46 protein-coding genes and 5 pseudogenes (2 of these 51 only partly in view) are annotated in these 57,671 nt (G+C 70.3%); 25 read left to right on the top strand and 26 right to left on the bottom strand.

The features are described 5' to 3' along the window. Positions 1–122, bottom strand: the 5' end (the start) of a protein-coding gene (locus SH922_RS38955) for a LysR family transcriptional regulator (protein WP_393063221.1). 829 nt of this gene lie to the left of the window's left edge; only the first 122 of its 951 coding nucleotides appear in the window; its start codon is at positions 120–122; its stop codon lies off the left edge, out of view. Positions 123–246: 124 nt separating this feature from the next. Here SH922_RS38955 and SH922_RS38960 point away from each other — a divergent pair, with 124 nt between their 5' ends. After that, positions 247–1,689: an MFS transporter gene (locus tag SH922_RS38960; protein WP_393063814.1), complete on the top strand. Its 1,443-nt coding sequence runs from the start codon at positions 247–249 to the stop codon at positions 1,687–1,689. 265 nt (positions 1,690–1,954) lie between these two features. Here the strand turns inward: SH922_RS38960 and SH922_RS38965 are convergent, their stop codons facing one another. Both SH922_RS38965 and SH922_RS38970 read right to left on the bottom strand, forming a co-directional pair. After that, positions 1,955–2,539 (bottom strand): hypothetical protein, encoded by a 585-nt coding sequence (locus tag SH922_RS38965; protein ID WP_393063222.1) that lies wholly within the window; start codon positions 2,537–2,539, stop codon positions 1,955–1,957. 298 nt (positions 2,540–2,837) lie between these two features. Next, positions 2,838–3,656 (bottom strand): AraC family transcriptional regulator, encoded by an 819-nt coding sequence (locus tag SH922_RS38970; RefSeq protein ID WP_393063223.1) that lies wholly within the window; start codon positions 3,654–3,656, stop codon positions 2,838–2,840. Between the two features lie 112 nt (positions 3,657–3,768). Between SH922_RS38970 and SH922_RS38975 the strand changes: the two genes are divergently transcribed. After that, positions 3,769–4,200 carry a DUF2000 family protein gene (locus tag SH922_RS38975; protein ID WP_393063224.1) on the top strand — a complete coding sequence of 144 codons (432 nt, stop codon included), beginning with the start codon at positions 3,769–3,771 and terminating at the stop codon, positions 4,198–4,200. Between the two features lie 85 nt (positions 4,201–4,285). Here SH922_RS38975 and SH922_RS38980 read toward each other — a convergent pair whose 3' ends face one another. From SH922_RS38980 to SH922_RS38995, 4 genes are all read right to left on the bottom strand, one after another. Continuing rightward, entirely contained in the window at positions 4,286–5,335 is a 1,050-nt protein-coding gene (locus tag SH922_RS38980) for a polyprenyl synthetase family protein (RefSeq protein WP_393063225.1), read from the bottom strand. Beyond that, positions 5,332–6,414, bottom strand: coding sequence for a tetratricopeptide repeat protein (locus tag SH922_RS38985; protein WP_393063226.1), 1,083 nt, complete (start codon positions 6,412–6,414; stop codon positions 5,332–5,334). The genes SH922_RS38980 and SH922_RS38985 overlap by 4 nt, the downstream gene beginning before the upstream one ends. A gap of 267 nt (positions 6,415–6,681) precedes the next feature. After that, positions 6,682–7,974 (bottom strand): phosphoribosyltransferase family protein, encoded by a 1,293-nt coding sequence (locus tag SH922_RS38990; RefSeq protein ID WP_393063227.1) that lies wholly within the window; start codon positions 7,972–7,974, stop codon positions 6,682–6,684. A 120-nt stretch (positions 7,975–8,094) separates the two neighbouring features. Continuing rightward, positions 8,095–8,802, bottom strand: a complete 708-nt coding sequence (locus SH922_RS38995; RefSeq protein WP_393063228.1) for a hypothetical protein — start codon at positions 8,800–8,802, stop codon at positions 8,095–8,097. A 361-nt stretch (positions 8,803–9,163) separates the two neighbouring features. Here SH922_RS38995 and SH922_RS39000 point away from each other — a divergent pair, with 361 nt between their 5' ends. Then, on the top strand, positions 9,164–13,531 hold the full coding sequence (locus SH922_RS39000) for a S8 family serine peptidase (protein WP_393063229.1): 4,368 nt from the start codon (positions 9,164–9,166) through the stop codon (positions 13,529–13,531). A 51-nt stretch (positions 13,532–13,582) separates the two neighbouring features. On the opposite strand, the gene SH922_RS39005 is transcribed toward SH922_RS39000, so the two are convergent. After that, the gene (locus SH922_RS39005; protein WP_393063230.1) at positions 13,583–14,593 is read right to left on the bottom strand and encodes a hypothetical protein; all 1,011 of its coding nucleotides are present in this window, start codon (positions 14,591–14,593) and stop codon (positions 13,583–13,585) included. Positions 14,594–15,030: 437 nt separating this feature from the next. Here SH922_RS39005 and SH922_RS39010 point away from each other — a divergent pair. Continuing rightward, positions 15,031–15,840: pseudogene (locus SH922_RS39010) on the top strand (IS5 family transposase). A 43-nt stretch (positions 15,841–15,883) separates the two neighbouring features. On the opposite strand, the gene SH922_RS39015 reads toward SH922_RS39010, so the two are convergent. From SH922_RS39015 to SH922_RS39025, 3 genes are all read right to left on the bottom strand, one after another. Then, positions 15,884–16,369, bottom strand: a complete 486-nt coding sequence (locus SH922_RS39015; protein ID WP_393063231.1) for a hypothetical protein — start codon at positions 16,367–16,369, stop codon at positions 15,884–15,886. 72 nt (positions 16,370–16,441) lie between these two features. Then, positions 16,442–16,573 carry a hypothetical protein gene (locus SH922_RS39020; protein WP_393063232.1) on the bottom strand — a complete coding sequence of 44 codons (132 nt, stop codon included), beginning with the start codon at positions 16,571–16,573 and terminating at the stop codon, positions 16,442–16,444. 247 nt (positions 16,574–16,820) lie between these two features. Next, a complete protein-coding gene (locus SH922_RS39025) occupies positions 16,821–20,537 on the bottom strand; it encodes a S8 family serine peptidase (RefSeq protein ID WP_393063233.1) in 3,717 nt (1,238 codons plus the stop codon). Positions 20,538–21,265: 728 nt separating this feature from the next. Between SH922_RS39025 and SH922_RS39030 the strand changes: the two are divergent. Then, positions 21,266–21,527, top strand: a pseudogene (locus tag SH922_RS39030) (carboxylate--amine ligase); the annotation flags it as partial. Between the two features lie 17 nt (positions 21,528–21,544). Here SH922_RS39030 and SH922_RS39035 read toward each other — a convergent pair. Further along, a complete protein-coding gene (locus SH922_RS39035) occupies positions 21,545–22,219 on the bottom strand; it encodes a formylglycine-generating enzyme family protein (protein WP_393063234.1) in 675 nt (224 codons plus the stop codon). Positions 22,220–22,310: 91 nt separating this feature from the next. Next, on the bottom strand, positions 22,311–22,703 hold the full coding sequence (locus tag SH922_RS39040; RefSeq protein WP_393063235.1) for a nuclear transport factor 2 family protein: 393 nt from the start codon (positions 22,701–22,703) through the stop codon (positions 22,311–22,313). Between the two features lie 70 nt (positions 22,704–22,773). Here SH922_RS39040 and SH922_RS39045 point away from each other — a divergent pair, with 70 nt between their 5' ends. Continuing rightward, positions 22,774–23,373: a PadR family transcriptional regulator gene (locus tag SH922_RS39045; protein WP_393063236.1), complete on the top strand. Its 600-nt coding sequence runs from the start codon at positions 22,774–22,776 to the stop codon at positions 23,371–23,373. Positions 23,374–23,613: 240 nt separating this feature from the next. Here SH922_RS39045 and SH922_RS39050 read toward each other — a convergent pair whose 3' ends face one another. Continuing rightward, complete coding sequence (locus tag SH922_RS39050; protein WP_393063237.1) at positions 23,614–24,912, bottom strand: RNA polymerase sigma factor; 1,299 nt, start codon at positions 24,910–24,912, stop codon at positions 23,614–23,616. 161 nt (positions 24,913–25,073) lie between these two features. Here SH922_RS39050 and SH922_RS39055 point away from each other — a divergent pair, with 161 nt between their 5' ends. Continuing rightward, a complete protein-coding gene (locus SH922_RS39055) occupies positions 25,074–25,994 on the top strand; it encodes a phosphotransferase family protein (RefSeq protein ID WP_393063238.1) in 921 nt (306 codons plus the stop codon). Between the two features lie 246 nt (positions 25,995–26,240). On the opposite strand, the gene SH922_RS39060 is transcribed toward SH922_RS39055, so the two are convergent. Next, on the bottom strand, positions 26,241–27,170 hold the full coding sequence (locus SH922_RS39060) for a PmoA family protein (RefSeq protein ID WP_393063239.1): 930 nt from the start codon (positions 27,168–27,170) through the stop codon (positions 26,241–26,243). Next, positions 27,167–28,318, bottom strand: a complete 1,152-nt coding sequence (locus tag SH922_RS39065) for a Gfo/Idh/MocA family protein (protein ID WP_393063815.1) — start codon at positions 28,316–28,318, stop codon at positions 27,167–27,169. Before SH922_RS39065 ends, SH922_RS39060 begins: the two co-directional genes overlap by 4 nt. 270 nt (positions 28,319–28,588) lie before the next feature. On the opposite strand from SH922_RS39065, the pseudogene SH922_RS39070 reads away from it, so the two are divergent. The 3 genes and pseudogenes from SH922_RS39070 (at position 28,589) to SH922_RS39080 (ending at position 32,204) form a co-directional block, all read left to right on the top strand. Next, a pseudogene (locus SH922_RS39070) lies at positions 28,589–29,222 on the top strand (LysE family transporter). 122 nt (positions 29,223–29,344) lie between these two features. Next, the gene (locus SH922_RS39075) at positions 29,345–30,493 is read left to right on the top strand and encodes a serine hydrolase domain-containing protein (RefSeq protein ID WP_393063240.1); all 1,149 of its coding nucleotides are present in this window, start codon (positions 29,345–29,347) and stop codon (positions 30,491–30,493) included. Between the two features lie 415 nt (positions 30,494–30,908). After that, on the top strand, positions 30,909–32,204 hold the full coding sequence (locus SH922_RS39080) for an alpha/beta fold hydrolase (protein WP_393063241.1): 1,296 nt from the start codon (positions 30,909–30,911) through the stop codon (positions 32,202–32,204). Between the two features lie 106 nt (positions 32,205–32,310). Here the strand turns inward: SH922_RS39080 and SH922_RS39085 are convergent, their stop codons facing one another. Continuing rightward, positions 32,311–32,883, bottom strand: coding sequence for a rhodanese-like domain-containing protein (locus SH922_RS39085; protein ID WP_393063242.1), 573 nt, complete (start codon positions 32,881–32,883; stop codon positions 32,311–32,313). Between the two features lie 100 nt (positions 32,884–32,983). Here SH922_RS39085 and SH922_RS39090 point away from each other — a divergent pair, with 100 nt between their 5' ends. Then, positions 32,984–33,262, top strand: coding sequence for a metal-sensitive transcriptional regulator (locus tag SH922_RS39090; protein WP_148015298.1), 279 nt, complete (start codon positions 32,984–32,986; stop codon positions 33,260–33,262). 26 nt (positions 33,263–33,288) lie between these two features. On the opposite strand, the gene SH922_RS39095 is transcribed toward SH922_RS39090, so the two are convergent. The 3 genes from SH922_RS39095 to SH922_RS39105 form a co-directional block, all read right to left on the bottom strand. After that, entirely contained in the window at positions 33,289–34,047 is a 759-nt protein-coding gene (locus tag SH922_RS39095; protein WP_393063243.1) for a sulfite exporter TauE/SafE family protein, read from the bottom strand. After that, positions 34,044–34,412: a rhodanese-like domain-containing protein gene (locus tag SH922_RS39100; RefSeq protein WP_393063244.1), complete on the bottom strand. Its 369-nt coding sequence runs from the start codon at positions 34,410–34,412 to the stop codon at positions 34,044–34,046. The genes SH922_RS39095 and SH922_RS39100 overlap by 4 nt, the downstream gene beginning before the upstream one ends. 61 nt (positions 34,413–34,473) lie before the next feature. After that, positions 34,474–35,850, bottom strand: coding sequence for a rhodanese-like domain-containing protein (locus SH922_RS39105; RefSeq protein ID WP_393063245.1), 1,377 nt, complete (start codon positions 35,848–35,850; stop codon positions 34,474–34,476). Between the two features lie 140 nt (positions 35,851–35,990). On the opposite strand from SH922_RS39105, the gene SH922_RS39110 reads away from it, so the two are divergent. Both SH922_RS39110 and SH922_RS39115 read left to right on the top strand, forming a co-directional pair. Further along, entirely contained in the window at positions 35,991–36,722 is a 732-nt protein-coding gene (locus SH922_RS39110; protein WP_393063246.1) for a PIG-L deacetylase family protein, read from the top strand. A 95-nt stretch (positions 36,723–36,817) separates the two neighbouring features. Further along, positions 36,818–37,651, top strand: a complete 834-nt coding sequence (locus SH922_RS39115; RefSeq protein WP_393063247.1) for an enoyl-CoA hydratase/isomerase family protein — start codon at positions 36,818–36,820, stop codon at positions 37,649–37,651. Between the two features lie 38 nt (positions 37,652–37,689). On the opposite strand, the gene SH922_RS39120 is transcribed toward SH922_RS39115, so the two are convergent. After that, positions 37,690–38,619 carry an SDR family oxidoreductase gene (locus SH922_RS39120; protein WP_393063248.1) on the bottom strand — a complete coding sequence of 310 codons (930 nt, stop codon included), beginning with the start codon at positions 38,617–38,619 and terminating at the stop codon, positions 37,690–37,692. A gap of 212 nt (positions 38,620–38,831) precedes the next feature. On the opposite strand from SH922_RS39120, the gene SH922_RS39125 reads away from it, so the two are divergent. The 6 genes from SH922_RS39125 (at position 38,832) to SH922_RS39150 (ending at position 46,398) form a co-directional block, all read left to right on the top strand. Beyond that, entirely contained in the window at positions 38,832–41,501 is a 2,670-nt protein-coding gene (locus SH922_RS39125; protein WP_393063249.1) for a beta-N-acetylglucosaminidase domain-containing protein, read from the top strand. A 177-nt stretch (positions 41,502–41,678) separates the two neighbouring features. Next, complete coding sequence (locus tag SH922_RS39130) at positions 41,679–42,647, top strand: NADPH:quinone oxidoreductase family protein (RefSeq protein WP_393063250.1); 969 nt, start codon at positions 41,679–41,681, stop codon at positions 42,645–42,647. Next, a complete protein-coding gene (locus SH922_RS39135) occupies positions 42,644–43,867 on the top strand; it encodes an acyl-CoA dehydrogenase family protein (RefSeq protein ID WP_393063251.1) in 1,224 nt (407 codons plus the stop codon). Before SH922_RS39130 ends, SH922_RS39135 begins: the two co-directional genes overlap by 4 nt. Then, entirely contained in the window at positions 43,864–44,982 is a 1,119-nt protein-coding gene (locus SH922_RS39140) for an acyl-CoA dehydrogenase family protein (protein ID WP_393063252.1), read from the top strand. The genes SH922_RS39135 and SH922_RS39140 overlap by 4 nt, the downstream gene beginning before the upstream one ends. A gap of 243 nt (positions 44,983–45,225) precedes the next feature. Continuing rightward, positions 45,226–46,101, top strand: a complete 876-nt coding sequence (locus SH922_RS39145; RefSeq protein WP_393063253.1) for a phosphatidylinositol-specific phospholipase C/glycerophosphodiester phosphodiesterase family protein — start codon at positions 45,226–45,228, stop codon at positions 46,099–46,101. 102 nt (positions 46,102–46,203) lie between these two features. Continuing rightward, positions 46,204–46,398, top strand: a complete 195-nt coding sequence (locus tag SH922_RS39150) for a hypothetical protein (RefSeq protein ID WP_362544789.1) — start codon at positions 46,204–46,206, stop codon at positions 46,396–46,398. Positions 46,399–46,440: 42 nt separating this feature from the next. On the opposite strand, the pseudogene SH922_RS39155 reads toward SH922_RS39150, so the two are convergent. Both SH922_RS39155 and SH922_RS39160 read right to left on the bottom strand, forming a co-directional pair. Continuing rightward, positions 46,441–46,788 (bottom strand): annotated as a pseudogene (locus SH922_RS39155) (MerR family transcriptional regulator); the annotation flags it as partial. A gap of 26 nt (positions 46,789–46,814) precedes the next feature. Beyond that, on the bottom strand, positions 46,815–47,576 hold the full coding sequence (locus SH922_RS39160) for an SDR family NAD(P)-dependent oxidoreductase (protein WP_393063254.1): 762 nt from the start codon (positions 47,574–47,576) through the stop codon (positions 46,815–46,817). A gap of 251 nt (positions 47,577–47,827) precedes the next feature. Here SH922_RS39160 and SH922_RS39165 point away from each other — a divergent pair, with 251 nt between their 5' ends. Together SH922_RS39165 and SH922_RS39170 are read left to right on the top strand one after the other, a co-directional pair. Next, positions 47,828–48,553, top strand: a complete 726-nt coding sequence (locus SH922_RS39165) for a hypothetical protein (RefSeq protein WP_393063255.1) — start codon at positions 47,828–47,830, stop codon at positions 48,551–48,553. A 129-nt stretch (positions 48,554–48,682) separates the two neighbouring features. Further along, positions 48,683–50,265: pseudogene (locus SH922_RS39170) on the top strand (hypothetical protein). Between the two features lie 25 nt (positions 50,266–50,290). Here SH922_RS39170 and SH922_RS39175 read toward each other — a convergent pair. Together SH922_RS39175 and SH922_RS39180 are read right to left on the bottom strand one after the other, a co-directional pair. After that, entirely contained in the window at positions 50,291–50,989 is a 699-nt protein-coding gene (locus SH922_RS39175; RefSeq protein WP_393063256.1) for a response regulator, read from the bottom strand. Further along, a complete protein-coding gene (locus SH922_RS39180) occupies positions 50,986–52,584 on the bottom strand; it encodes an ATP-binding protein (protein WP_393063257.1) in 1,599 nt (532 codons plus the stop codon). The genes SH922_RS39175 and SH922_RS39180 overlap by 4 nt, the downstream gene beginning before the upstream one ends. 219 nt (positions 52,585–52,803) lie before the next feature. Between SH922_RS39180 and SH922_RS39185 the strand changes: the two genes are divergently transcribed. The 3 genes from SH922_RS39185 (at position 52,804) to SH922_RS39195 (ending at position 55,582) form a co-directional block, all read left to right on the top strand. After that, positions 52,804–53,619: an ABC transporter ATP-binding protein gene (locus SH922_RS39185; protein WP_393063258.1), complete on the top strand. Its 816-nt coding sequence runs from the start codon at positions 52,804–52,806 to the stop codon at positions 53,617–53,619. Then, complete coding sequence (locus SH922_RS39190; protein WP_393063259.1) at positions 53,609–54,469, top strand: ABC transporter permease; 861 nt, start codon at positions 53,609–53,611, stop codon at positions 54,467–54,469. The genes SH922_RS39185 and SH922_RS39190 overlap by 11 nt, the downstream gene beginning before the upstream one ends. Before the next feature lie 75 nt (positions 54,470–54,544). Further along, a complete protein-coding gene (locus SH922_RS39195; protein WP_393063260.1) occupies positions 54,545–55,582 on the top strand; it encodes an ABC transporter substrate-binding protein in 1,038 nt (345 codons plus the stop codon). Positions 55,583–55,648: 66 nt separating this feature from the next. Here SH922_RS39195 and SH922_RS39200 read toward each other — a convergent pair whose 3' ends face one another. Continuing rightward, on the bottom strand, positions 55,649–55,966 hold the full coding sequence (locus tag SH922_RS39200) for a hypothetical protein (protein WP_393063261.1): 318 nt from the start codon (positions 55,964–55,966) through the stop codon (positions 55,649–55,651). Between the two features lie 368 nt (positions 55,967–56,334). Between SH922_RS39200 and SH922_RS39205 the strand changes: the two genes are divergently transcribed. Continuing rightward, a protein-coding gene (locus SH922_RS39205) for an APC family permease (protein ID WP_393063262.1) crosses the window boundary here: on the top strand, positions 56,335–57,671 show its 5' portion. 61 nt of this gene lie beyond the right edge of the window; 1,337 of the gene's 1,398 nt are visible here — the first part of the coding sequence; its start codon is at positions 56,335–56,337; its stop codon lies beyond the right edge, outside the window.

Raw genomic sequence — 57,671 nt, forward strand, 5'->3', positions numbered from 1 at the left:
ACCCGGGCACGGGAGAGATGCAGGCGGGTGGCGGTACGGCCGAAGTGCAGTTCTTCGGCGAGTACGAGAAAGCACTCGAGTTCGTTCTGGTCCACGTACATCTCCGGGATCGCGTGGGACACGGATCGGTAAGCCCGGCTTTCCGAACGTTGCGATCATTGCTGTTGTTCCCCTCCGGGGCGTGGCGAAGGCTTGAGGCACCACCAACACGCACCACTCCGGAAGGAGTTCATCGTCATGAGTGCCATGAGTACTTCGAGCGGGCTGAGCGCAACCAAATGGGGCATCCTGCTCGTGCTGTGCGGCGCGATCTTCCTCGAAGGCATCGATGTCGCCATGCTCAACGTGGCACTGCCGTCGATCCGCGCCGACCTCGGACTCTCCACCGGTGAACTGCAGTGGGTCATGAGCGCCTACGTACTCGGTTACGGCGGCTTCATGCTCCTCGGCGGACGGGCGGCAGACCTGTTCGGGCGCCGTCAGATGTTCGTCTTCTGGCTCACCGTCTTCCTGCTGTTCTCCGGGCTCGGCGGATTCGCCACCGAGGGGTGGATGCTGATCATCGCGCGGTTCATCACGGGCGTCGCCGCAGCCTTCATGACCCCGGCGGGGCTGTCCATCATCACCACGGGCTTCGCTGAGGGTCCGGAGCGGAACAAGGCCCTGCTCATCTACTCGGGCACGGCTGCGGGAGGCTTCACGATCGGCCTGGTCGCCGGTGGACTGCTCACCGCCGCCGGCTGGCGGTGGGTCTTCTTCGCCCCGGTCGTGCTCTCCCTGCTCATCCTCGTCGCAGCCCTCGCGTTCGTCCCCAGGTCGGCACGCCCGGACAGATCCGGAAAGCGCGTCGACGCCGCCGGTGCGCTCACCGCCACCACTGCCCTCGTGCTGATCGTGCTGGGCGTCGAGCGTGCGGCCCACGCCGGGATCGCAGCCAGCGCCGGAACGTTGCTGGCCGGGCTTGCGCTCCTAGCGGCCTTCCTCGTCATCGAACGACGCTCCGCCGAGCCCCTGGTACGCATGGGCATCTTCCGCAACGGCTCCCTGGTGCGGGCGAACCTTTCGGCGATGCTGTTCGCCGCCGGATTCTTCGGCTTCCAGTTTCTGGTCGTGCTGTATCTCCAGGAACTGCGTGACTGGTCGACACTGCAGACGAGCCTCGCGATGCTGGTCATCGGGATCGACGCGATCCTCTCGCCGACCCTCACCCCACGGCTGGTCAACCGCTTCGGCACCGACAAGGTGATCTTCGGGGGGCTTCTGCTCGCGGTGCTCTCCTACGGGTTGTTCCTCCCGCTGGGTGCGGACTGGAGCTACGCGGCGATGTTCCCGGGCCTGCTCATTCTCGGCCTCGCGTTCTCCCTGGCGTACGGTCCGCTCACCATCGTGGCGACGCAAGGGATCGCGGAGGAGGAGCAGGGGCTCGCCGGCGGTCTTCTCTACACCGCCTTCCAGTTCGGCGCCGCCCTCGGGCTCTCCGCGGTCACGGCCGTCAGCGTGGCCGCGACGCGCTCGGAGACTCCTGCCGCGGTCCTGGACGGATACCGGTCCGGTCTGCTCGTCCCGTTCGTGGCGGCGGTCGCCGCCGCTGCCATCAGCGCCCTGGGACTGCGTACAGGGCGGGGCGACGGATCGCCCGCCGCGGCGGACGCTGCTGTCGAGCCGATCGAGGTGCCCGTCTCCCGCTGATCCTCGAAAAGGACGGACTCATGGCCGACACCGCGCTGCGTACGCCTCCGGCGAGCGGCACGGTGTCGGCCGGCCCGTGCCGCTGTGCAGCGGGCGGGCCGAAAGGACGCCGGCCTCGCTCAGACGGGGGCCACCGGAATCCGGTGGCGCACCAGCGCCTGATCAGGCGGGCCGTGGGCGGCACATGGGCCGGTTCGGCCCGGTCAGGTGTCGCCCGCGTCCGCGTTGCATCGGACCAAGGACGGGAAACGGCATTCCGGACCTCCTACTCGTCCGGAACCGAAAGCGGCCATGTCCAGACCACATCGGCGGCGTCCCGTTCCCTGATGATCCGTCGGTAGCGTGATGCTTCGCGTTTTGTTCCCGAGTTGAGCGGGCGGTACCGGACCCAGTCCATCGGGACGATGTGGAGGGCCAGGGTTTCCCACGCGCGTTGCTGATCGACCGAGTGCGCGAGCACCACGGCGAAGCGCTGGATACACCACAAGCACTCCCAGGGCGGTCCGGTGACGACGGCTCCGGCGTCAGCGAGCTTCCGGCCGTACCCGTCCCTGGCATCGAGCTCCATCTCCGCATGGAAATCGTCGCCTCCGAAGAAGTGGACGCAGCTGCGCTGCAGACTGCGCCTCATGTCCGACAGGCGCTGGGCCCTTCCGGAATCGCCGTCCTCCTGCGTGCGGGCCACCGCGAGCGGGAAAATCGCATGCTTGCCCCGGTCGATCACGGGGAAGCCGAGATCTGTCCACTGCGGAGTCTTCTCGGAGTGCTTATGGCCGAGCACGCGCTCAAGCGCATGCATGATTGACAGACCGTCCGAGATCCGATTCTTCTCCTGCTCGATCCCCGTCACGAGGCCCCTGTCCCCACCGCGGGATTGTCCTGTGCCATGCCGAGCCCCTCGGTGAAGTCCTCCACGAGAACCCCACCGAGGCGGATCGGTGTGACCTTTTCAGCAGCGGTCAACGATCTCCACCTCCTCCACCCCGGCCTCCAGCCACCTGCCGAAGCCGGCGCAGTACCACGCCAGGCATCCGAGGGCCAACCGAGGGAACGCGCCCACGACGCCACAACCACTCGGTGACCCTGTTGCCGAACGACCCGATCATGCAACAAGCGAATGACACACGACGTCAACGACGTCGTTCGGGTCACCCGGCGGACAGAACGGACGCGCCGCGCGTACGGGCGTAGTGCCCCGGACCGGTACCCACGACCCGCTTGAAGTGGCGCGTCAGATGGGACTGGTCGTAGAAGCCCACGGCGCTCGCCACCTCCGAGGCCGGCAGCCCCTGGAGCAGCAGCCGGCGCGCGAGATCGACGCGGCGCCCCGTCACGTACTGATGCGGTGCCATTCCGAACTCCCGGCTGAAGGCCCGCACCAGATGTGCGTGATGGGCGTGCAGCCGCAGCGCCGCCTCCTGGAGCGCGATGCCCTCCACGAACCGTTCGTCGAGCAGGTCCCGCAGGCGGTGCGCGATCCGGCGGTCGTGGACGTACCGCACGGGCTCCGGACGGCTGCGCAGATGCTGGTCGAGGCGTTCGGCGACGAGAGCGAGACGGCTCGCAGCCTCCAGCTCGTCGCCCGGGCCGGCGAGCGCCGTGTGGAGGCGGTCGATCCGGCGGCGCAGGGCCGGATCGTGCAGGACGGGCCGGTCCACGGCCATGCCGACGAGCGATTCGTCGACCTGCGCGACGTCGAGGTACAGGACGCGCTTGCGGAACCCCGCGGCGGTGGCGGCGCCGCCGTTGTGCGGAACGTGCGGGGGCAGCAGCGTCACCACATCCGTGAGGACGCCGTGCTCGTGGTGGTCGAGGTCGTAGCGGACCATGCCCTCGTCCACGATGAGCAGCGTCCAGGCGTCGTGCGTGTGCATCGGGTAGGTGTGGTCGGTGAAGTGGGCGTGGAAGACCTCTTCGATACCCGCCACGGGCGGACGCCACGCGGTGATGTCCGGACGTGCAGCCATGAGCCGATCGTACGCCCGGCGGCCGCGTCGCCGATCCGGCCGGGGTACCGGGAGGCCGCCGTGCAAAGTTCGTACAAGACGGGGTGGTGGACTGCCCGGCAGGCTCGAGCCCATGACAGATGAACTCGCCCCCGTCCGCTTCGACACCAAGATCGCCGTACTGCTCAGGGACGACCTGGAGACCTGGCAGCGGCTGAACGTGACGGCCTTCCTGGTCAGTGGGCTCGGCACGGCCGTGCCCGAGGTGATCGGTGAGCCGTACGCCGACGCCGACGACACCCCGTACCTGCCGATGTTCCGGCAGCCGGTCATGGTCTTCGAAGGTTCGAAGGAACTGTTGACGACGGCCCACACCCGGGCGGTCGGCCGGGGCGCCACCCTGTCGGTGTTCACCTCGGACCTCTTCGCGACGGGCAACGACCGGGACAATCGGGCCGCGGTCCGCGCGGTGCGGCGGGACGGGATGGACATGGTCGGGCTGGCCGTGCACGGACCCCGCAACGCCGTGGACAAGATCCTCAAGGGCGCGTCCATGCACCCCTGAGCACGGCTGCCGGGTGCGTGCGTGGAACACCCGTGGCGGCCGGCCGGCGGAGACCTGTCCGCCCCGGCCGGCCGCGCGGAGTGGGTCACACGGTGCGTTCGACGAAGTACGGCAGCAGAGAGAGAAGGTCCGCCAGGGGTTCCGGGGCCAAGGCCACGCTCTCCATACAGGCGCGGGCACTTTCCAGTTGCCGGTCCGCCTCGGCCAGGGCCGCCGCGCGGCCGCCGGCCTCCTCGGTCAGATCGGCCGCCCGTTGCACGGTGTGGTCGTCCAACGCCTCGCCGGTGCGCAGCAGCGCGCCCAGTCGCAGAGCGGCCGGGCCGCCGGCGGCGAGGGCGGCAAGGACGGGGTAGGTCTTCTTCCGGCGGCGCAGATCACTGTGCACCGGCTTGCCGGTGACCGCCGGGTCTCCCCAGATACCGAGCACGTCGTCCACGGCCTGGAACGCCACACCGAGATGGCGCCCCGCCGTCGTGAGGGCATCGGTCTCCGAGCGTCCGGCGCCGCCGAGGACGGCGCCCAGACCGGCTGCGCAGCCCAGCAGGGCGCCCGTCTTCTGCTCGGCCATCCGCCGGTATTCGCGTGGCTGCACGGCATCCGGCCCGGTCCAGGGCCGCGCCTCGAAGAGGAGGTCGTCGGCCTGGCCGTGCACCAGGTCGTTGAGCGTCCCCGCCAGCAGCCGGACGGCCGGGACGCACGCGCCGCCGGGAGCCCCGGCCAGCGTCTGTACGGCCAGTGCGAAGAGCGCGTCCCCGGCGAGGACCGCGGGCCCGGTCCCGTAGGCCTTCCAGGCGGTGGCCCGCTGCCTGCGGGTCTCGTCGCCGTCCATGATGTCGTCGTGGAGCAGGGAGAACGTATGGATCAGTTCGACGGCGACCGCGCCGAGGACCGCGCTCTCCGCCTTCGCGCCGACGGCCTCCGCACCGAGGACGGCCAGGGCCTGCCGGACGCCCTTGCCCTGCGCACCGGGGGCGGCGCGGCCGTGGGTCCCGTCCCAGCCCAGGGAGAAGGCGGTGATCTCGGCATGCCACGGATGGAGCTGCCGGACCGCCCGGCCGAGCGCCGGACGGACGAGGTCGCGGCATCGGGCGAGAATCCGGGGCGCGTCGGTCTGCTGGGCCAGGGGAGGCGTCATCGGCGGCCGCCCGCTGCGGCTGCCGCACCGTCGGCCGGTGCCACGTCATCGGCCGGTGTCACGCCCAGCTCCGCGTACGCCTTGTCGACCATGTCACGGGCGTTGAGGAGTCCGATCCGGTCGAGCGTGCCACGCAGTACGTCCAGTTCCGCCGCGGTCTCGGCACGGTCGCGGCCGAGCCGGGCCAGCGACTTGACCAGCCCGAGCCGGGCCAGCGCCTCGCCCCGGGGCTCCGTCATCGCGCGGAACTCCGCCAGCGCCTCCTCGTAGACCACCCGGGCCTCCTCGTACCGCCGGGCACGGTAGAGCACGTTGGCGCGCATCTTGTGGTTGTAGGCGAGGGCGCTCGTCAACTTCATCGCACGGCAGGTCAGTTCGGCCTCGGCGAGCAGGCCGAGTGCGCGCTCCGGGTCGTTGTCCCGTACGGAGATGATGTCGGCCATCCCGCGCAGCGCCCAGGCCCGACCGCGCTGGTCGTCCGCGTCCCCGGCGAGCTGGGCCGCCTCCTCGAACATCTCCAGGGCGGTATCGAAGGATCCGGTGTTGCGATGGATCTGGGCGATGCCCTCCAGGGCCCAGACGGTGTGGCGGGCCTCGCCGCGGGCGCGTGCCTCGGCGAGGAGCTGCTCGTGCAGTGCGGCGACAGTGCGGTAATCGCCCTGGATGCGGCCGGTCTCGGCGAGGCCGGCGAGCGAGTAACCGCGCGCGACCACATCCCCGCCCGCCTTGCCCAGGTCGGCGGCGAGCCGCAACAGGCGGAAGGCGAGCCGTAGTCCGCCGCGCTGCCGGGCGAGCGTCCCGCCGCTCCACAACGCCCAGGCCATGGCTCCCGTGTCACCGGCCGACCTGGCGGCCCGGTAGCTGGCCTTCCAGGCCCGGTCGGCCTCCTGTACGTGGCCCAGCCTGCGGTGCGCCTCGGCCACCGCGAGCCCGGTGCGGGCCACTTCCTGCGGGGAGCCGGCGAGTTCGGCCTCCTTCAAATGGCGTTTGCCCTCGGCCAGCACGTCCGTGAGGGATGCGTTCACGGACATCTTGGTGAGGGCGCCCTGGTACTCGGGCGCCATTGCTTTGCTGTGCATGGGAGCCTTTCGCGCGCGAACGGGACGGCCCGGCAACTCCTATGCGCCCTGTGTATACATCATGCGTATAGGTGCGTGGTGCTCGGAGCCCTGCGCTCGTGGGGGGTGGGAGGAAGTTCGTCGTGTGCGGCATGCCGCCTTGTTGTGGATCAAGACGGCAGATGTGCGCGGAGGGTTGCTTCGTGGTCGGGGAAACCCTGCGGAAGTCGATTCCGGCCGCCTGCGCCCCCGCCGTGGCCTGCGGGCGGGCGGGGGCTCGGCCCCGCGTCAGATGGATCGCGCGACGAGATGGCCGGTGAACCACTCCCGGGCCAGCTCGGCAACCCGGTCCAGAGCGCCCGGTTCCTCGAAGAGGTGCGTGGCGCCGGCGACGACGTCGAGCCGGTTCTCGCAGTGCAACTGGGCCTGGGCCTCTCGGTTCAGATCCAGTACCCGGGTGTCGTCGCCGCCCACGATGAGCAGTGTCGGGGCCCGTACGTCACCCAGACAGTCGCCCGCAAGGTCGGGCCTGCCACCCCGGGAGACGACGGCGCCGATCCCCGCGCCGCGCTCCGTGCCGACGGCTGCGGCGGCCCGCAGCGCCGCCGCGGCCCCCGTGCTCGCACCGAACACGCCGACAGGGACGGGCGATCGGCGCTGCACCCAGTCGGTGGCATCAACCAGCCGTCCGGCCAGAGTCGCGATGTCGAAGACGTTGGCGCGGTCAGCCTCCTCGGCTGGGGTGAGGAGGTCGAAGAGCAGGGTGCCCAGGCCTGCCCGGTTCAGGGCGGCCGCCACCGAGCGGTTACGGGGGCTGTGCCGGCTGCTGCCGGAGCCGTGTGCGAACACGACGACCGCCCCGCCTTCCCCGGTCTCGGTGAGCTCGCCGGGCAGGATCACGCCACCCGCCTCCACAGCCACCTCGACAGGTGTCCGTGGCGCCTCCGGGGCTGCGGCCCGGGCCAGCAGTGAGACGACTTCCTCGTCCGGGGTCTGGCCGAAGTCCCGGTACCACTCACCCACGGCGGAGAATCCGTACGGCTTCGAGAGGCACACCAGCTCGTCGACCTGGCCGCGCAGCCGTTCGGCGGCGTCCGGCGACGCCACGGGAACGGCCAGCACCACGCGCGCCGCACCCTGGGCGCGGGCCACCTTGCACGCGGCCAGAGCGGTCGCTCCGGTCGCGATCCCGTCGTCGACGACGATCACCGTGCGCCCCGCCAGCTGGATACGGGGCCGGTCGCCACGGAACGCCCGCGCCCGGCGCAGCAGCTCGGCCTCCTCGGCCCGCTCGACCGCGGCGACATCCTCCTGCGACACCCGGCCGCGGCGCACGATGTCCTCGCTGATGACCCGTACACCGCCCTCGCCGATGGCGCCGAAGCCCAGCTCCGGGTGGTAAGGGACACCGAGCTTGCGCACCACGATCACATCGAGCGCGGCGCCCAGCTCCCTGGCGACGCGGAAGGCCACCGGTACGCCGCCACGCGGCAGTCCCAGCACGACGGGATCGCTCGCCGCCAGCGGGCGAAGGGCCTCGGCCAGCCGTTGTCCCGCGTCGGCGCGGTCGGCGAACAGCACAGGGGTTCACCCCCGGATCGGGAAAGCGGGCAGCCGCCCGGACATCTACTTCGAATCAACACCGTGCCCCGCAGGACCGCAACCGCCGGGAGCCGCCCCGCCGCCGTGAACCGAGCCGGGTCAATGCGCGGCGGGGATCCACACGGGCATGCTGCCCTCCTCGCGATTGGCCCAGGCGTAATAGGGGATGGCGGTGAGCTCCGGCCTGGCGGCGGAGGAGCGGGGCCGGCCGGTGGCGTACGGCCACCACCCAGCGGTGCCCGCCGGGGTGTGCCGGGATCCCGGGGCGACGACGGCGGTGACTCCGCCGAGGAGATCGTCGCGGAGAACGGCCCGCAGCGGCACCTCTGTGTCCAGGACGATGTCGTCCAGGCCGCCGCCGCCCAGATCGGTCTGCTCCAGGCAGTACACGAGCGGCCCGCGCTCGACGGCCACCGCACCGCGTACCGCGTCGACCTGGGGGGCGGCCCGGGTCAGCCGCGGTTCCAGGTCCAGATCGAGTACCACCTGCGCGCCCTCGCGCCACTCCCGGCGGAGGCACAGCCACCCCTCGGAGACGTCCTGAGCCACGGGGACACCGTCGACGGTGATGGTGAAGCAGCTGCTCCACTGCGGGAGGCGCCACGACAGCGTCCAGTGCCGGCCCGTAGGCGACCGACTGACGATGAGCGCGAGGCGGCCCTGCCAGGGGTGGCCGGTGCTGACCTCGACGGCCACCGGCCGGCCGTCGAGCAGCGCCTCCGAGCGGCCCTCGGCGTACCGGTGAATCCGCAGACCGTCGTCGTCCGTGGCGGCCATGTGGTGCGGCAGGGAGGCGAGCAGGCGCATGACGTTGGGCGGGCAGCAGGCACAGCGGAACCAACGGGTGCACGCAGCCGCCGTCGACCGGCACGGTACGCCGTCGGTTGTCTGGGCGAGGCGCCACCGCCTGCAGCGGTGGCCTGCCGCAGCGTCTTCGGCCTGATTCGACGTCATCGGCGAGGACTCTTCTCGAGCTAGTCGTTCGAGTTCCTCCTGTCCTGGGCCATCTTCGCCGCCGTCCTGCTCGTCTTGCATCCCTGGGTCGTGGCGGAACGCCGCCATGTCGCACGTCCGCCGGGCACTGGTCATTGCTGCGTGCCCGTTCGAACTGCGAGGTTTCCAGGACGGGCCCGCGACCGAGCCCGGCAACGGAACCCGAAGGAGCGATATGAGACGACGGCGACCCCGCTCACTCATCATCATCGGCACCGCAGTGATGGCCGCTGCGGCCCTCGGCATCGGGCAACCGACCATCGCCGCCGCGGCACCGGACGGTCCAGGTACCGACGGTCCGGCGACCAGCGGCCCTCGGGTGCCCCTTTCTGCGACGTCGCCCGCTGACAGCGATCTCTATCAGCCACCCACGGACGACAAGGGATTCAAGCCGCTGGATGCCACGGCGCCCGCCGGCCGGAGTTCGGAGAAGCTCGGCGCCCGCGACACCCAGCTGCTGCAGCAGGCGCAGGCCACCAAGGCCAAGACCGTGACGGTGATGCTGCTCGCGAACTCCGGCAACACCAAGGAGGTGTCCGCCGCCGTCGCCAAGGCCGGCGGGACAGTTGGCAAGATCCAGTCGGAGATCGGCTACGTCCGGGCCACCGTCCCGACCGGCAAAGTACAGAACTTGGCTGCGCTCCCGGTGGTGAAGGCCATCGACCTCGACAAGACCTACCGCGTGCCGAGCCCGCAACTGGGCAACGCCGTCAGCCCGGTCGATGCCAAGGCCGGCGCCGCTCACCCGGCGGCGCCGAACGCGACCACCCCTGCCGACAATCCGTACCTGCCGGTCAACGACATCGGGGCCACCGACTTTGTTGCGGCAAACCATAAGTGGGACGGACGCGGCATCACCGTCGGGGTGCTCGACACCGGCGTCGACCTCGATCACGCAGCCCTTCAGAAGACCAGCGACGGTCGGCCGAAGGTGGTCGACTGGGTGACGGCCACCGATCCGGTGACGGATGGCGACGGAACCTGGGTGCAGATGAGCAAGGCGGTGACAGGTCCCCGGTTCGACTACGCCGGGGCCACCTGGACGGCCCCGGAAGGAAAGTTCCAACTCGGCCTGTTCTACGAGATGACCACCACGCAGAGCGATTTCGGTGGCGACCTCGACAACAACCGCAGTACCAACGACCGGTTCGGCGTGCTGTACGACCCGCAGACCCACCGGGTGTGGGTGGACTCCGACGGCGACCACGACTTCACCGATACGCCGGAGATGTCGCCCTACGGCCGGCAACGGCAGATCGGCCATTTCGGCACCGAGGATCCGCAGACCGCTGTCACCGAACGGATTCCGTTCGTCGTGGACTACCGCGACAACGTCGACCTGTCGCCACTGGGCGGCAGCAACGTCGGCAAGGTGATGAACTATGTGAACATCGGGTTGCCGTCGGGGTCGCACGGCTCGCACGTCGCCGGGATCATCGCCGGCACATCTCTGCTCGGTGGCGCGATGCACGGTGTGGCTCCCGGCGCGCAGATCGTCTCGTCCCGGGCCTGCACCTGGGGCGGCGGCTGCACCGAGGCGGCCCTCACCGAAGGGATGATCGACCTGGTCGTCAATCGCGGCGTCGACGTGGTGAACCTCTCGATCGGCGGGTTGCCGGCGCTCAACGACGGATCCGACGTGATATCCCAGCTGTACAACAAGCTGACCAGCCGCTTCGGCGTACAGATCGTGGTGGCGGCCGGTAACGAGGGCGCGGGCACCAACACCGTCGGCTCCCCGTCCGTCTCCTCCTCGGTGCTGGCTGTTGCAGCGTCGGTGAGCAAGAAGACCTGGTGGGCCAACTACGGTTCCGCGGTCGATGCACCGCAAGGCCTGTTCGGGTTCTCCTCGCACGGCCCGTCCGAGGACGGTGCGCTCGCACCTGCGGTCAGCGCCCCGGGAGCGGCGATCTCCTCGATCCCCGGCTGGCTGGAAGGACAGGCCGTGCCGGAGGCGGGCTACTCGCTGCCGGTCGGCTACGGCATGATGAACGGCACCTCGATGGCAGCACCTCAGGTGACGGGGGCCGCGGCCCTGCTGCTGTCGGCGGCGAAGTCCCGGAACGTCGAAGCCGGTCCGACGGCGCTCCGCTCCGTGCTCACCGGAACGGCGACGCCGATTGACGGTGTGCCGACCACCGCCCAGGGTGCCGGACTGGTCAGTATTCCGGCAGCCTGGAAGAAGCTTTCGAAGGGCGTGCGGACCAACAACTTCGACGTCTCCGCCCCGGTGTGCACGGCGCTGTCAGGCAATCTGGCCACGCCGAACAAGGGTGCCGGGATCTACAACCGGTGCCTGCCCGGGTCGGGTGGCCAGCCGGTCGGGACCGACAAGTCGTACCGGGTGACGGTGACCAGGACCAACGGGAAGGCGGGGCACACCACGAGCCGGATCGGCTGGGTCGGCAACGACGGCACGTTCCGGGCACCGAAGACCCTGTCGTCGCCTCTCGGCGCCTCGAACACGGTGACGGTGACCGCCACTCCGAAGACGACCGGCGTGCACAGCGCGATCATGACCATCGACGATCCGACCACGGCCGGCATCGACCGGTTCGTAGCGGTGACCGTGTTGGCGGCGGATCCGCTGAGCGGCCCGACGTATCAGGTCCGCAGGGCCGGAACCGTGGGCCGCACCGGAACGAACTCGTTCCTGGTTGCGGTGCCGGAAGGTGTCGAGGCCCTGCAACTGAACCTGGCGGGACAGGCCAAGGGCAGCCAGATGCGAGTCCTGCCCATCGATCCCGACGGGATCCCGGCCGATTCCAACGCCAGCGATCACTGCTACACCGGCTACCCCGACCCGGCCGGATGTGATCCGAAATCCAGGGCCGTGCTGCGACCGAAGGCGGGCATCTGGGAGTTCGTGGTCGAAGCGCGACGGACCTCGAGCGTTGCTGCCAACCCCTTTACCGCAACGGTTGCCCTGCAGGGAATGTCGTTCGCGCCGGACGTGACGACCCTGCAGTCGGCCACCGTGCACCAGAAGGAGTCGGTCCAGTTCACCGGGACGAACACCTGGGGCACGGCGAAGCTCCACGCCACTGACGGTGAGCTCGGGTTCGTCAGGAACCTGTTCTCCACCGTCGCCAACGGACAGCTCACGGCGAATCGTGTCGACGTGCCGCGGCAGTCGACGCGACTGGACGTGGCGTTGACGTCCCGCGCCGACGATGCCGATCTCGACATGTACATCGTCGGTGCCCGCGGCATCGCGGGCACCAGCATGAACATCGGGCCCGGTGTCGAGCGGATCGTCCTGGATGATCCGGCGCCCGGTACCTACTTCGTGGTGGTGACCGGCGCCAACGTCCCATCAGGGCCGGCGACCTTCGACTATCACGAGGAGATGTTCTCCCGCGGCATCGGCACCATAGCTGCCAAGTCCGACGAGGCGTCCCTGCTGAGGCCGGGGCAGTCGATGCCGGTGGCCGCCGACATCGACCTGAGCGCGGTCACCCAGACGACCGAGCCCGTCATCGGCCGGGTCCGAGTCGCGAACTCCGACGGCACGATCGTGGGTGCTGCGAAGGTCCGGATCAACAGCGTTGTCGCGCCGAAGCTGGACGCGGTGAAGTGGGAAAAGCCTTTCGTCGGCGCGAAACTCACCAACAACGGCGTGGTCGCCGGCGATCGGCAGTTCAACGCGACGATGACGCCGACCACTTGGACCAAGGACGCGGGTTTCACCGACTTGAACCTCGGCACGGGGGCGTACGGCTCAGCCCTGGACATGAACGAGCGGAAGGAAGCGGCCGGGATGCTCCACTACAAGGGGGAGAGCGACCGTCCGGCAATGTGGGCAGCCGACGGCAATGTGACCGACCTCGGGCTGCCGGAGTGGCGGGAGAAGGCGTACACCAGCGGATATGCCACCGGCATTAGCGACGGAGGCACGGTCGTCGGGTTCGCGAGCCTTGAGTATCGGGACGAGAACAGTCAGGGACACGCCTACGTCGACCCGTTCAGCTGGACCAGGACCGGCGGATTCACCAAACTGGCTCAGCTGTCGGCAAACACCACGGAAACCCAGCCGAGGGCGATCAACGCCCAAGGGACCGCGGTCGGGTCGTCGCTCACCACCGAAGGTGCGCAACGGGCCGTCAGCTGGAACACCTCGACCGGCAGGATCACGAATCTCGGCACCCTTCCGGGGCAGTTCAATTCGGTGGCCGTCGGGATCAACGCGGCCGGCTCGGTGGTCGGTGCCAGCGGGGACGACGCGTTCGTCTGGACGTCGTCGTCCGGCATGAAACGCCTGCCGGACTACGGATTCAACGCCACGGCGGAGAAGATCACCACCGATGGCTGGATCCTCGGCACGGTGGAACTGCAGCCCGACTACGAGGTCTCGGCACTGTGGGATCCGCAGGGTCGGCTGTGGGATCTGTCGTCGATGATTCCCGGCAACGACTGGTTCCTGCCGACCTACAGCTTTGGAATCAACGACCAGCACGATCTGATGATCTACGGTGAGGGCGGACCCAACGGCTCGTCGTCGAGCACCGTTCTGCTGCACATTCCGGATCTGATCGCCGAATAGATCCGAATAGCTCTTCTGTACCAGCCGCGACCGTGGCCGGCCCGAGGCGACTCAGAGCCAGCCGCGGTCGCGTGCGTACCAGCCGAGAAGGATCCGGGAGTCGGTGCCGGCCATGTCCATCAGATGCCGGATCCGACGCTGAACTGTCCGCAGCCCTACGCCGAGCCGGGTCGCCACCACCCCGTCCGTGTGCCCGGCGAGCAACAAGGTCAACACCTTCCGATTCATGGGATCGTCCAAGGCATCCTTGGACGCCGGATACGGCTCGAGTCGACGTCCCGGAGCCTCCCGCAGCTGGATCGAACGCTCCCACAACGACTCGAACAGCGTTGTCAGGGACGTGAGCAGACCGCCTGGCCGCACCACCACCACGACATCGTGGGACGGACCGCCTTCGTCGAGTTGCACCAGGGCCATCGAATCGTCGGAGATCAGTAGCTTGCTCGGCAGCGTCTCGGCCAGTCGGATCTGCTGGCCGCGGTCCAGGGATGCCAGCAGGTCCTGCTCGGCCTCCGGTTCGTCGAGCAGCGACCGCTCGATGATCACCCGTTCGGCCAACCCGCGGACGGCGAACTCCTTCTCCGAGTCGGTTTCTGCAACACCGACCACTCCGAACGGCGGTTTGGCGAACAACCGCAGCTCTCGTTCGGTGGCGCGCATCAGATGATTGATCCAGTCGCCGATGTTCGAGCGTCCGTGGATCACCTCGAGGCCGCGGAAATCTTCCTGTTGACGGATCAACCGATGATGATCGGCGAGTTCGTCCAGTGCCGCGCGGGCCATTCTGGCGTCCCTCTCGCTCTTGGCGACCAGGTCGCCAAGAGTCAGCAAAGGGGAAACAGCGGTGAGCGTGCCGCCGTTGGCGTGGACCAAGCCACGGGAGATGAGTGCCTCGATGGACGCGGTGACGGAATCGGCGGTCAGCCCGGTGGCCTCGACGAGTTCATCCGGTTGGATCGCCAGCTGCGCGACGATCGCTCGGTACACGGATTCCGAGGCATCCGTAAGACCGACGCCGGACAACGACCCGGGTGGGATCTGCACGGCGGGGTCGGTATCCATGATGCTCGACTGTATCGCCCGGGGCTGCCGGACAGTTCCACTGTGGCGCTGCTACTTTTCTTAATGCTGTGGCCTGACGTTCGCCAAGTACTCGACCACGTTCAGACGGCCAAGCCGGGCAGTTGCACGTCCACCTGGTCGAGGAAGGCTTCGTCTCTGAACGCCCGGGGTGCCCGGCAGTGCAAGCGCGTGCTCGACGCGATTGGTCGAGGGCGGTTCCGCGGGACAGCCCTTAGGGTCTGTCTGATGCTGTGACCTCTGCCGAGAGATTCTGGTCTTGGCGGGCCGGAATGTTCGGTGGACCAGTCACTGTGACTCGAGCGCAACTGACCGATGGCGGGTGGGGTTTCATCGCCCCCTTCGAGCTCGTAACGCGATCTTGTTGAAGTGTGCTGGTGGGGCGTAACGGGTGTGACGATTCGGCTGTTCGAGAGGGTGTGGGTACTCGACCGTGGATCGTGAATGATGAGTTGTGGGCGCTGATCGAGCCCCTGTTACCGCCATGGCCGGAGCGGGCGCCCGGGCCACGGCCAGTGCCGGACCGGCTCTGCCTCCAGGGCATTCTGCTCGTCCTCTACAACGACGTAGCCTGGCAACTCCTGCCGTCTGGAGCTGGGGTTCGGATCGGGTCAGACATGCTGGCGTCGCTTGGACCGGTGGCAGAAGGCAGGGGTCTTCGACCGGCTGCACCGGCTCCTGCTCGCCGAGCTGAACGCGGTCGGCGAGCTCGACTGGTCACGGGCGTGCGTGGATGGTTCCCACATCCGCGCAAAAAAGGGGGCCCCGACACCGGTCCGTCGCCGGTCGACCGGCGGAAAACGGGCAGCAAACACCACCTGATCTGCGACGGACGCGGCACCCCGCTCAAAGTCATCACAACCGCGGCCAACGTCAACGACGTCACCCAGACCCTCGCCCTGGTCGACGGCATCCCGCCCGTCGCAGGACGCCTCGGCCAGCCCCGCCGCAGACCCGACGCCCTGCTCGGCGACAAGGGCTACGACTCCAACCCGAACCGAGACGCGCTGCGCAAGCGCCGGATCCTGCCCGTCATCTCCCGCAAGGGCTGCCCGAACATCAAGGGCCTGGGCAAACTCCGCTATGTCGTCGAGCAGACCTTCGCCCTGCTTCACCACTTCAAACGCCTCGCCATCCGCTGGGAACGTCGCACCGAATTCCATGACGCCTTCGTCTCCCTCGCCTGCAGCCTCATCTGCTGGCGGCGGCTCAAGAAGACAACTGAGTGAGCACCACGATGGGAAGAATTTGACCAAGGTCGCGCATGCCGACCTACTCAGCGTTGCGCCTGCGGCTCCAGTCCCGCTCTCCCAGTCGCCTGATCCGCCAGGCAGGCAGCGGGTGGCGGGCCTCTATGACGATGAAGTGCGCCATGTCGACCAGCATGCGTCGAACAACCGAGATAGGGACGACCAGATCGTCCCATTGGTTGTAGTTGGCGTGAAGGCGAATCTGATCGTCGGAGACGCGCTCCAGGACACAGCTCTCCACGCCCAGTAGTAGCTCGTCGCCGGCCTCGATCTTGAGCCATTGCAGAAGGACAGACGAGACTGCCCAGTCGGGCCCACACTGGTCAACGAATTCCTCCGCTGCCCATCGCAAAGCCTGTGGCGTGTCCTCGGGTGCCCTGATCAGAGCCCTGCCGAAGACGGGAGGATGCATCGTGCCGTCCTCGCTCGCGTCAGCTGCGGAAATCCCCTCCAGACCGAAGATCCAGGCACCTTCGGAGGAACCGGCAACATTGTTCACATGGCTCATCTGCACGACGATGCCACGCCCGTCGCGGCGCGCAGCCCACGAGGGTACCGAACTGCCCCGCTCGTGATCGTGTTACGAGCTCTTCGGAAGCGCCCCTTTGCGTTGACCGGGAACGGCGCCCTCGGGCAGGGCCGGGTTGGCGAACGCGCCGCCCTGCTCGTCAAGGGCGGCGCGGATCGGGGACACCTCCAACTCGTCGATCAATGGGGAGAGCCTCGGCTCGGGTAGGTGTGTGGTCTGCCCCGCCTCTTCCGGAGCAGGGGTTAGTGGACTCTTGTGCCACCTGGACTTCAGGAGGCGAGGATCGGAAGGCGTGGATGCCCGACGGAGTTTGTGGCCAGGGTGCTGGACCCGCTTGAGGCCGGCCGCAAGGTCATCCTTGAGGCCGGCCGCAAGGTCATGGACATGGCCGGGGATCGACCTGCCTCATGGTGCGTGAACTGCCTGACGGCTACTGCCGGGCTGCGTACGCGTTGATGATCTCCTGGGTCACCGTGCGCCCCGCGGCGTCGGTGGCCGAGACGCGCAAACTGGCCTGCCCGCCGGGCTTGTTGATGACGTGCACTTTGCAGGAGGTGTCGCCGCACTTGGTCAGCTTGGCCGGACCCCAGGTCTGGCCACCGTCCCACGAGATCTCAACGCCGCGTTCGACGACCGGGCGGGTCTCGACGGTGTCAGGCATATAGAACTCGACCCCGAATTCGTACTCGCCTGCCGGGGCCGTTGTGGTCGACGACAGTCCGGGCAGCTTGTAGCTGATGTTCAGCATGGGCAGGACGGCGTAGGCCCCGGTCGGCTGTTCGGAGTCGAAGCCCCACTTCGTCTTGATGGCGGTCGAACGGTGCCAGAACCGGTCGTCGTGGCGGGTCTCGGTGACAACGTCCAGCCGGTGCGTACCCGGAGGCAGCTTGTCGGCCATGAACCACGATATGGCGGAGGTATGGGTCAATACTCCGTCGACATAGATTCGACCAGAGAACGCGGTCGGCGAGGGCGACGAGCCCGACGTATGGCCAGTGTGTCCGGCGGCGTCGACATACGCACCCGTCTTGACGTAGATCATGCCGCCCTCGCGGACGGGTGGCGGGGTGCCGTTGTCCACCTTCCACAACGGTGAGACACCGGTGCTGATCGGCCCACCGAACCACGTGTCGCGGTAGGTGGTCCGGGCGGCGTAGGCGGTTCGCGGAGCCCACAGAAAGGCGAGCTCGCTGCCGGAACCGGCATCGTAGACGCCGACCGAGCGCTCCCAATTGGCCCCGGTGGACACGTGGTGCGTCACGGTCGTCGGGAAGGGTACCGCGCGCGACAGGCCGTAGAGAGCGAGGCCCCGGCCCGGCACCCAGCCGATCAGGCGCTCGGCCGCCAGCATGCCGTCCTTGCTCGAGCTCCCCAGACCGTCGAGCCGCTCCACGAGGGCAGAGGTGGAGCGCGCGGAGCCATCGACGGAGCCGCCGTCGGGGACCTCGTCCTTCCAATAGCGCAACAGGTCGTACATGTACTCGGGCGACTTGTGGGTGACCAGCGCCGCACGGCCACTGTTCCGGACAGCGAGGACGTCATCCACATCGATGGCACGCGCCTGCAGGGTCGGCAGGCCGAGTGTGCCGTCGATGGTTCCGGCGCACGCCTGTCCGGGGCTGGGGTAGGCCACCATCGCCGCGGCGCCGGCCTGGTCGAGGGCCGTGGCGGCCTGGGTCAGGTTGGCGCAGGTGCCCGACACGAAGGCGACGGCACCCTTCACCTTGCTGGAGGTGTCCGGCGCGCTTGCGCGCCCGGCGTCGACGACCTTGAATCGGGCGTTGATCTCGGGGCGCGGGGTGGGGGCGATGGCACCGTCAGCCGACGGCAGGGCCTGCAGCGACACGGGCTCGCCGTGTGCGGTGGTGAGGACACCGGCGGGCTGACTCAGCCACCAGTTCGCCGAGATGTTGGCGGTCCCGTCGAGTCCTGCAGACGGCCGGGCGTAGAGGCGGTCGGGAGCACCGTAGTAGGCGTACTCGCCGGTGGCACCGCTCGTGCCCTGCCATCCGACCAGCAGGGCGGCGCCGTCGGTGACGACCGGCCTCTTCACGTCGTAGTCGAAGCGCCCGGTGTCGTTTCCGTCGAGCACGATCTCGGTGTCCTTCGAGACGGTGAAGGACGGCTCGTAGCTGATGACGCCCTCCTTCGCGCCGTCGGCGGCGAGGCCGGCGGACGTGGCGTAGGTGCCGTACGTGCCGGGCGGGAGTCGGAAGGTTGCGGACTGCTCGCCGGGCAACGCGTCGAAGTAGTGGTCCTTGAAGACCCACGGCGCCTTCAAGCTGCTCAGGAACATCGCGTGGGAGGCGCTCTGCGTGCCGGTACGCGGCTTGATCGTGACCTTTACGTCATAGGCCTCCCTCTCGATCTGGTAGGACACGCCGGTGCGGACGGTCCCGCCGCCGTTGTCCGGTGTGGCAGTGACGACCGCGGAGAGCGCACCAACGGAGGCGACCGCAGGGTCGAGGATGACATCGACTGATGCCTTGCCGTCTGCGGGAACGGTGACCTGATCGTCGGCCAGGGACGCGCCAGCCGGCTCCGGTGACCCGTCCTGGCCGGCCAGGACGAGCGAGAGCGTGACCGCGGTGTCTGCGGTGTTCGTGTAGGTCAGAGCCGTATGGGTCGGCGCCTGGTCGTTGTGGGGCCACTGGAAGGAGCCGAGGGACATCGACGCGGGCGCGAGAAGCTTCTGGTTGATCGCGGCGAGAGCATCCACTCGCCCTGTACCCGCGTCGAACCCGGTCGCGTCGGCAATGGGAGTCGTGCTGTTGGCGATGAGGGACTTGATCTGGTCGCCGTCCCAGTCGGGGTGTTGCTGCTTGATCATTGCGGCCAGGCCGGCCACGTGCGGTGTGGCCATCGAGGTGCCGCTGATCGTCGTGTAGACGTCGTCGACGACTGGGCCGAGCGCGGTTCCTGCGGCGCGGGCGGCGGTGACATCGACACCGGGTGCGACCACCTCGGGCTTGAACCCGCCGTTGTTCAGGCGCGGGCCGCGACTGGAGAACCTCGCCATGACGTCGTGCACGTCCACCGCGCCGACGGTGAGGGCGGCGTCGGCCGACCCCGGGCTGGCGACGGTGGAAGGCATGTTGCCGGCGTTGCCGGCGGCCACGACGAACAGGGTGTCGGAGGTGGCCGACAGTTCGTTGACGGCCTGGGCGAGCGGGCTCGTTCCATCGTCGGGCGACGGACCGCCCAGGCTCATGCTGACGACATCGGCTCCCTGGTCGACCGCCCAGACCATGCCGGCCAGGACCATGGAGTCCGAACCCGATCCCTTGTTGTTCAGCACCTTGCCGATCAGCAGGGTCGCCTTCGGTGCCACGCCCTTGCGCAGCCCGTTCGATGCCGCACCGGTTCCGGCGACGGTCGAGGCCACGTGCGTGCCGTGACCTTGGCCGTCCTTCACGCTGGATTCCTCGGTGAAGTTGGCCGTCGCGCCCACGCGGCCGGCCAGGTCGGGGTGTGTCGCGTCGTATCCGGTGTCGAGCACGGCAACCGTCGCGCCCTTGCCGTCGAACCCGGCCGCCCACGCCTGCGGGGCGTGGATCTGCGGCACCGAGTGTTCCAGTGCGACCTCGACCTTGCCGTCCAGGTCGACCCGGGCCGCGCCGTGCGCCAACGAGGTGGGCGCTCCCATGGCGCCGGACCCGGCGGTGAGGTCGCCCCAGAACGTCAGGGCGTCCTTCTTCTTGAGGTGGAAGGCCGCCACGCCGAGCTCGGGAACGGTCAGGGTGCGTGTCGCTCCCTTGACGGATGCCTGCCGGGACTTCGTCGCCGCTGCGCGGCCCTTGCCGTAGTCGACGATGACCGGGAGCGTAGCGCGCGATGCGTCGTCGTACCCGGACTCGATCAAGGTGGTGACGTCGAACAGGTCGGGGTCGAGCCGGTTGGCCTGGAGCAGGCCGAAGGCCTCGGTCGGTACGACGTTCACGTGGTCGTTCGTCCGGCTGATCGCGGCCTGCGGGGTGCTCCCGTCAGGGCGGGGCAGGAGCGCGACGGACTGCTTGCCATCTGTTCCGGTGGAGACCTCGACGACATCGCCGGTCACCAACGTCACCGTCTTGACGGTCGAGGGGGCCGCGGCCGGTCGTGCCCCGGCGGCGGGCTCCGCCGACGAAGCCAGCGGGGGCATGAGCATGACAACAGTTGAGACGGCGGCGGTTGCTACGAATGCCGTGGTGCGCACGGCTCTGTGAACCGATAACGACATGCAAAGGTCCTCTCAGGCAATCCTTGGCTGGGTGACGCTGTGCGGGCAAGAAGCACGGTCGGGTCGACCGACTTCCATGGGAAAGGAGACGGAGGGCGCGGCTACGGCCGTGACCGATGTGCCCTCAGTTCGGGAGCGTAACTCCAGTCGGGCCGACGAGCTTGAGGACGTCGGTGGCGTACCTCCGCCATGTCGCGCACCCGCCACCGCTGTATGCCGCCACCTCCGGGCGCTTGGGCGCTTTGGCATCGATCCGCGCGTCTGCTCCTCCTTGGCGAGGCCGCCGGCAACGCCTTGCTGCGCGTCCCGTCAACCGATGTCAGCTCCGGCGGAAGCCGCCGATACGCGACGCCGAGCCGGACCTGCGCCCCCGAGGAGGCCGTTGCCGGCGATGATGCGACGTGCGTTCCGTGTGCGCTGTCGACGAGGCCGATGCTGATGTGGTCGGCCACCTTGCCGATGTTGGCACCGCCCAGCGGCGAGAGGTCGACGTCCTCGCGTTGGTCCACGGCAGAGGGCACCCGCTCCGACCACGTCGAACTGGAGCAAGGGCACGAACTCCGCCCAGGAACGCTCCCGGAGTCGGGCGATCGCCGGGTATTTCGCGCCCAGGCCTCGCCGAGCTCCAGGAAGCGTTCCAGCGCGACCTCCTCGGTCGCCGCGGCGGGCACGAGTTCACCCTCCTCACCCGTGATCTGCACCGCTACCTGGGCTCCGCGCCCGAGGGCGTCGCGCACCCGCTGTTCTCGGGCTCGCCACGTGCTGACGGCGGACACCAGCGACGCCGAGCCGCTGCTGCCGTTCGCCGAACGGGCCCACGAGCTGCTGGGGTTCGACGGTGTGGTCACCTCGTGCGACTACTACCTTCCGGTGGCTGCCGGGATCGCCGCCCGGCCGAGCCTGCCCGGGCCCGCCCCATCGCCGTGGAGAACGCCTCAGCTCGGACCCGAGCGAGCCACGCGGAATCCCGTGTCCTCGATCCGGAACGTGGGGTGGCTGCGGCGTCGCACCGAGGCCCGGCAGCTCCAGCGCTCGTCGAACCAGCCGCCGCCGCGCAGCACCCGGTAGGTGCCGTACACCTCGGCGTCGTAGACGTCCCAGCACCACTCCCACACATTGCCCAACGTGTCGTACAGACCCCATGCGTTGGGCTGTCGACCGCCCACCTCGTGCGGTCGCTCCTGCGAGTTGCCGCGATGCCAGGCGATGTCGTCGAGCGGCCCGTACCGTGCCTCCGTCGTGCCGGCCCGGCACGCGTGCTCCCACTCGGCCTCGGCCGGCAATCGGTACCCGCCGGCGGCCGTGTCCCACTCGACCTGCGCGGCATCGGGGTGGAGGCGGTAGACGGGAGCCAGCCCCTCGCGCTGGGACAGGGCGTTGCAGAAACGGACGGCGTCCAGCCAGGAAACCCCCTCGACGGGCAGCAGTTCGCCCTGCGCGGTGCTCGGCCGCTCGCCGGTGACCTGCGTGTACTGGGCCTGGGTGACGGGGAAAGCCGCGAGCCGGTACGGCGCGAGATCGACCGCCCAGCTGTGCTGCGTACGACGGTCGGACAGAGTCACCCGACCCGGCGGAACGTCGACCATGGCGATCTTGGTGCTGGTGTCCATAGGACGGTGACCCTATCAACGGCGGTCCCTGCGGAATGAACGTGAACCGGTTCAACCGGCATGCATCCCGAGGGGGTTGCTGTCCCCGTACTCAGCCTGCCGAGGCCTCGCGGCTGATCTGCTCGAACCGGGCACCCATGGCCGCGGCCAGTGCCTGCGCGGCCGAAAGGGGCCGGACCATGACCATCAGGTCGTCGATCTCGCCCGCCTCGTTCATGTGTAGGAAGTCGCACCCGTTGATCTCCCGGTCGCCCACCTTCGCCACGAACACGAGGGCGTGATCACGGCCGTCCTCGCTCGCCATCTCCCGCACGTATCGGAAGTCCGTGAAGACCTCGGTGACCGCACGCAGGATCGCGGCGGTCAGGGGCCTGCCGGGGTAGGGCTTGAAGGCCACCGGGCTGGTGAAGACGACGTCCTCGGCCAGCATCGCCTCGACCGCGCCGAGGTCGTGCGCCTCGACGGCTTTACGGAAGGGATGCATTCGATGCTCCATAGTCAATTTGTTGAATAGGTGTGAATGAGATTAATCGCATCGGTGCTAGTCCGTCCAGATGTCTCTCAAGTACGCGGTCCTGGCGGCGCTGCTCGAAGGCGAGGCCTCCGGCTACGACCTGGCCAAGGTCTTCGACGTCTCGGTGGCGAACTTCTGGTCCGCCACCCCGCAGCAGCTCTACCGCGAGCTGGACCGCCTGGCGGAGAGCGGCCTGATCGATGCCCGAGTGGTCGAACAGCAACGCAGGCCGAACAAGCGGGTCTTCACCCTCACGGAGACCGGCCGCGGCGCGCTCGCCGGATTCACCGCCGAAGCGCCCCGCCCCACGGCCATCCGCGACGAACTCCTGGTCATGACCCAGGCCGTGGACGACGGCGACCGGGATGCGGTGCGCGCCTCGGTCGAGGAGCGCATGGAATGGGCGCGAGCCAAGCTCGCCCGCTACGAACGGCTGCGGGACCGGATGCTGGACGGCCGCGACGAGGACACCTTCGTACGTGAGACGGAGCGCATCGGCCCGTATCTGACACTGATGCGCGGACGGTCCTTCGAGGAGGAGAACGTGCGCTGGGGGGAGAGGGCCCTGGAGATCCTGGAGTGCCGTGCGAATGCGTTCCCCGCAGGCAGTGAGGCTCCCTCCGGCGAACGGCAGGGCTGAGCCACGAGGGACGCGGCTACCCGCCCGCCGGCACAAGGCCGTTGTCAGGCTCCTCGGATGCGTTTCCCCCATGACCGGCACCGAACCGGCCGACGGCGTGGCCGCGTTGCTGACCGGTCAGCGGCGGGAGCTGGTGACGATGGACACACGGGTCACTGGCCCATGTTCTCCAGGCCGGACGAGCTGGACAGGATCCTGAACGGTGTGGCAGCACCCTGACCGGCCTTCGGCCCGCCGGGATCAGGCCTTCCCTCTCTGGTGCAGGCGGGCGGCCCGTGCGGTGAGGTAGCGCTGTTCGGGGAGGCTGGTGGTGCCGGCCGCCGCGGCGCGGTACTGGACCAGGGCGGCAGGGATGTCGTCGGCCAGCTCCAGCAGATGAGCGCGGACGGCGTACACGCGGTGGTGTCCCGCCAGCGGACCGGTATCGGCGTCGGGCCCGACGAGAGTGTCCAGGAGAGCGAGGCCGGCGGCCGGCCCCTCCGCCATCCCCACGGCGACCGCGCGGTTGAGCGAGACCACGGGGTTGCCCGTCAGCTGTTCGAGCAGCCCGTACAGGGCCGAGATCTGTGGCCAGTCCGTGTCCTCGGCCCGGGCCGCGTCGTCGTGGAGGGCGGCGATGGCTGCCTGCACCCGGTACTCACCCGGGCCACCGTCGGGTGTGCCACCACGAAGGGTGCCCGCAAGCAGCCTGACACCCTCCCCGATCAGGTGACGGTCCCAGAGCGTGCGGTTCTGTTCGCCGAGCGGCACCAGTTCGCCGTCCGCGTCGGTACGAGCGGCGCGACGGGCCTCGGTCAGCAGCATCAGGGCCAGCAGCCCGGTCACCTCGGCCTCCTCCGGAAGAATTCGGTGCACCTCCCTGGCCAGCCGGACGGCCTCGTCGGACAGATCGGGGCGGCGCAGTGCGCTGCCCCGCGCGGCGGCGTACCCCTCGTTGAACATCAGGTACAGCACATGGAGCGCGGCGCGCAGCCGCGGCGCCCACTCCTTCGTACCGGGACCGGGCAGGTCGAACCCGCGGTCCGATGCCTTCACCCGCTGTTTGGCCCGGCTGATGCGCTGCGCCATGGTGGCCTCCGGCACGAGGTAGGCACGCGCGATCTCGGCTGTGCTCAGCCCACCGACCGCACGCAGCGTCAGCGCGACGGCCGACGGAGGGGTGAGCGCCGGATGGCAGCACATGAAGAGCAGCATGAGCGAGTCGTCGGACGTGGGCGCGGCACCGGCGGCGGGTTCCCGGGCGACCTTCTCCTCGCGGCGCCGGCGGGCCTGCTCACTGCGCATCAGATCGAGATACCGCCGCGTCGCGGTCTGCAAGAGCCAGCCGCGCGGCTGTTCGGGCACTCCCTCGGCGGTCCAGTGCAGGGCTGCGGCGATCAGTGCCTCCTGGACCGCGTCCTCGCAGGCGGCGAAGTCGCCCATGCGCCGCACGAGCACCCCGAGGACCTGCGGGGCGAGTGTGCGCAGCTGCTCCTCGACGGCGGGCGGGACAGCGGTCGGGGGCTCGGCGAATGGCCTGTGACCGGCAGGCGTGGACATCGGCACTCCTTGATCGTTCGTGTGCGCCAGTGTGACGCACCCACCCCACGTGCGGACCGGGCGAGCCGATGTCCGCACTGCACCGGAGACGGAGGAAACCTCCACGGAGGGGCCGACCGCCGTCGCGCTCGTCCTGTTCGACGACGTACCCGGTAGTGCATTTGGACGTCGCCGGGGCAGCAGGTTCCGTGATAATCGGCCCGGTGACTTCTCCACCACAGAGTCGGGCGCGTGCTGAGCGGCTCGATGCCGCCCGGACGGTCGACGCTCTTCACGCCCGGACCGGTGTGCGCCTGACCTTGGATGGCCCGTGCCCGGGCGGGCAGGTCGGTGCCGCCTATGTGCGTTGGCCCGACCATCACCGCTCCGTCCTCAAGTGGCGACCGCACAGCCGGGCGGCGGACATGGAGGCAGGCCCACTCGCCGTCACCGAGGTGCTACGACTGGGCGGTTATCCGGCGCCGGCCACTGAGTTGATCGCCCAGGTCGGCCACGCGGTGGTTCTCGTCCAAGAGCTCCTGCCGGGCACGAAGATCGACCACCTTGACCTCCGCAGCCTGGAGCGGGCGCTCGAACTCAACCGGTTGCAGACCGATCGGCTCGTCGACCGCCCCGACATCCCCACAGTGGAGCTCTTCCTGCGGGAGGACGGGCCCGGATACTGCCTGCACGATCCCTTGCGCCGGCACGACCGTCGCAGCGCAGCGCTGGAACACTGGATCGCCGATGTCGGCGCGGAGTACCCCGCGCACATGGCCGGGCATGACGCTGTGCACATGGACTTCCACCCCGGCAACATCCTGGCGTCCGGCGGCTCGATCACCGGCGTCATCGACTGGGACGGTGCCGCCCGTGGTGATCGGCGATTCGACCTGGTCACCCTGCGCTTTGGGATCCACAGCAAGAATGCCGATCCGAGGGTGACGCGACATCTCGACGCTGTCCTCGATTCGCTCCCCGAGGACATGCTGCGGCCCGCCTGGGCTCACATGAGTCTTCGCATGGTCGACTGGGCCATCAGGCACTTCACCTCGGGCGACGTGGAGCGGTGGCTCGACCTCGCCGAACAACGCGTGAAATGACGGCGACGCCGGGAATGGCCCCGGACCGCGAGCACTTCCGGCGGACGACCGTGAGTCAGGACCATGACGAGGTGTCAGAACCATGACGAGCTCGACACGGCCTTCCCGCCTGCCTGACGCAAGCCTGCCCCGCCGACGCTGAGCAACAGGCACTCGTCCCGGGCTCAGGAAGGCCCCTTCTCGAGTCGGCCCACCCCTCAGCGCGGAATCGGCAAGGCGTTCAGGCGGTCGCCGGCCGCACCCGGATCACCAGGTCAGCTCCGCGAGCCGGGCCTCGATTCGCTCGCGGTCCCATGCCCCGTCCGCGACCACCACCCGGTAGCGCCGGGTCAGCGTGGCCCCGGGCTCCAGTACGAGCTCGTCGTGGAAGGCGAAGGACGGGGCGACCGCGGCGAAGGGGTCGTTGCGGACGAACCAGTGCGCGGGGTGCTCGCCGCCTGCCCCCGTGTGGTCGTTCTCCGGGGCGTGGGCGAAGACGAGCGTCGCGTGTCCGTCCACCCCGTCGTGCTCCCCGCTGTACGCCAGCCAGGGTGCCTGCCGCCCCATCACCTCGGGCCCCTCGCCCTCCGGGGTGAGGATCCGGCCGTCACGGAAGGCGCGAGGGCCGCGCCAGAACAGCCCCGTGTAGCCCGCGCCGTCCCGCCCGTGTGTGGTGGGACTGCCGAACCGCAGCGGTTCGTCCCGGCGGTTGGTGACGGCGGACGACCACGTCAGCACCCAGCTGCCGGACACCGGATCGACGTCGTGCACCTCGACCGCGCGCACCTCGTCGGCCCACAGCTCGCCGCTGTACGGATGCCAGCTCAGCCGCTCGATGACCGTGGCACCGTCGTCCCGCACCGACACCTCGTCGAACCCGCGGTGCGCCATGGAACCCACCCGATCGGGCAACGGCTGATAGCCCTCGCCCGGTACATAGGTGTTGCCTCCCCACAGGTTCTGCCCCGACAGATGCGAGGCGGTCAGCTGCAGCCCCTTGTGCCAGCGGTGGTCGTTCGGCCGGTAGTCCGTCACCACCCGGTCGAGAAGGGTGCGCAGTGGATGGATGTACGGCTTCGGCGCCTCCCAGGGCGCCTCGGGCCGGTACACGTACCGCAGCAGTTCGACCCCGCTGTCCGCCACCGAGACGCTGATGTGGTCGCCGTGCCGGTGCACCAGGTCCAGGCGGCCGGTCACGCGCTCGCCTCCGTCGCCTGGGGCGCCCAGCCGGGGGCGTTGCCGTGCAGTGCGCTGTAGTACGGATCGCCGGGGCCGATCTCGCCGGCCCGGACGGGGTTCCCGGTGAAGGCGGCCTTGTACAGCGCGGCGACCAGTTCCAGGCTGGTGCGACCGTCGGCGCCACTGCTGCGCGGACGGCGGCCGGCCCGCAGATCGCGGAGCAGACCGCGCAGTTGGGCCTCGTGGGAACTCGGTACATCGGCGCCGAAGTCCCGCCAGCCGCCCACCTGTTCGGCGGGCACCCCGGGCGCGGGGGTGATCCGCCAGTCGGCGTTGCGATGGCCGTACAGATGCGTGAGCTCGACAGTGGCCCGCTCGCAGTCGATCCGGATTCGGCTGACCTCGTCCGGGCTGAGGACACTGTTGACGATCGTGGCCATGGTGCCGTTCTCGAAGCGGACGAGCGCGGTGGAGACGTCCTCCGTCTCCACGTCGTGCACCAGTCGTCCGGCCATCGCGCGGATCTCCGACCACGGACCCAGCAGATCGAGCAGCAGGTCCATCTGATGGATGCCGTGGCCCATGGCGGGGCCGCCGCCCTCCGTGTCCCAACGCCCGCGCCAGGGCACGGAGTAGTACGCCTCGTCCCGGTACCAGGTGGTCTGGCAATGGGCGACCAGGGGCCGCCCCATCGCCTGCTCGGCCAGCAGCGCCCGGACGTGGTCCGAGCCGGAACCGAATCGGTGCTGGAACACGATCGCGGCATACGGACCGTCCCTGTCCGGGCCCTCGGCCGCCTCGATGGCGTCGAAGTCCTCCAGCGAGGGGCAGGGAGGCTTCTCGCACCACACCCAGGCCCCGGACCGCAGCGCGGCGATGGTCTGATCGCGGTGGAAGCGGGGCGGTGTGCCCAGGGTGACCAGATCGGGACGCTCCTCGGCGAGCATCCGGTCGAGATCCGTGTACGGACGGCCGGCGCCCGCTTCGGCGCAGAACGCCTCAGCGGAGGCGGCGTCGACGTCGACCGCCGCGACGATCTCCAAGGGCTGTTCGGCAGCCAGCGCACGCAGGGCCGGCAGATGACTGACGCGCGCGATCGCGCCGGTGCCGACGATCGCGATCCGGATCGGCCTGCTGGGGGAAGCCTGGCTGGGCGTGACAAACACCTCCACGGTGAGGAGGGCGCGCCCGCCGGATAGCAAGCGCTTTCTCCGAGCGGAAACCTAGGCTTTGTGCAGGGTGTGGGTCAAGAGAGACATCTCCTGTGCCGCTGTACGCCTGCGCCGAGGAAAGGGAGTTGCCCAGCTGCCTGCGCGGGCCGCAGCATCTGCCCATGACCACGGACTTCGTCCTCCTGCTGCCGACTCCCGCCGACGACCGGTGACGAGCGGCCGACAGCAACCGGGCCCTCCGCGGAAGCCGCCACGCCACCGCGGATGACCGCCGTCCTGGTCGCCGGGCTGCTCGCCGGATACGGCATCGCCGTGCCGGTCGGAGCCGTCGCGACCTGCCTCGCAGCCCTCACCACACGTACCTCGCCGAAGACCGGTGCCTTCGCCGCGCTCGGCGTGGCGACCGCGGACGGGCTCTACGCACGGATCGCCGTCGTCGGGGGCTCGACGCTCACCCCGCTCATCGAGCCCGTCATGCTTCCCTTCCGGTGGGTGTCCGCCGCTCTCCTCATCGCTCTCGCCGTCCGAGGGGGCGTCACCGCGCTCGGCACCTACCGCAACGGCGCCGCGGCCGCACGCACCGACCGCGCCCCGCTCACCCCCGCACGGGCCTACGCGACACTGCTGGCGATCACCCTGATGAACCCGATGACCGTCGTCTACTTCGCGGCCCTGGTCCTGGGCAGCGAGGTGGTCGCTGCCGCGGCCCCCGCGCACCGGGCCGTCTTGGTCCTCGCCGCCTTCGCCGCGTCCGCCGGCTGGCAGCTGCTCATCGAGGGCGGCGGGGCTCTGCTGGGCCGGGCACTGACCGGAAGCCGGGGGGAGACTCGTCACCGCGCTCGTCTCCAGCATCCTCATCACGGTGCTCGCCGTCCGTCTTCTCCTCCCGTCCTCCTGATCCGAACGACGGTCCGCCGCCCGCATCGCCGGGGTGAGAGCGGCGGACCGCCCGGCGCGGTGCGATGAGTTCGCGCCGGCGCGGGAGTCAGCATATTGACCCCCATGCGATGAGGCGGAGCGATGAGCACCCTGCGCGAAGTACTGGAGACGCACGTACGCAACGGATCGGTGCCGGGAGCCGTGGGCCTGGTGGACCGTGGAGGCCGGGCGGAGGTGCAGGCGGTCGGCAGGGCCGCCACCGGCGGCGGCAAGCCGATGACCCCGGACTCCATCTTCCGGATCGCCTCCCTCACGAAACCGATCACCGCGGCGGCGGCCATGATGCTGATCGAGGACGGCCGGATCGGGCTGGACGACCCGGTCGCACCATGGCTTCCCGAACTGGCCTCACCCATGGTCGTGCGCACCCCCGGGAGCCCGGTCGACGACGTGGTCCCGGCCGCCCGGCCCATCACCGTGCTGGACCTGCTGACCTTCCGGGCCGGATACGGATTCCCGTCCGACTTCTCGCTGCCCGCCGTCGAGCCCCTGTTCAGCGAGTTGAAGCAGGCTCCGCCGCAGCCGCAGGCCGTCGCTTCCCCGGACGCCTGGATGGCGGCGCTGTCACGCATTCCCCTGCTGCACCAGCCAGGGGAGGCGTGGCTCTACAACACGTCCTCGGACATCCTGGGCGTCCTGATCGCCCGGGTCGCAGGGCAGTCACTGCCGGCATTCCTGGCCGAGCGACTGTTCGAACCGCTCGGAATGACCGACACCGGTTTCGAGGTGCCCGCGCAGAAGCTGGACCGGTTCACCAGCTACTACCGGGCCGGTGAGGCAGGGACCCTCGAACTCGTCGACGCCCCCGACGGGCAGTGGAGCAGTGCGCCGGACTTCCCGTCCGCGGCCGGCGGACTGGTGTCGACGGTCGGCGACTGGCGCGCCTTCGGCCGGATGCTGCTCGCCGACGGCATCGTGGGCGACCGCCCTCTGCTGACATCCGAATCGGTGCGACAGATGACGACCGACCACCTGGCACCCGCACAGCGCAAGGCGAGCGGACTGTTCACCGAGGGACAGGGCTGGGGGTTCGGCGGCTCGGTGGACGTCGAGAGGACCGCCCCCTGGAACGTACCGGGCCGCTACGGCTGGGTCGGCGGCACCGGCACCACGGCGCACATCGTCCCGGCCACCGGCACGGTCGCGATCATGCTCAGCCAGGTGGAGATGGCAGGTCCCAAACCGCCCCTGACGATGCGGGACTTCTGGCGCCACGTCGCGGGCGAGTGATGCTCGTACGCCCGCGAGCCCTCGTCAGGCATCGGCCACCGAGCCGAACCGCACCTCGTCGCGCCCCTGTCCTGCGTGTCCGCGTCCACCGGACGCCGCAGGGGCTCATGGAGGTTGGCCGGAGTAGGCACACCGGAGAGGCGTGCCCCGTCCTCCAGTACCCAGCCACCCACCAGGCGTGGCGCAGGAGCATCTCGTTGAGCACCTGCCTGAGCGGGGTGCCCACGCATCCATCCGACGGGCCGGTTCTGCCACCGTCGCGAGCGCCCCGTCCGGGCAGACCCTGGCGGCCTGCTCTCGAACCGGATCATGACTGCACGGCAGGAGCCGGACAGGTCCGCCGCGCACGGGCCGGGGCCGTCCGGGGCAGGGCTATGTGCTGAACTGTCCGTGAACCATCGATACAGGAGCCCCCTTGAACAGCTATCGCCTGCCCGGCCTCGTCCTCACCGACCGTCACTTCACGGTACCGCTCGATCACGCCGACCCGGGCGGTGAGCAGATCGAGGTCTTCGGCCGTGAGGTGGTGGCCGGCTCCCGGGCCGGTGAGGAGCTGCCTTGGCTGGTGTACCTGGAGGGCGGCCCCGGTTTCGGCGCCCGGCGCTTCACCGGCGCGGAAGCGTGGTTGGGACGGGCGGTGAAGGAGTTCCGGGTGCTGCTTCTGGACCAGCGCGGCACCGGGCTGTCCACCCCTGCCAACCGGCAGACCCTGCCACTGCGAGGCGGTCCGCGCGAGCAGGCCGACTACCTCGCGCACTTCCGTTCCGACAGCATCGTGCGCGACTGTGAACTGATCCGTCCGCAGGTGACCGGCGGTACGCCCTGGACCGTCCTCGGCCAGTCCTTCGGCGGCTTCTGCGCGGTCCGCTATCTGTCGGCCGCACCGGAAGGCCTCAGCGCCGTCCTCATCACCGGCGGTCTGCCCTCTCTCGACGCCCACGCGGACGACGTCTACCGGGCTGCGTACCCGCGGATCGAGCGCAAGGTCGCCGCGCACTACCGCCGCTACCCGCAGGACGTCGAGCGCGCCCGCGAGATCACCGCTCACCTTGCGGAGCACCGCCCGGAGAGTGCCGGACACCGGCTCACGCCCGAGGGATTCCAGTCCCTCGGCATCATGCTCGGCGGGAGCAGCGGCAGCCACCAACTGCACTACCTGCTGGAGAACGCCTTCGTCTCCACCCCGCACGGCACCGAGCTCTCCGACACCTTCCAGGAGGCCATGCGCACGGCCAACTCCTTTGCGGGGCACCCGCTGTACGCGCTCCTGCACGAGGCCATCTACGGCCAGGACGAGCGTCCCACCGGTTGGGCTGCCGAGCGGGTCCGTGCGGAATTCCCGCAGTTCGACGCGGCGACCGCCCTCAAGGGCGACGGCCCGGTCCTGTTCACGGGCGAGAGCATCCACCCCTGGCACTTCGACGTCGACCCTGCGCTGCGCCCCCTGCGCGAGACCGCCGAATTGCTCGCCAGTCGCGGTGACTGGGAGCCGCTGTACGACGCCGAGCGCCTCGCCGCCAACGAGGTGCCGGTGGCCGCCGCCGTCTACCACGACGACATGTACGTGGACACCGCGCACGCGCTGAGCACCGCCGCCGCGATCCGCGGGCTGCGCACCTGGGTGACCGACGAGTTCGAGCACGACGGGCTGCGCGCGGGCGGGCCCCGCGTGCTGGACCGGCTGCTCGCGCTGGTCCGCGACGAGGTCTGAGTCACGGCAGGGCGGTAGCCGGCCGGCCCGGGCGGGAGCCATCAGGGCCGGATCGGACGGGAGCCGGTCGCACCTCGGGTGCGACCGGCTCCCGTCCGCTGTCGGCTCAGCCCTGGAGCGCGTCCAGAGTCGCGTCCAGGTTCGCGGCCGAGCGTGGGGCGCGATTGTGCGGGAGCTTCGACAGCACCGCCGCCATGCCGCACGTGTTCGTCACGGCAGAGAAGACGAGGCCGGCTCCGATACCGGCGGACAGCCAGCGCGCGGCCGGGCGGCGCACACCCGCGAGCAGACCTGCCACCACGAGCGAGCCGGCGGCGAGCCGCACCTGGCGCTCCATCGGCCAGGTGGTCCGTCCGCCCTCCGGACGGTCGAGACCATGGCCCTCGCCCTCCCAGGCGGAGGTGCCACCGGAGAGCGTCGCGGCGTCGATGTCGGCCGCCGAGAGGATGTCGCAGGCCCGCGTGGAGCGGACGCCGGAGGCGCACACCACGAGCAGGGCGCCGCGGGCGGAGGCGGACTTGAGGGCGGGCACCGCCTCGGAGAGCCGGTCGAGGGGGATGTTCAGGGCGCCGGGGACGTGCCCCGAGGCGTACTCGCCGGGGGCGCGTACGTCGATCACGGTGAACTCCGCGAGACGGGCGGCGGCCTGGGCGGGGGAGAGGGATACGGGGCTGGTCACGAGCAGTGTTTCCTTTCGTTCACCGGGTGTGAGGCGGAGACTGGGTCTCTCCTGCCCCGGACGGGCTAGAATACCCCTTGGGGTATTAAGAGGAGGATGTGTGGAACTCGACATGGCGGCCGATGAACTCAAATCGGTGCTCAATCGCCTGCGCCGCGCACAGGGCCAGCTCACCGGAATCATCAGGATGATCGAGGAAGGGCGAGACTGCGAGGACGTCATCACTCAGATGGCGGCCGTTTCGCGGGCTCTCGACCGGGCAGGCTTCGCGATCATCGCGACGGGTCTTCAGCACTGCATGGCCGATGGCGGCAGCGAACCCGCGGACCGGGACCAGATGCGCGCCCGGCTGGAGAAGCTCTTTCTCTCGCTGGCCTGAGAGCGAATGGCGCGCGCCGCACCGGTTCACACGACGGAGTCGACGAGCATGAACGCGGCGACGGCCAGCAGTACCGCGCCGAAGACCCGTTGCAGCGAGTCCGTGGAGACCTTGGCCGCCAGCCGTTTCCCGTCCCAGGCCCCGAGTACCGCCGTCGCCGTGAACGGGGCGATGAGTGCCCAGTCCAGCGTCGTGGGCGTGGCGAGCCGGGCGGCCAGCGCGGCCGTGGAGTTCACCGTGATGACCAGCAGACTGGTCCCGACGGCCGCCGACATCGGCACGGCCAGGACGGTGACCAGCGCGGGAACGGCGAGGAATCCACCCCCCACCCCGAGCAGACCCGTCACCGCGCCGAGCCCGGCCCCTGCCCCGGCGGCCCTCCTGACCGGCACGGCATCCGGCGGTCCCCCATCCGCCTGCGGCGTACCGGGGGTGCGGAGCATCCGGACCCCGGCGACCACGGCGAGCACCGCGAAGGCCGCGGTCAGGAGCGCGGAGGGGAGCCGCACCGACAGCGCCCCGGTGAGCGCCGCCGGCACGAGGCCCGCCGCTGCGAAGAGCCCGCCGGTCCGCCAGCGCACCAGGCCGTCCCGGGCGTGGGCGAGCAGGCCGGTGAGTGACGTCGCGATGACGATGAGCAGACCGGCCGTGGTGGCCGCGGCCGGGCCGAAGCCGAGCAGATAGATCAGTGCGGGCACGGCGATCACGCTGCCGCCGCCGCCCAGTCCGCCGAGTGCGAGCCCGACCACCGCGCCGGCGGTCAGCGCCAGTATGAGCGGGGTCATGCGATGGTGCCCGCGTTTCCGCGCCGGTCCCGCACGGGGAAGCCCGCGGCGGCCCAGGCGGTGATGCCACCGATGACATCGACGACGGGCACCCGACGGTCCGCGAGGAGGCGGGCGGCCCGGCGGGACCGGTTGCCGGATCGGCAGATCACCACCACCGGCCGGTCCGCCGGTGCGGGCAGCGGAGCCCCGTCGACGAGCGCGGAAAGCGGCAGATGGACGGCACCGGGCGCGTGCCCGGCCTGCCACTCGGACGGATCGCGTACGTCCAGCAGCACGGCAGCGCCGTCGGCGGTCCGTCGCCGGGCCTCGGCGGCGCTGACGCGGCCGGGGCCGCGACGGAAGAGGGACTTCAGACAAGACATGGAAAACACTCCGGAAGGTGCGGGAGCGTGCCGGCCGGCGGCCGGCAGCTGCGTACGGCCGTCAGGCGGCGGACCGAGGCGCGGTCACGGTCAGGCCGGCCGCGGCCGCGGCGTCGAACCCGTCGTCCACCGCCACCACCTCCCGGCCCGCCGCGTCCAGCAGTGATGCGGCGATCGCCGCCCGCATGCCGCCTGCGCAGTGCACCCACACCACGCCCGGCGGCACTTCCGCCAGGCGTCCGGGCAACTCGTGCACCGGAATGTGGACCGAACCGGCGAGCGCGCCGTTCCCGCGCTCGCCGGTGCGCCTCACGTCGAGGACCACCGGCTCCTCGCCACGCCTGCGTGCCGCTGCCAGACCGGCGAAGTCCGCGCGGCGGAACGACCGGAGCTCCTCCGGCGCGCTCACCCAGGACTCCGGGCCGCCGGTCGCCGCCGCCGCGGGCCGGTCGACGCCGACCCGGGCCAGCTCGCGCTGTGCGTGTGCCAGCTCGTCGGCCGTGCCCGCGAGCAGCGTGACCGGCCTGCCCCAGGGGATCAGCCAGGCCAGATAGGTGGCGAGCTGCCCCTCGCCCTCGAAGTTGAACGATCCGGCCACATGGCCCTGTGCGAAGGCCACCCGGCTGCGCAGGTCGACCACCCACTCGCCGGCCGCGAGCCGCCGGGCTATGTCCCGCGCACCGGCCCGCGCCGGTGTTGTCAGGTCCACGGGGGACGGGCCCGCCGCGTTCGCGGGGCCCATGTGCGCGTAGTACGCGGGCACGTCGTCCAGGCCGGCGAGGAGGTCGGCGACGAAGGCGTCCACGTCCTTGACCAGCGCGGCGTTGCGTTCCCGCTCGGTGCCGATGGTCGACGAGGGCTCCCGGGCGCGGGAGGAGGAACAGAAGCTGCCGAAGCCGTGCGTCGGCAGCACCTCGACCGTGTCGTCCAGCTCGCCGGCGAGCCGGTGCACGGAGGCGTGCTGGGCCCGCGCCAGCGTGCCGGTCAGCCGGGGCTCCACCAGATCGGGCCGGCCCACGCCGCCGATCAGCAGCGAGCCGCCGGTGAACGCGGCGACGGCGCGGCTGTTCTCCTCCAGGACGTACGCCATGTGGTGCGGGGTGTGTCCCGGGGTGGCCAGTGCACGCAGCGTGAGACCCGCGTCGACCGGTGCGGTGTCGCCGTCGGCCACGGAGGTCCGGGCGAAGGACACCGCCGCGGCAGCGGGTACCAGATACACGGCTCCGGTGACGCGTGCCAGTTCAAGTCCGCCGGTCACGTAGTCGTTGTGCAGATGCGTCTCGGCCACCGCGACGATCCGTACCCCGCGCACCGCGGCTGCCGCGATGACGCGGTCGATGTCGCGCGGCGGGTCGATCACCACGGCGGACCGCGGCCCGCCCGTCAGGTAGCTGCGGTTGCCGAGGCCCGGTGTCTCGAGGGTGTCGACGAAGAACACGACACGCTCCTTTCGTGGTGGTGTACCCCCGGGGGTATTTCTTACGAGATTAACATTTATACCCCTGGGGGTATTTTTTGGGCCGGGTGAGGCGGCCGCGACACGGCGCCTCGCGCGACCGGGACGGTTAGCCTGCGGACATGACGGAGCAGCTGGAACCCATGCCCACGGACTGGCAGCGCGCCCTCGCTGTCGTCGCCCACCCCGACGATCTGGAGTACGGCTGCGCGGCGGCCGTCGCCGGGTGGACCGACGGGGGCCGTGACGTCACCTACCTCCTGGCCACCCGGGGTGAGGCGGGGATCGACACACTGGAACCGGAGAAGTGCGCGCCGCTGCGCGAGCAGGAGCAGCGCGCGAGTGCGGCGGTCGTCGGGGTCTCCCGCGTCGAGTTCCTCGGCCACCGTGACGGGGTGATCGAGTACGGCATCGGCCTGCGCCGCGACATCGCGGCGGCCATTCGCCGGCACCGGCCGGAGCTGGTGATCACGCTCAATCACCGTGACACCTGGGGTGGTGTCGCCTGGAACACCCCCGACCACCGTGCGGTCGGGCGGGCCACACTGGACGCGGCCGCCGACGCAGGCAACCGCTGGATCTTTCCGGAGCTGGCCGAGCAGGGCCTTGAGCCGTGGGGCGGCGTGCGCTGGGTGGCCGTGGCCGGATCCTCGACGCCCACACACGCCGTCGACGCGACGGCCGGCCTCGAACGGTCCGTGCAGTCGCTCCTCGCGCACCGCACGTACATCGAAGTCCTCACGGACGAGGACCCCGAGGCGTACTGCCGCACCTTTCTCACCGGATACGCCCAGGCGGCCGCCGAGCGCTTCGGGGGCCGCCCGGCGGTCACCTTCGAACTCTTCGCGCGCTGAGCCCGGACAGACCCTGGTTCCTTGCGGGCGAGGCGCCGTACGCTGGGCCGCATGCCGATGTCTGACGATGTGTCAGTCAATGGGGAGGGGTGGCCGTGCTCGACATCCTGGACCACGACATTCCGCCAGGCCAGGAGCGGATGTCGCTCCGGATCGAGAACGGCGTCGGCCTGCTGACGCTGTGCCGGCCGGAGCAGCTCAACGGCTGGAGCTGGGAGTCCAGCAGACAGCTCGGCATCATGGCCGACCGGCTCCGGTTCGACGACTCGGTCCGGGCGGTCCTGCTGCGGGGCGAGGGCCGGGCCTTCTGTGCCGGGATCGATGTCACCGCGCCCGGCGGCGACATCACGGGCCGTTCGCCCGCCGAGCGCACCCAGCGCTACTACGAGGGCATCCGCTGGGTGCACGAGCGCTTCGCCGCGTTCGCCGGCCTTCCGCAGCCGGTGATCGCCGCCGTGCAGGGCTACTGCCTCGGCTTCGGCTTCGAACTCGCTCTCATGGCGGACATCCGGCTCGCCGCCGACAACGCCGTGTTCGCGCTGCCCGAGGCCGGGATCGGGGTGGCCGTCGACGCCGGCGGCGACATGCGGATCGCGCGTGAGGCGGGGGCCGGCTGGGCCAAGTACCTCGCGCTCACCGGCCGCCGGATCGACGCGCCGACGGCGGAGCGGATCGGGCTGCTCCAGGCCGTCGTACCCCTCGGTGAGCTGGAGCGCACCGCGCGGTCGGCCGCCGAGGCCGTGGCGGCGAACGCGCCCCTCGCCGTGCGCCACATCAAGCGCTCCGTCGACGCCTACGCGGATGCCGGACTCGGTGAGGCGCTGGACCGTACCGCACTGGCCGCGGCGCTCACCCTCACCTCGCAGGACGCCGCCGAGGGCTATGCCGCGAAGGCGGCCCGCCGCCCGCCGCACTTCGACGGGACCTGATCCGCCGCCCTGAGCGTCCCCCGCGGCACGGCTCACGGTCAGTCGGCGCAGGGCAGGGTGAACGGCCCGCGGCCCAGTTGTTCGCGTACCGGCACCACGGGCGGCGCGACCAGCGAGCGCCGTTGCCAGTTCGCCCCGTCGACCACCAGCGAATGACCGGAGATGAAGGCGGCGTACGGCGAGGCCAGGAAGGTCGCCGCCCAGCCCAGCTCGCGCGGCAGCCCCACCCGTAGCGCGGGCTGCCGTGCATGGAGATCCCGGTCCCGGCTCCCCGCTGCCGCCTCGTCCCGGTCGAGGTGGCCGCGGATGTCGCCGGTCATGTCCTCGTGCGGCATCAGGCCGGGCACCAGCCCGTTGACGCGGATGCCGTACGGTCCCCACTCCACGGCAAGGGTCTCGACCAGGTTCTTCACCCCGGCTTTGGCGGCCGCCGAGTGGGCGTACCCGGGGCCGCCCGTCCAGGCGTACGAGGCGCCGACGCACACGATCGAGCCGGCGGTCCGGGCCGCGAGGTGGCGCCGCGCGAACTCCCGGGTCATGAACCAGGTTCCGGTCAGGGTGATGTCGAGGACGGCCCGCCAGGCGTTCGGCGACAGGTCCTCGGCGGGTGACGGGAAGTTGGCCGCCGCGTTGTTGACGAGCACATCGGGCAGCCCCGGTTCCGCTTCGGCCGCGTCGAACACCTCCGCGATCCTGTCCGGGTTCCGGATGTCGCCCGGGACGGTCAGGACCCGGCCGCCGGTCAGGGGCGCCAGCTCCTCCCGGGCGGCGGCCAGTCGCTCGGCGCTCCGGCCGACGAGTACCAGGTTCGCCCCCAGCCGGGCGAACTCGGCCGCGACGGCCTTGCCGAGGCCGGAGCCCCCGCCGGTCACCAGCACCACGCTGCCGTCGTACGTGCCGGCGGGCAGGGCGCTCGCGCCCAGCGGGGGAGGAGCGGCGATTCCGGGAGTGTGCATGCTCTCCGTCATGGACGCATGAGTACCGCTTCCGCCGACACAAGGCCAGGTCCGAGAGGTGAAGAATCCGGGCTTCTGTGAGACAAAAATCCAGGTCTGCGAGACAAAAGTCCAGGTCCACGCGCTGATGTTGTCCAGACCATTGACATGTAAGCGCCAGGATGTTGAATTCGGTGATGTTGTGTTGCGCGACTCTGGTGACCTGAGTGACCGATGGAGGATCTGTGACGCCTCGCCCACCCCGCCTCACCGCAATCGCCGCGGCGGCGGCCCTGCTCGTCGGTGGTCTGCTGACCGCCGGGCCCACCGCTCACGCGGCCGGCAACAGACCGGACGGCACCCCGGCCAAGGCCCAGGACACCCCGGCCATCACCCCCACCCCGCAGTCCGTCAAGAGCCGGCCGGACCGGATCACGATCACTCCCACCGTCACCCTCGTCGCCGGGGGGACGGCCGACGAGCCGACGCTGGACGTGGTGACAGCCGCCCTGCGCAAGGCCGGTGCGCAGCGGGTGGTCCGCGCCACGCGGCCGGCCGCGAACGGGCTCAACGTCCACGTCGGCGACGCCGGCCCGCTCGCCGCCCAGGGACTCGAAGGGCCGTCGGAGCTGCCCGCCGACGGATACGTCCTCGGCATCGGGGCGGGCCGTATCGTCCTCGCCGGCAAGGACACCACCGGCACGTACTACGCCGCGCAGACCCTGCGCCAGGTCCTGCCGCAGCGAGCGCATCCGGGAGCCAAGGTCGACGGACTCTCGGTGCGCGACTGGCCCGGCACCGCACTGCGTGGTGTCATCGAGGGCTTCTACGGCACCCCGTGGTCCCACGAGGCCCGCCTGGACCAGCTGGACTACTACGGCGAGCACAAGATGAACATCTACGTGTACTCGCCCAAGGACGACGCCTACCTCCGAGAGAAGTGGCGCGACCCGTACCCCGCCGACCAGTTGGCACAGATCAAGGACCTTACCGACCGGGCGGTCCAGCGCCATGTGGAGTTCACCTACGCCCTCTCTCCCGGCCTGTCGGTCTGCTACAGCTCCGACGAGGACGCGAAGGCACTCGTCGACAAGTTCCAGACGATCTGGGACATCGGTGTGCGCACCTTTGCGGTGCCGCTCGACGACATCAGCTACACCGACTGGAACTGTGACGCCGACAAGGCGAAATGGGGGACCGGGGGCGGTGCGGCAGGTGCCGCGCAGGCGTATCTGCTGAACAAGGTCAACCAGGAGTTCATCGCCACACACCCCGGTGCCGAGCCGCTCCAGATGGTCCCCACCGAGTACTACAACGTGTCCGAGTCCCCGTACAAGACGGCTCTCTCCGAACAGCTCGACCCGGACGTACTCGTCGAGTGGACCGGTGTCGGCGTGGTCGCCCCGACCATGACGGTCGCTCAGGCGGACGCGGCCCGGCAGGTGTTCGGACACCCGATCCTGACCTGGGACAACTACCCGGTGAACGACTACGCGACCAACCGGCTGCTGCTCGGCCCGTTCAACGGCCGCGAGAAGGGGCTGCCGGGCCGGCTGGCCGGGATCACCGCCAACCCGATGATCCAGCCGTACGCCTCGAAGCTCTCGCTGTACACCGTCGCGGACTACGCCTGGAACGACGGGGCCTACGACCCGCGCACGTCGTGGGGCAAGGGGCTCAAGGAGTACGCGGGCGGCGACTCGCGCACCGAGAAGGCCCTGCGCGCCTTCGCCGACGTCAACTACAGCTCGGCACTCAACACCGACAAGGCGCCGGAGCTGGCCGCGGAGTTCGCCGGCTACTGGAAGACCGGTGACGCGAAGCGGCTCGCCTCGGTGCTCACCGGCCTCGGTGCCGCGCCGGCCCGGCTGCGTGCCGACCTTCCGGACCGCGGCTTCATCGAGGACTCGGGCCCCTGGCTGGACGCCACCGAGTCCTGGGCGGCCGCGTCGGGCACCGCCCTGCGCATGGTCGAGGCGGCCCGTGCCGGAAAGGGCGCCCTGGCCTGGGAGCTCCGGCAGCAACTGCCCGCACAGGTCGAGCGCGCCAAGTCGTTCACGTACACCGGGCTCGACGGACGCAAGGTTCCGGTCCTCGTGGGCGACGGGAAGCTGGACGGGTTCGTCGACGCGGCCACCGCCGAGTACGACCGGATCCTCGGCGTGAGCGGCCGGCCCACGGCGTCGACGAGCCTCGGCACGTACCAGAGCAACACCCTCGCCAGGATCCTCGACGGCGACGACTCCACCTACTTCTGGAGCGACGGGGCGCCCGCCGAGGGCGACCAGCTCACCGTCGACCTCGGGGAGGCCCGGGACATCGGCGACGTCACTCTCGCGATGGCCAAGCCCGGCAGCACCGACGACTACCTCCACGCGGGGGTGCTGGAGTACTCGACGGACGGGCAGAACTGGACGCAGCTCACCGAGTTCTCGGGCAAGCCGGACGTCATCGCGACCGTCCCCGCCGGCACCGAGGCCCGCTATGTGCGGGCCAGGGCGACCGCCGGTCAGAACAGCTGGCTCGTCGTCCGCGAATTCAGCGTGGCGACCACGGACGGTGAGATCACGGGCAATCCGCCGGCAGCCGCCGGATCGGCCCTGCGCTCGGCGGCCGACGGGGACCCGGCGAGCGTGTACCGGGCCGCGCGCGTGCCCGAGGCCGGAGAATCCCTGGAGGTGGGCCTCGTCGCCGCGCGTGCGGTGGGAGCGGTCACGGTCCTCCAGCCGGCCGGATCCGAGGCCGCGGCCGACATCCAGCTGCGGAACGCGGACGGGAGCTGGCAGACCATCGGCGCGCTCGACGGCCCGTACACGAGGGTCGAGGCGGCGGGCCGGACCGCCGACGCGGTACGCCTCGCCTGGCACGCGGGTTCCGCGGCACCCGGCATCGCGGAGGTCGTGGTCGGCAAGTAGCAGCCCCTGCTCCACCGTGCGCCCGGCGCCGCCGCACCCTTCAGGGGCGGGGCCGGGCGCACACCCGTGTCGCGGCCCGGCCGAACCGGTCACCCGCAGGTTGTTCCCACAGGGGCAAGCGACCGCTTAGTATGCGCCGGAGCAGTGGAAATGCCGACAGTGTTGTGGAGGCCCCTCATGCAGGCATGGCGAGTGCACCGGAACGGCGAGCCGAGCGAGGTGATGCGGCTCGAAGAGACGGACCGGCCGACGCCCGGCGACGGGCAGGTGCTCATCGAGGTGCTCGCGGCGAACATCAACTTCCCCGATGCGCTGCTCTGCCGCGGCCAGTACCAGGTGCGGCCCCCGCTGCCGTTCACGCCCGGCGTCGAGATCTGCGGCAGGACCGAGGACGGCCGACGGGTGCTCGCCACCCCCGCCCTGCCGAACGGCGGATTCGCCCAGTACGTCGTCGCGGACGGGACGGCCCTGCTGCCGGCCCCCGACGCCCTGGACGACGCCGAGGCGGCAGCCCTGCACATCGGCTACCAGACCGGCTGGTTCGGACTGCATCGCCGGGCGCACCTCCAGGCCGGCGAGACCCTTCTCGTCCACGCCGCGGCAGGTGGTGTCGGCAGTGCGGCCGTTCAGCTCGGCAAGGCCGCCGGCGCCACCGTCATCGGTGTGGTCGGTGGTCCCGAGAAGGCCAAGACCGCTGCCGAGCTCGGCTGCGACCTGGTCATCGACCGGCGTACCGAGGACATCGTCGCCGCGGTCAAGGAGTTCACCGGCGGGCGTGGCGCCGACGTGGTGTACGACCCCGTCGGCGGCGACGCGTACGCCAAGTCCGTGAAGTGCATCGCCTTCGAGGGCCGGGTGATCGTCGTCGGCTTCGCCAGCGGCGTCATTCCCACCCCCGGGCTCAACCACGCCCTGGTGAAGAACTACTCCGTCGTCGGGCTCCACTGGGGCCTGTACAACACGAAGGACCCGCAGGCGGTCCGCGACTGCCACGAGGAGCTCACCCGGCTTGCCGCGCAGGGCGTCATCAAGCCGCTCATCAGCGAGCGGGTCCCGATGGACGGGGCAGCGGCCGCCGTCCAGCGCGTCGCCGACGGCACCAGCACCGGCCGCATCGTCGTCCTCCCGTCAGGAGCCGCCCGATGACCGCCCCCGACGCCGCCGAACTGCGCCGCCGCACCCGCGAACTCCTCGCCGCGCACCCCCCGGCCACCACCGATCGCACCGACTTCCTCAAGGCGCGCTTCGACGCCGGACTCGCCTGGGTGCACTACCCGGCCGGACTCGGCGGGCTCGACGCGCCGCGCTCCCTGCAGCCCGTCGTCGACGCCGAGCTCGCCGCCGCGAACGCCCCGGACAACGACCCGCGTCGCATCGGCATCGGCCTCGGCATGGCCGCCCCGACCATTCTCGGCTTCGGCACCGAGGAGCAGAAGCAGCGTTTCCTGCGCCCCCTGTGGGTCGGCGAGGAGGTGTGGTGCCAGCTCTTCAGTGAGCCGGGCGCCGGGTCGGACCTGGCCGCCCTCGGTACGCGCGCCGTGCGCGACGAAGGGGGTACCTCCCGCTCGAGCGAAGCCGGGGGCGGGGGCGACTGGGTGGTCGACGGGCAGAAGGTCTGGACGTCCAGCGCCCATGTGGCGCGCTGGGCGATCCTCATCGCCCGCACCGACCCGGACGTGCCCAAGCACCGCGGCATCAGCTACTTCATCTGCGACATGACCGACCCCGGCGTCGAGGTGCGGCCGCTGCGCCAGATCACCGGTGAGGCCGAGTTCAACGAGGTCTTCCTCACCGGGGTCCGCATCCCCGACAGTCGCAGGCTCGGCGCGGTCGGGGAAGGCTGGAAGGTCGCGCAGACGACGCTCATGAACGAGCGTGTCTCCATCGGCGGTTCCCGCATCCCGCGCGAGGGCGGCATGATCGGCCCCATCGCGCAGACCTGGCGCGAACGTCCCGAACTGCGCACCCACGACCTGCATCAGCGCCTGCTGACCCTCTGGGTCGAGGCCGAGGTCGCCCGTCTCGCCGGCGAGCGCCTGCGTCAGCAGCTCGTCGCGGGACAGCCGGGACCCGAGGGTTCCGGCATGAAGCTCGCCTTCGCCCGCCTCAACCAGGAGATCAGCGGACTCGAAGTCGAACTCCTCGGCGACGAAGGACTGTTGTACAGCGACTGGACCATGCGACGCCCGGACCACGTCGACTTCACCGGACGTGACGCCGGCTACCGCTACCTCCGCTCCAAGGGCAACTCCATCGAGGGCGGCACGAGCGAGGTACTGCTCAACATCGTCGCCGAACGCGTGCTCGGTCTGCCCGCGGAGCCGCGCAACGACAAGGACGTAGCCTGGAAGGACCTCTCCCGATGACCTCACAGACCGAACCGAGCCAGGCGCCCGACCTGCTGTACTCGGAGGCCGAGGAGGACCTGCGGGCCGCAGTCCGCACCCTGCTCGCCGACCGGTGCGACGCGCCGGCGGTGATCGCCCGTACCGAGTCCGACACGCCGTACGACCCGCAGCTCTGGAAGGGCCTCGCCACCGACATCGGTGCCGCCGGCCTCCTGGTGCCCGAGAAGCTCGGCGGCCAGGGCGCCACCCACCGCGAGGCCGCCGTCGTCATCGAGGAGCTCGGGCGCAGCGTCGCGCCCGCGCCCTATCTGACCAGCTCCGTCGTCGCCACCGAGACGCTCCTGGCGCTCGGCGCGGAGGACGGACCGGTGGCGGAACTCCTCGCCGAACTGGCAGCGGGCCGCAAGGTCGCGGTGCTCGCCGTCCCCTTCTCCGCCTCGGCGTCCGACACGCAGGTGATGACCGCGGCCCTCGACGGAACACTCGGGCCGGTCGCCGACGCGGCCGCCGCCGACGTGCTCCTGGTGCCCACCGCCGACGGGCTGTACGCGGTCGCCGCGGAAGCGCCCGGCGTCGTCGTGCAGCCGCTCGTCCCGCTCGACCTGACCCGCCCGCTCGCCACCGTCACCCTCACCGGCGCCACCGGAACCCGCCTCGCGGATGCCGCGGCGGCGCGGGCCGCGGTGGACCGGGGGCTGCTGGCCGGTGCCGGACTCCTCGCCTCCGAACAGCTCGGACTCGCCGAGTGGTGCCTGACCGAGACGGTCCGGCACACCCGGGAGCGCCACCAGTTCAACCGCCCGGTCGGATCCTTCCAGTCGCTCAAGCACCGCATGGCGCAGCTCTGGCTGGAGGTCGTGTCGGCCCGGGCGGCGGCACGCAACGCCGCGGACGCGCTGGCGACGGGCAGTCCCGACGCGCCGTTGGCGGTGGCCGTGGCACAGGCGTACTGCTCCAAGGTCGCCGTCCACGCGGCGGAGGAGTGCGTGCAGTTGCACGGCGGCATCGGGATGACCTGGGAGCACCCGGCGCACCTGTATCTGAAGCGGGCCAAGGCCGACGCGACCGCCTTCGGCACGGCGGGCCGCCATCGCGAGTCCGTCGCCGCCCTGATGGAGCTGCCGGCGCCGTAGGAACCTCGGCCGGACCAGGAGCGGGGGTACGTGCCCACGTGCCCCCGCTCCGCCGTGCGCGCTTACCCAGGCGGCCAGGCGCCGTGGCCGTTTCGTGCGGATCCGGCCACGGCGGGCGGAACGCGAGCCGACGGACGGGCGGCGAACGAGACAACTCTCCTCGTCCGCGCCCCTGTTGAGGCAGGACGCTTCCATACTCGGTCGCGTCCGCCCGTCCGGCACGCCTCGCAACCGGGAGATTCCATGGTGTTCCCCACCCGCCGCCGCGTCGTCACCACCGCACTGGCCACCGCGGCCGCAGGTACCCTCGCACCCCTTCGAACGGCCTCCGCGAGCGAAGCCCCGCCCGCCCGGGGCCCGCGCCCCCTGCTCCACGCCCACGCGCACAACGACTATCTGCACCCCCGTCCGCTCCACGACGCCCTGGCGCAGGGGTTCACCAGTGTCGAGGCGGACATCTTCCTCGTGGACGGCGAACTGCTGGTCGCCCACGAGGCCACCGACCTCGACCCCGCGCGCACCCTCTCCGCGCTCTACCTCGATCCACTCCTCGCCAGGGTCCGCGGCAACCACGGGACCGTTTTCCGCGACGACCGCGCACCGGTGCAGCTGCTGATCGACATCAAGACGGACGGCGCGGCCGCCTACGCGGAACTGGACCGTCAACTGCGCCGCCACCGGCAGATGCTGACGTCCTTCTCCGGCGGCCGGGTGCGGCCCGGAGCCGTCACCGCCGTCATCTCGGGCGACCGGGCGGCACGTGCGCCGATGGAGGCCCAGCGCACCCGGCACGCCTTCTACGACGGCCGCCTCGATGACCTCGGCACCGCTGCCACGGCCTCGTTCATCCCCCTCATCAGCAGCAGTTGGACGGGAAGCTTCAGCTGGCTGGGTGCCGGACCGATCCCGCCCGCCGAACGGGACGCGCTGCGCGCGATCACCGCCGCCGCGCACCGAGCGGGGCAGCGGGTGCGCTTCTGGGCCACTCCCGATGTGCCGGGTCCCGAGCGCGAGGCGGTCTGGGCCGAACTCCTGGCGGCCGGGGTGGACCACCTCAACAGCGACGACCTCGTGGGCCTTGCCCGCTTCCTGCACACCCACGGCCGGCACGCAAGCTAGGCCGTACCCGTTTGGCGTACACGCCAGTGCGCCGGATGGCTCCTCCGCTACGCCAAACTGGCGGCGAATGCCGCAATTCCGGCGCGGCGGAGGAGGTTGGCCATGGCCATTTCGATCTCACTGGTGCTGCTTCTGCTGATTCTCGCGGTGATCTTCCTCCGCAACGGCGGACTGAAGGTCTCGCACGCCCTGGTCTGCGCCCTCCTCGGGTTCTTCCTCGCGGGCACGAGCATGGCCCCCACCATTCAGGAAGGCCTCACGGCCACAGCCGATGTCGTCAGCAGCATCAAGCCCTGACCGCATCGCCGGACCGGTGGCTCCGTCCTGAGGGGCCGGGCCACCGGACAGGGTCTGCAGTGCCGTGGCCAGCCGGTCCCTCGCCTCGATCTGAGTGGCGATCCGTGCTTCGAGGACGGCCAGCCGCTCGCGTGCGATCCGCAGCCCCCGCTCGGAGTGCGGGGCCGCGGCAACGTCGCCGTCCAGACAGGGCAGGAACAGCCGTACGTCGTCCACCGTGAGCCCGGCGGCCAGCAGATGACGGATGTTGCGGACCCGGACCACCGTCCGCTCCTCGTACACGCGGTATCCGTTGGCCGCCCGCTGCGAGGTGATCAGTCCGGCCTGCTCGTAGTGGCGCAACGCACGAGCGGTCGTGCCGGTGGCCTCGGCCAGTTCACCGATCCGCACCCCCACCACCTCCCCGTTCAGTCCTATCACGCCACCACCGCGCCCCCGTCGACCGGGAGAATCGCACCGGTGATGAACGAGGACTCCGGTGAGGCGAGATGGACGATCGAGCGGGCCACCTCCTCGGGCCTGCCGACCCGGCCCAGAGGTGTGTGGGCCAGTTGCCACTCCCGGAGTGCTGTCAGCTGTTCCGGGGTCAGTCCCTGGTGCATCCCGCTCGGTGTGGCGATCGCGCCGGGTGCGACCGCCACGACGCGGATGCCGCGTGGTGCGAGCTCGACCGCCCAGCTGCGGGTGAGCAGTTCCAGCGCCGTCTTGGTCGCCGCATAGACGGAACTGCCGGGCCAGGCCCGCTGGCCGATCGACGTACTGACATTCACGATGACGCCGCCGGAAGCCTCCAGCAGGGGCAGCGCGGCCTGGGAGAGCAGCATGGGCGCGACCAGGTTGGTGGCGATCTGCGGCTCGATCATTCCGGTGGAGAGGGTGCCGAGTGCGCCACTGCGGACCACGGCGGCGTTGTTGACCAGCACATCGAGCCGGCCGTACGTCTCCTGCGCGGTCCGGATGATGCGCTCGGGCTCACCCGGGCCGGTGATGTCTGCCACCAGCGGCACGATCCGGTCGGCGCCGGCGGCGGTCTCTTCGAGTGGTCCGCGGCGACGGCCGATGACGAGCACGGTGGCCCCTTCGGCGGCAAAGGCGTGGGCCGTGGCGCGGCCGATGCCGGTTCCGGCTCCGGTGATGGCGACGATCCGGCTGAGGGGAGCTGCTGGGCTGCTGTTCATGCCGCGATCGTGCAACCCTGCCGCCAGTGGCAAGGTCAAGCAGCGGCGTGAAGATGCGCACGAACGGTCCCGGCGGACGCCGGAACATGATCATTACGATTGAACCGTCACATCATGCTGCCAATCAGGGTCCCCGGGCATGCGGGTGTGAAACGGTCCGGTGGGGCGCGGGGCGGGTCGGACCGCGGCCTCGCCCGGCGCGGCAACGGCCGGCGGGCGCCGCACCGAGCCGGGACCCGGAGAACGCAGCCATGTCATTCCCTCCTTTTGGGCGCGATCCGGGCGCCGTCCATCACGAGCACTGCAGGAGCAGCCGCTGCTGCCGGTGTCTGCAGCGGCCCTGGACGACGGCCGTCGGCAGTGAACGCCTCTGCGGACTCTGCGCCTCCTGCTGCCGGGAGTGCGGCCGGGCGCCCGCCCCGCACCTGGACGGTCTCGATCACGGGCTCTGCGGTGACTGCCGCGGACTGTGCGGCCGCTGCGGTACGCCGCTCGCGGCCGACGGCGACTGCCAGTGTCCGCGATGGCAGCGGCCGGGGGCCGATCCGATCGGCTATCTTCTCCATGCCCTGCCGCCTCCCCTCGTACGGGAGTTCTGCGGCCGCTACCCGAACGATCTCGTGGCGCTGATCCGGCGGGAGCTCGGCAGGCGCACCCCCGACCAGCTCCTGGACCGTGTCGAGCGCCGGTGGAACGCTCGCTGGTCCCACGCGCTTCAGGAGAAGGACGAGGAAGGACGTCGCCGGCAGCCCTGGGAGATCGCCGAACAGCTGCTCCGGCCGGGACTCTGCGCCGAGCCGAGTTGCGAGGACGGCAGGCTGATCACCACCGACTCCCCGTGCCCGCTCTGCGTGAATCCACCGCACCGCTTCGTGGCGGCCCAGGCAGACCACAGCGCCGCCTCGGACCGGGCCAGGACCGCGGCGTCCGCGATCAGGCGAGAGATGCTCGACCGCCGCACCGGCGGGCGGCGCTGAATCCCCGGGGCGTGGCGCTGTCCGGCGGCATTGCGCCTTCGTGAAGCGCCCATGAAACGCAGTGCATTTCCATGGACAGCCCTTAGCGTCGGGCGGCGGCGCGAACCCCGCCCCCGACCGAGGAGTCCGATGTCCCCGCAGCCCAGAAGCGGACCGTTCCGAGCGCTTGCCCTGGTACTTGCCCTCTGTGCCCCGGTGTTCGTGGTGTCCGGTGCGCCGGCCGCCGCGGCCGAGATACCCCGGGCCCCCGGGCACCGGCTGGTCAGTGACTACACGGGCGGGCCGGCCACGGCTGTGCCCGTCCCGGGACAGGCGCCGCCGCAGCACCCCTTCCTCGCCCCGAACGGCCGCAGCGGTATGCACGCCGACGCGGCGGGCAGCGGCACCCATCCGTACGCGGGACCGCTCGGCCGCGACCCGCAGGTCAGCAGCGAACAGATCGCGCCGCTGGGCGGCGAGTGCGCCACCGCCACCTTCGACGCGGCGGGCCGGCTGATCACGGTGTGCGGCACGTTCAACGGATTCCTGCTCAAACTCCTGGACCCGCGCACCCTCGACACTCTCGCCGAGTACGCGCTGCCGCAGCGCTCCTCGACCGTCGAGGCCATCACCCGGCTCGACTTCTCGAAGATCTTCAAGGACACCTCGGGCGGCGCCTACTTCTACCTCGACAACCAGGACCGGGTCGTCCTCGCCGACTCACGCCAGCACATCCAACGGATCGCGCACGAACAGGCAGCCGACGGAAGCTGGCGATTCACCGTCGTCGACGACTGGGACCTCACCGGCCAGGTGCCGCACGACTGCGTCAGCTGGACGAACCTCTACCCGAGCGGCACCTGCGATCCTGTCACGTCCGTCATGCCCGACTGGCAGGGCCGCATCTGGTGGGTGACCCGGCTCGGCCGGGTCGGCACGGTCGACCCGCAGACCTCCGCCATCCGGTCCGTGCAACTCACAGGCGAGGAGATCCAGAACTCGTTCTCCGTCGCCGAGGACGGCGTCTCGATCGTCACCGACCACGCCCTCTACAGCTTCGGCGCCACGTCCGACGGCACCCCGCGCGTCCAGTGGTGGCAGAAGTACGACCGGGGGACCGGCACCAAAACCGGCTCGGTGAACCAGGGTTCGGGCACCACTCCCGACCTCTTCGGCGACGGTGACGACTATGTCGCGATCACCGACAACGCCGACGACCGGATGAACGTGCTCGTCTACCGGCGTGCCCCGGTCCCCGACGACCGCCGTCTCGTCTGCAAGGTCCCGGTCTTCGGCTCCGGAGCCTCCACCACCGACCCATGATCAGCTGGGGCAACAGCCTCGTCGTCGAGAACAACTACGGCTACGAGAACGTCAGCACGCTCCTCCTCGGCCGCAGCGTCGTCGGCGGAGTCGCCCGCATCGACGTACGGCCCGACGGCAGCGGCTGCGACACGGTCTGGGAGAGCGCCGTCCGCTCGCCTTCCACCGTGCCCAAACTGTCCACCGCCAACGGCCTTCTCTACTTCTACGAGAAGGAGCCCAACGCGCTCGGCATCGACGCCTCGTACCTCACCGCCGTCGACTACCGCACCGGGGAACGCCGTTGGTCGAAGCTCACCGGCACGGGACTCTCGTACGACAACAACTGGGCGCCGGTCACCATCGGTCCCGACGGAACGGCATACGTAGGCGTCTTCAACGGCATCGTGGCGGTCCGCGACACCCAGTGACCCCCGGCCGGGCGGAAGGAGACCTTCAGCCGGCCGCGGCCCAGGCATAGCGGTGCTCGGGCCGGCCGGTGTCGCCGTACTTCAGGCTGAGGCTGATCCGGCCCGCTCCCTCCAGGTACTTGAGATACCGATGGGCGGTGGAGCGGCTCAGCCCCGCCCGGACCGCCACCTCGTGCGCGGACAGTGGTCCACCGGCCGAGGACAGCACCTGGCGGATCACGTCGGCGGTGGGCGCCGAATGCCCCTTCGGCAGACCCGCCGCCGGCACGGACTCCGTGGTGCGCAGGGCCCCGAAGATCTGGTCGACCTGCTCCTGCCCGGCCTCGCCCCGGCCGCTCTCCACACCCTCCAGGGTGCGGCGCAGCGTCGCGTAACTCTCCAACTTGGACCGGAGACCGCCGAAGCTGAACGGTTTGACCAGGTACTGCAGCGCGCCGTACCGCATCGCTGTCCGCACGGTCACCACATCGCGGGCGGCCGTCACCATGATCACGTCGGCCGGATGGCCGAGACGGCGCAGCTGGGCCACGAGCGTCAGCCCCGTCCGGTCCGGCAGATAGTGATCGAGCAGGATCAGATCCACGTGCTCACGTTCGAGAACGGACCAGGCCTGCGCCGCCGTGTGCGCGCGGGAGACGACACGGAACCCGGGCACCCTGGCCACGTACGCCGCGTTGATCTCCGCCACACGGAAGTCGTCGTCCACCACCAGGACGTCGATCACTGTGCCCCTCCCACTTCGCTCAACTGCCGTACGGCGAGTGCCTCGGGCAGGACGACCGTGAAGACCGCCCCGCCGCCCGCCCTGGCTGCGACCCGGGCCGAGCCGCCGTACCGCTCGGCGAGACGGCGCACCAGAGCCAGTCCGATTCCGCGCTCCCGGTGGGCCGGGGACTCCTTGGTGGACCAGCCCTCCATGAAGATCCGCTCCCGCATCGCGACCGGGACCCCGGGTCCGTTGTCGCTGACCCGCAGTACCGCGCCGGCCCCCTCGGCCAGCAGTTCCACCTCGACCAGCGTGGCGACGTCCAGGGCGTTGTCGATGAGGTTGCCAAGCACGGTCACCAGGTCGCGCGGATCCACCACCACATCGGGCAGCCGGGTGGCGGGGGAGACGCGCAGCGAGGCGCCGCGTTCCGCAGCGACAGCCGCCTTGCCCACCAGCAGAGCCGACAGCAGCGGATCGCTGACCCGCTCGGCGACCTGCTCGGCCGAGGCCCGGTGCCCGTCCGTCACCTCGGTGACGAACTCCACCGCGGCCTCGTGCCGGCCGAGCTCCAGAAGACCCAGCAGCGTGTGCAGGCGGTTGGCGTGCTCGTGGTCCTGGGCGCGCAGCGCGTCGAGCAGGCCGTGTGTGGAGTCCAGTTCACGGCCGAGCAGTTCGAGCTCGGTGCGGTCGCGCAGCGTCACGACCGCGCCGCCGTCACCGGTCGGCATGCGATTGGCGATCAGCACCCGACCCCGGCACACGGTGAGCAGATTCGCGCCGTCCACCCGCCCCGCCAGCACCTCCGCCGTACGGCCCGGCGCCAGCACGTCGCCCAGCGGACGGCCCACCGCCTCCGGCGTCAGATCGAGCAGCCGCTGAGCCTCGTCGTTGAGCAGCCGGATCCGGCCGCGGGCGTCGAGCGCCAGTACGGCCTCACGGATGCTGTGCAGCATGGCCTCGCGCTCGTCCAGGAGCGCGGAGATGTCGGCGAAGGCGAGACCGTGGGTGCTGCGCTGCAGCCGCCGCGACACGGCCAGGGCCGCGAGCACCCCGGCGGCCAGTGCGGCACCCGCGTACTGCAGGAGGGCCGGAATGGTGCCCAGCAGCCCTTGGCGCACGCTCTTGTAGGCGATGCCCACCGAGACGGCGCCGACCACCGTGCCGTGCCGGTCGCGCAGTGGGACCTTGGCCCGGGCGGAGCGGCCCAGGGTGCCGATGTCGATCTGCATGATCTCGCGGCCGGACAGCGCCGTGCTCGGATCGGTCGACACGTGCTTGCTGATGCGGTCGGTCTCGGTGTGCGACCAGCGCACGCCCCGGGTGTCCATCACCACGATGTACAGGGCCCCGGTGGCCCGCCGGATCCGCTCCGCCTCGGCCTGCACCGGCCCGGTGGGACTGGGCTCCGTGTTCAGCAGCTTGTCGACCAGGCCGGGTTCGGCGGCGGTGGTCTGGGCGATGGACAGGGCGCGGCGCATCGTCTGGTTGTCGAGTTCGTGGCTGAGCGGGGCGAGGAAGAGGCCGGTGACGAGCATGACCACGCCCGCGGTGATGGCGACCTGGGTGAGCAGGACCTGCGCGAAGACACGACGGGGCCAGTGGATCCGCATGCCGTCGCCCCTCTGCCCTTTCGCCGCCTTCGAATCCGGTGCTCCGATTCGTTCCGTGTGCACGCAACGTAAACGCCGCCGACCTCGCTGCCTAGCCCCCGTCCACGCTTCGTTGTCCGGGCGTGAGCACAATGGGCAGAACCTCGGCTTACGGGCACAACCCGCGCTTGTGGGCGCAAGGCTCCCGCCCCGGCCGGAGCGCCCCTAACGTCCCGCCCCATGAACAGCGAAACGAGCCCCGCCATCGAGCTGCGGGGGGCGAGCAAAGCCTTCCGGACTCCTTCGGGGGCACTCCACACCGCCGTGCGCGACCTGGATCTGACGATCGGCCGGGGCGAGTTCGTCGCCGTGGTCGGACCGACCGGCTGCGGCAAGTCGACCACCCTGACCCTGATCAGCGGACTGGAGGAGCCCACCGAGGGCGAGGTGCTGGTCACCGGCGAGCCGGTGAGCGGCATCGGCGACAAGGTCGGCTTCGTCTTCCAGCAGGATGCGGTCTTCCCCTGGCGGACCGTCCTGTCCAACGTGATGGCCGGGCCCCGCTTCCGGGGCGTGCCGAAGGCGGAAGCGAAGGAGCGGGCCCGGGCCTGGCTGGCGAGGGTCGGCCTGACATCGTTCGAGGACCGCTACCCGCACCAGCTCTCCGGCGGACAGCGCAAGCGGGTCGCCCTCGCGGCCACGTTCGTCAACGACCCGGAGATCCTGCTGATGGACGAGCCGTTCTCCGCCCTCGACGTGCAGACCCGGGCCCTGATGTCCGACGAACTGCTGGAGCTGTGGGCGGGCACGGGTGCCTCCGTCGTCTTCGTCACCCACGACCTGGAGGAGTCCATCGCCCTGGCCGACAAGGTCGTGGTGATGACCGCGGGCCCGGCCACGGTCAAGGAGGTCTTCGAGATCGGGCTGCCGCGCCCCCGCAAGGTCGAACAGGTGCGCCTGGAGCCCAGGTTCCTGGAGATCTACCGAGAGATCTGGTCCTCACTCGGCGAAGAGGTCCGGATCACCCGTGAGAGGGGTGCCGCGGATGCCGCCTGAGACCGTCACCGTGAAGGCCACCGCCGGGACCGGGCGGACCGAGGCCAGGGCGCGGGCCGCCCGCAACCGCAGAATGCTGGTGCTGGGCAGCCGGATCGCCGTGCTCGTCGCGGTCGTCGGGCTCTGGGAGTGGCTGGCCAGGACCGCGGTCATCGATCCGTTCAACTTCTCGATGCCGTCGAAGATATGGGACCAGATACGGGTCTGGGTGACCGACGGCACCGCCCAGGGCTCCCTGTGGGAACAGATCTGGTACACCCTCTACGAGGCGCTGCTCGGCTGGGTGATCGGGGTGATCGCCGGTGTGCTCCTCGGCATCGCCCTGGGGCGGGTCCGCTTCGCCGCCGACGTGCTCGGACCGTACATCAAGGTGCTCAACGCGCTGCCGCGGATCGTGCTCGCCCCCATCTTCCTGATCTGGTTCGGCCTCGGCCCTGCGTCGAAGGTGGCCTCGGCGGTGGTCCTGGTGTTCTTCCCCGTCTTCTTCAACGCCTTCCAGGGGGCCAGGGAGGTCGACCGCAACCTCGTGGCCAACTCCCGCATCCTGGGCGCCAGTAACCGCCAGGTCACCGTTCACGTGGTCATTCCTTCCGCCACCTCGTGGATCTTCACCAGTCTGCACGTGAGCTTCGGGTTCGCCCTGATCGGCGCCATCGTCGGCGAGTACATCGGCGCGACCAAGGGACTCGGCCTGCTGGTCGCCGCCTCGCAAGGCACCTTCAACTCGGCCGGCGTCTACGCCGCGATGGTCATCCTCGCGATCGTCGCGCTGCTTGCCGAAGGGCTGCTGACCTTCCTGGAGAAGCAGCTCTTCCGCTGGAAGCCGGTCGACGCCGACACCGCGCGCTGACCTCCGCCACCGCCTTCCTGCCCCTCCCCGCGAACCCTGCTTCCAGGGAACCTTCTTCACAAGGACGTGAACCAGATGCGTATCTCCCCCCGGATCCCGGCGCTCGCCGTCGCCGGCGTACTCGCCGCGACAAGCCTGACCGCCTGCGGAGGCGACTCCACCTCCGCGTCCGGCGACAAGAACGACCGGGTCAAGATCATGGTGGGCGGCCTGGACAAGGTCATCTATCTGCCCGCGATGCTCACCGAGCGCCTCGGCTACTTCAAGGACGAGGAGGTGTCGGTCCAACTGCTGACCGAGCCAGCCGGCGTACAGGCGGAGACCGCTCTGGTCTCCGGTGACGTGCAAGGCACCGTGGGTTTCTACGACCACACCCTCGACCTCCAGGTGAAGGGCAAGCACGTCGAGTCCGTCGTCCAGTTCTCACAGGCGCCGGGAGAGGTCGAGATCGTGTCGAACCAGGCGGCGGCCGACATCAGGTCGGCCAAGGACTTCAAGGGCAAGAAGCTCGGCGTGACGGGCCTCGGCTCGTCCACCGACTTCCTGACGAAGTACCTCGCGGTGAACAACGACGTGAAGACCAGCGAGTTCACCCCTGTCGCCGTGGGTGCAGGCCAGACTTTCATCTCCGCACTCCAGCAGGGCTCCATCCAGGGCGGTATGACCACGGATCCCACCGTGGCCACCATCCTGGACAAGAAGCTGGGCAGCATCCTCATCGACATGCGGACCCCGGAGGGCTCCAAGGAGGCACTCGGCGGGCTCTATCCGTCCTCCAGCCTCTACATGCAGACCGAGTGGGTCGACAGCCACAGGGCGACGGTGCAGAAGCTGGCCAACGCCTTCGTGAAGACCCTGAAGTGGATGTCCACCCACAGCGCGCAGGAGATCGCGGCCAAGATGCCGGCCGACTACGCGCAGGGTGGCGGCGCGGCGCTGTACGCACAGTCCATCAAGAGCACCCTGCCCATGTTCACCACGGACGGCGTGATGCCTCCGGACGGGCCTGCCACCGTCGAGCGGGTCCTGAAGGCTTTCAACCCCAACCTGAAGAACGCCGATGTGGACCTCTCCAAGACGTACACGACGGAGTTCGTGAAGAAGGCGGGCTGACCCCACCCGCACCGAGTGCCCGTACGCAACCGCGTACGGGCACTCGGACGTGCGTGAAGGGGCCTGCTACTCCGCCGCGGCTTCCCCTGTGGCGTGCTCCGGCCCGGGCTGCGCGACCGGGACGGTGGCCTGCGCGCCCTGCCGGACGGCCTCCACTGCCGCCTCGTGCAGTGACCGGCTGGCTTCCTCGGACGGACACGGCACCGGACTGCCCGCCATCGTGAACCAGTCGGCCGCATCGGTGTACTGCACCGTGATCTGCGCCGTGCCATCGGCCCATGTGGTGTGGACGGTCAGGTCGCCGGACAGCGGCCCGACTTCCTCGGTGAGCACGCCGCCGTGCCCCGAGTAAACTCCGCGTGTCGTCCAGGACGCCCAGGTCATGCATCCAGGCTCGCACCAAAGCCTGCGTAACGCGACCCATGGGCGACAAGTCCCGGAACGGCATGGTCCGCAGGCCGTGCCGGTGGGGCCCGTTGGCGAACCACGGGTGGATTTGAACGAAATTTTTCGAGCGCCCGCACTGCGGTTCCCGCAGCGGCCGATCCCGTTGCCCTGACGCGATCTTGACGGCAAATCGTTGATCATGGATCCTCCCGCAACGAATTCCGAAGGAAAACTGCTATTGACCTGCGGAACACGTCGGTATTGCATGACGCGCTGGGAGCACCGGAACCATCCATCACACCTCGTCCGGAGGCGATACCGCTCCCGCGCTCAGACATCGCACCTGTTGATCGGAACCCGACTCGATGACCGACACGCTCAGCGCTCCACAGGCGCTCGCCCCCGCGACCGGCCCCACCCCGCAGAAGCTCAAGCGTTCCATCGGCGTCGTCGGGGGGACCCTGCTCACGCTCTCCTGCGTGACTCCCGCCTCCACCCTCTTCGTGGTGGTGCCGGACCTGTTCTCCAGCCTCGGCACGTACACCGCCCTCACCATCGCCATCGGCTCGCTGCTCTGTATAGCGGTGGCGTTCTGTTACTCGGAGCTGGGCACCCTCATCCCCAGTGCCGGGGGCGAGTACGCCATGGTGTCGACGATGGCGGGCCGGCTCGCCGGCTGGCTCGTCTTCGTGCTTTCCCTGCTGGTCGTCATGATCGTGCCCCCGGTCATCGCCATGGGGACCGCCGACTACCTCGCGCCCCTCGTCCACATCCCCGCCTCCCTCGCCGGCGCGGGCGTCATGCTGCTGGCCACCCTCGCGGGCCTCCTCGACCTGCGTGCGAACGCGTGGATCACCGGCATCTTCCTGGTCCTGGAAGTGATCGCAGCCGGTGTCGTCGCCGTGCTCGGGTTCGCCCACTCCGAGCGGGGCGCCTCCGCGCTCGTGCACGGGTCCGTCGCCGCGCCGGGCGGCACGAGCTCGACCGTCACCGCCATGATGGTGGTCTCCGGGCTGGCCATCGCCCTCTTCATCACGCAGGGCTTCTCCACCGCCGTCTACCTCTCGGAGGAACTGGAGAACCCGCGGCGCAACGTGGCCCGTACCGTCCTCGCCACGCTCGCGATCTCGACGGCCGTCATCCTCGTCCCCGTCATCGCCATCACCATGGGCGCACCCGACCTCGCGGCCCTGACCTCCGGCGACCTCAGCGGCATGGTCGAGGCGTGGTCCAACTCGGCCGTGGGTACGTTCGTCAGCCTCTGCGTCGCCCTCGCCATCATCAACGCCGGCATCGTCATGGTCATCCAGAACTCCCGGGTGCTGTTCGCCTCAGCCCGCGACAAGGCCTGGCCCGCCCCGGTCAACAGGGCACTGTCCCGGCTCGGCCGGTTCGGCTCGCCGTGGGTGGCGACGCTCGTCGTCGGCGTTCCGGGAGCGGCTCTCTGCTTCGTCAATCTCGACACCCTGTACGGCGTCACCGGCGTCTCCGTCACCGCCATGTACCTGCTGGTGGCCATCGCGGCGCTGCTCTGCCGGCGCGGCTCGCACCGCGGCGCACCCGCCTGGCGCATGCCGCTCTGGCCCGCGATTCCGGTGCTGCTCATCCTCGTCCTCGCGTACATCCTGACTCAGCAGGAGACCGAGTACCTGCTCTGGACCGGCGGGATCACCGCTGTCGCCACGCTCTACTGGGCCGTGTA

Source organism: Streptomyces sp. LN549 (genome assembly GCF_043203805.1).
Classification (GTDB): Bacteria; Actinomycetota; Actinomycetes; order Streptomycetales; family Streptomycetaceae; genus Streptomyces.

What these genes read in the sequence shown, in the direction of transcription:
- SH922_RS38960 (WP_393063814.1), top strand. Translation starts at nt 247, where the DNA reads ATGAGTACTTCGAGCGGGCTGAGCGCAACCAAATGGGGCATCCTGCTC.
- SH922_RS38970 (WP_393063223.1), bottom strand. Translation starts at nt 3,656, where the DNA reads ATGGCTGCACGTCCGGACATCACCGCGTGGCGTCCGCCCGTGGCGGGT.
- SH922_RS38975 (WP_393063224.1), top strand. Translation starts at nt 3,769, where the DNA reads ATGACAGATGAACTCGCCCCCGTCCGCTTCGACACCAAGATCGCCGTA.
- SH922_RS38980 (WP_393063225.1), bottom strand. Translation starts at nt 5,335, where the DNA reads ATGACGCCTCCCCTGGCCCAGCAGACCGACGCGCCCCGGATTCTCGCC.
- SH922_RS38985 (WP_393063226.1), bottom strand. Translation starts at nt 6,414, where the DNA reads ATGCACAGCAAAGCAATGGCGCCCGAGTACCAGGGCGCCCTCACCAAG.
- SH922_RS38995 (WP_393063228.1), bottom strand. Translation starts at nt 8,802, where the DNA reads ATGCGCCTGCTCGCCTCCCTGCCGCACCACATGGCCGCCACGGACGAC.
- SH922_RS39000 (WP_393063229.1), top strand. Translation starts at nt 9,164, where the DNA reads ATGAGACGACGGCGACCCCGCTCACTCATCATCATCGGCACCGCAGTG.
- SH922_RS39005 (WP_393063230.1), bottom strand. Translation starts at nt 14,593, where the DNA reads ATGGATACCGACCCCGCCGTGCAGATCCCACCCGGGTCGTTGTCCGGC.
- SH922_RS39015 (WP_393063231.1), bottom strand. Translation starts at nt 16,369, where the DNA reads ATGAGCCATGTGAACAATGTTGCCGGTTCCTCCGAAGGTGCCTGGATC.
- SH922_RS39025 (WP_393063233.1), bottom strand. Translation starts at nt 20,537, where the DNA reads ATGCTCATGCCCCCGCTGGCTTCGTCGGCGGAGCCCGCCGCCGGGGCA.
- SH922_RS39035 (WP_393063234.1), bottom strand. Translation starts at nt 22,219, where the DNA reads ATGGACACCAGCACCAAGATCGCCATGGTCGACGTTCCGCCGGGTCGG.
- SH922_RS39040 (WP_393063235.1), bottom strand. Translation starts at nt 22,703, where the DNA reads ATGCATCCCTTCCGTAAAGCCGTCGAGGCGCACGACCTCGGCGCGGTC.
- SH922_RS39045 (WP_393063236.1), top strand. Translation starts at nt 22,774, where the DNA reads ATGTCTCTCAAGTACGCGGTCCTGGCGGCGCTGCTCGAAGGCGAGGCC.
- SH922_RS39050 (WP_393063237.1), bottom strand. Translation starts at nt 24,912, where the DNA reads ATGTCCACGCCTGCCGGTCACAGGCCATTCGCCGAGCCCCCGACCGCT.
- SH922_RS39075 (WP_393063240.1), top strand. Translation starts at nt 29,345, where the DNA reads ATGAGCACCCTGCGCGAAGTACTGGAGACGCACGTACGCAACGGATCG.
- SH922_RS39095 (WP_393063243.1), bottom strand. Translation starts at nt 34,047, where the DNA reads ATGACCCCGCTCATACTGGCGCTGACCGCCGGCGCGGTGGTCGGGCTC.
- SH922_RS39100 (WP_393063244.1), bottom strand. Translation starts at nt 34,412, where the DNA reads ATGTCTTGTCTGAAGTCCCTCTTCCGTCGCGGCCCCGGCCGCGTCAGC.
- SH922_RS39110 (WP_393063246.1), top strand. Translation starts at nt 35,991, where the DNA reads ATGACGGAGCAGCTGGAACCCATGCCCACGGACTGGCAGCGCGCCCTC.
- SH922_RS39120 (WP_393063248.1), bottom strand. Translation starts at nt 38,619, where the DNA reads ATGACGGAGAGCATGCACACTCCCGGAATCGCCGCTCCTCCCCCGCTG.
- SH922_RS39130 (WP_393063250.1), top strand. Translation starts at nt 41,679, where the DNA reads ATGCAGGCATGGCGAGTGCACCGGAACGGCGAGCCGAGCGAGGTGATG.
- SH922_RS39135 (WP_393063251.1), top strand. Translation starts at nt 42,644, where the DNA reads ATGACCGCCCCCGACGCCGCCGAACTGCGCCGCCGCACCCGCGAACTC.
- SH922_RS39140 (WP_393063252.1), top strand. Translation starts at nt 43,864, where the DNA reads ATGACCTCACAGACCGAACCGAGCCAGGCGCCCGACCTGCTGTACTCG.
- SH922_RS39145 (WP_393063253.1), top strand. Translation starts at nt 45,226, where the DNA reads ATGGTGTTCCCCACCCGCCGCCGCGTCGTCACCACCGCACTGGCCACC.
- SH922_RS39150 (WP_362544789.1), top strand. Translation starts at nt 46,204, where the DNA reads ATGGCCATTTCGATCTCACTGGTGCTGCTTCTGCTGATTCTCGCGGTG.
- SH922_RS39160 (WP_393063254.1), bottom strand. Translation starts at nt 47,576, where the DNA reads ATGAACAGCAGCCCAGCAGCTCCCCTCAGCCGGATCGTCGCCATCACC.
- SH922_RS39165 (WP_393063255.1), top strand. Translation starts at nt 47,828, where the DNA reads ATGTCATTCCCTCCTTTTGGGCGCGATCCGGGCGCCGTCCATCACGAG.
- SH922_RS39180 (WP_393063257.1), bottom strand. Translation starts at nt 52,584, where the DNA reads ATGCGGATCCACTGGCCCCGTCGTGTCTTCGCGCAGGTCCTGCTCACC.
- SH922_RS39185 (WP_393063258.1), top strand. Translation starts at nt 52,804, where the DNA reads ATGAACAGCGAAACGAGCCCCGCCATCGAGCTGCGGGGGGCGAGCAAA.
- SH922_RS39190 (WP_393063259.1), top strand. Translation starts at nt 53,609, where the DNA reads ATGCCGCCTGAGACCGTCACCGTGAAGGCCACCGCCGGGACCGGGCGG.
- SH922_RS39195 (WP_393063260.1), top strand. Translation starts at nt 54,545, where the DNA reads ATGCGTATCTCCCCCCGGATCCCGGCGCTCGCCGTCGCCGGCGTACTC.
- SH922_RS39200 (WP_393063261.1), bottom strand. Translation starts at nt 55,966, where the DNA reads ATGACCTGGGCGTCCTGGACGACACGCGGAGTTTACTCGGGGCACGGC.